Consider the following 55,892-nt stretch of genomic DNA (forward strand, 5'->3'; position numbering starts at 1 on the left):
AGCGCCCTGTCCTCGGGGTGCGGCTCGACGCTAAATCCCAGTTTATGCATCAGTTTCAGCATGCCCTTGTTGCCGGCCAGGACTTCGCCGCGCATCAGTTTCAGCCCCTGCTCGCGCGCCGCGTCGAACAAGGCCTGCAGCAGCAAGGTGCCGATGCCGCGCCCCTGCCAGTCGTCGGCTACCTCCAGCGCGAACTCGCAGGCCTCGTTGTCCGGATCGGTGATGAAGCGCGCCACTGCCAGCATCTCCTCGCCGCCATCGCCTTCGCGTGTCATCGCCAGCGCCATCTCGCGGTCGTAGTCGAGCTGGGTGAAGCGGACCAGCATGCTCTGCGACAGCTGCTTGATGCTGGAAAGGTAGCGGTTGTAACGACTCTCCTCCGACAGATTGCGGACGAAGGCCTGCTGCATGTCCGCGTCCTCCGGCCGGATCGGCCGTATCATCACCGGCGTGCCGTCGCGCAGCTTGGCGCACACTACCATATGCGTGGGATAAGGCATGATGGCCATGTGGCCGTAGCGCTTCTGGTCGGCGCGCGCCGGGCCGACGAAGATGCGCGCGTCCAGAGCGATCACCCCCTGCTCGTCCGCCACCAGCGGATTGATGTCCATCTCCCTCAATTGCGGCAACTCGCACACCATCTCCGACACCTGCAGCAGCACGTGGCGCAGCTCGTCCACGTCCACCGGCGGCAGGTTCTTGAACGGGCCCAGCAATTGGCCGATGCGGGTCTGCCCTATCATGCTGTCCACCAGATAATCGTTCAGCGGCGGCAGCGACAGCGCCAGGTCGCGCATCACCTCCACCGCGATGCCGCCGGCGCCGAAAGCGATCACCGGGCCGAGGCCGGCGTCGCGCGCCACGCCCACCATCAGCTCGCGCGCGAAGCGGCGCTTGCGCATCGGCTGCACCGACACGCCGTCGACGCGCGCGTCCGGCCGCGCCTGCCGGGTGCGGGAGAGGATGGCGTCGAAGGCGGCGCGCAGCGTCTCCTCGTTGCTGATATTGAGCTCCACCCCACCGACGTCGGACTTGTAGATGATGTCCGGCGAGTCGATCTTCAGCACCACCGGATAGCCTATCTTGGCCGCCTGCTTGACCGCTTGGTCGGCGGTGCGGGCCAGCGTGGTCGGATTGACCGGGATATGGAAGGCCGCCAGCACCTGCTTGGATTCGCGCTCGGACAGCACGGTGCGCCCCTCGGCCAGCGCCGCGTCCATCACCTTGCGCGCGGTATTGACGTCCGGATCGTTCCGCAGGCCCTCCAGCGGCCCCGGCGTCTGCAACAGCAATTGCTGGTTGCGCTGGTAGTCGGCCAGATGGCGGAACACCTCGATGCCGTATTCCGGCGCGCGGAAGTGGGCGCACTTGGCCTTGGAGAACAGTTCGCGGCTTTCCGATACCTTGGCGTCGCCTAGCCAGGACAGGAACAGCGGCTTGGTGGTCTCGCGCTGCAGGCCTATCATCAGCTGCGCGGTGGTCAGGTGGTCGGTGCCGGCCTGCGGCGTGAAGATCACCATCACGCCGTCCACGCCGGGATCGTCGACGCAGGCCTTGACCGCGGTGCGGAAACGCATCGGGCTGGCGTCGCCGATGATGTCCAGCGGATTGCCGTGCGACCAGTTGCGCGGCAGCACGCTGTCCAGCAGCTTGACCGTGCCGTCGCTCAGCTTGGCCAGCTCCACGCCGTAATCGACGGCGCTGTCGGCGGCCAGCATGCCGGGACCGAAGCCGTTGGTGACGATGGCCAGCCGACGGCCGCCGACGCGGTAGTTGGCGGCCAGCACCTTGGCGGCGGTGAACAGCTGGGCGATGGACGACACCCGCAGCACGCCGGCGCGCGCCAGCGCGGCGTCGAAGGCGTCGCCGCTGGCCACCAGATTGCTGGCGTGGGTCAGGCCGCTGGCGTCGTTCTCGAAGCGGCCGGACTTGATCACCACCACCGGCTTGGTGCGGGCGGCGGCGCGCAGCGCCGACATGAAACGGCGGGCGTCGTGAATGTGGTGAACATGCAACAGAATGCCCTGGGTGGCATTGTCGGCCACCAGGTAGTCGAGAATTTCGCCGAAGCCGACGTCCAGCGCCCCGCCCAGCGGCACCACGCTGGAGAAGCCGATCTCCTTGCTGTCGGCCCAGTCCAGCATCGCCGCGCACAAGGCCGACGACTCCGACACCAGCGCCAGATTGCCCGGCCTCACCTTGCCGTTGTAATTGCTGGCGTTGAAGCCGGCCACCGGGCGCATCAGGCCCAGCACGTTGGGGCCGAGGATGCGGATGCCGAAATGGCGGGCGATGGACTGGGCCTCGTTGATCAGCTCCTGCTCCAGCTGCTCGCTGTCGGAAAACTCCTTGGCCAGCAGCACCGCCTTCACGCCCTTCTTGCCGCAATCCTTGATCACGGCCGGCAGCGAGCGGATCGCCGTCACCACCACCGCCAGGTCCACCGGCTCCTCGATCTGCCGCACCGAGGCCACCGCCGGCATGCCGCCCACCACCTTGTGGTTGAGATTGACCGGGAACAGCTTGCCCTGGAAGGAGCTGGCCAGCAGATTGGCGAACACCGCCTGGCCGATCGAACCCGGGCGGTCGCTGGCGCCGACCACGGCCACGGTGCGCGGGGAAAACAGCGGGGTCAGGTAATGCGGCCTCATGAATGCTTGTCCTCGGAGATGATATCTATCGGTACCGGCTTGCCGGCGGGCGCGGACGCCGGCCATTCCGCCTGCAAGGTTACGTGATCTATGCAAAATTCGCGCGACAGCATCAGCTGGCATGCGGCCAGGATGCGCGGCCAGTCCTGCGGCGCGGCGATGCGCACGTGGGCGGACAGCGCCGCCCGCTCGGCCGACATCGTCCACACGTGCAGATCATGGACCGAGCGGACGCCGGCGATGCCCGACAGCGCCTCGCCGATGCGGTTGTAGTCCAGATGCGCCGGCACGCCCTCCATCAGCACGATCACCGCCTGGCGGATCAGGCGCCAGGCCGCCGCCAGCAGCAACAACGCCACCAGGATGGACAGCAACGGGTCCGCCGCCGTCCAGCCGGTGAGATAGATGATCACGCCGGACGCGATGGCGGCCACCGAGCCGAACAGATCGCCCAGCACATGCAATAGCGCCGCCCTGCTGTTCAGCGAATGCGCGCCGCGGCTGAGCACCCAGGCCGCCAGCACATTGACCGCCAGGCCGATCGCGGCGATCAGCATCACGCCCATTCCGTTCACCGCGTGCGGCCGCAGCAGCCGCTCCGCCGCCTCCGCGACGATGAAGACCGACAGCCCGAACAGCAGCAGGCTGTTCAGCAGCGCGCCCAGCACCTCGGCCCGGCCATGGCCGAACGACAGCCGATCGGTGGCCGGCCGGCTGCCGATGCGGGCCGCCCACAGCGCCAGCAGCAGCGACAGCGAATCGGTCAGCATGTGGCCGGCGTCGGACAACAGCGCCAGCGAGCCGCTCCACCAGCCGCCCAACGCCTCCACCAGCGCGAAACCGCAGGTCAACGCCAACACCTTGGCCAGCGCGCGGCTGCTCAGCCGCCTGCCGTCTCCGCCCTCCGGACCGCCGTGGCGATGCAGATGCGAGTGGTTGGCGTCGTGATCGTCGTCATGGGCGTGATCCACGCCGTCCTCATCATGCAGATGGAAACCAGGCGTCATTTTGACCTCCGACAAACCACTGACAGATGCATTTCAGCCACGGCGCCCGGTGAAATTAACCTGGGGCGATACCCAGCCAGTGGCGCAAGCTTTACAATATTGCTAACCTTTACAGTTTCGCAACAAACGTTTATTGCGCCGCAGCATTCAACCGGCCGGGGCCCTTCTCCCGGTCTGGCAGGAGCCGAAACACCATGACGAAACGCGTCGTCACCCTCGCTCATTATTACACCCAGCCGGAAATCCAGCAGATGGCCGACAAGGTGGGAGACAGCCTGGAACTGTCCTTGTACGCCAAGGAGGCCCAGGCCGACATCATCGTCTTCGCCGGGGTGCGCTTTATGGCCGAGACCGCGAAGATCCTCAACCCCGAAGCCACGGTGATCCTGCCGGACGCAGGCTCCACCTGCTCTCTGGTGACCCAGACCGACGTCGCCGAACTGACCCTGTGGCGCAAGCGCTATCCAGACCACGTGCACGTGTCCTACATCAACTCCAGCGCCGAACACAAAGCGGTGTCGGACTGGATCGTCACCAGCCGCAACGTCGACGACATCATCGCCCACCTGTACGCCGAGGGTAAGCAGGTGATCTTCTCGCCTGACCGCAATATGGGCGGCTACCTGAACGACCAGTACGGCTACGACATGCCGCTGTGGTCGGCGGTGTGCGAGGTGCACGACAAGTTCAACGAGGCGGCGCTGAACGAGGCGTTCGAGGCCGTTCCAGGCGAGAAATACCTGATCGCCCACCCGGAAAGCCCGCTGCCGGTGCTGAAGAAAGCCGATTACGTCGGCTCCACCTCCGGCATGCTGAACTGGGTGAAGGCCTATCAGGGCGACGCCAAGGCGGTGATCTTCGTCGCCACCGAGGACGGCATCCTGTACAACATGGGCCTGGCCCGTCCCGATCTCGATCTGCGCCAGGCGCCGATCTACGCCGGCTGCCAGTGCAACTCCTGTCCTTACATGAAGATGAACACCATCGAGGCGGTGAAGCGCGCGCAGCAGGGCGAAGGCCTGGCCATCGACTACCTGAGCCCGGAGCAGATGGACGCCGCTCGCGTGCCCATCGAACGGATGCTGGAATTCAGCAAACGCTACTACGCCTGAACAGGCTAGACAAACCCGCCTTCCGCGGGTTTTTTTACGGTCCCCGCGCCCACGCCGCGCTATCCGCCGTCATGCTGGCGGCGCTACAATCGGGCGATACACACGGAAAGACAGTATGAAGTTTCTGCTCAGCAACGACGACGGTTATTTCGCGCCTGGACTGGCCATGCTGGCCCAGACGCTGCAGCGCTACGGCGAAGTGGCGGTGGTGGCGCCTGAGCGCGACCGCAGCGGCGCCAGCAACTCGCTGACGCTGGACCGCCCGCTGACGGTGCGCAAGGCCGCCAACGGCTTCCATTACGTCAACGGCACCCCGACCGACTGCGTCCACCTAGCAGTCACCGGCTTCCTCGACTTCAAGCCGGACATGATCTTTACCGGCATCAACCACGGCCCGAACATGGGCGATGACACGCTGTATTCCGGCACCGTCGCCGCCGCCACCGAGGGCTTCATGCTGGGCATCCCCTCCATCGCCGTCTCGATGGCCGGCCACAGCGGCAAGCATTTCGCCAGCGCCGGCAAAGTGGTGGAGCAGTTGGTGGAGCGCTGCCAGGCAGAGCCGTTCCAACAGCCGGTTCTGCTCAACGTCAACGTTCCCGACGTGCCGCCGGAGGAGCTGGGCTCCATCCAGGTCACCCGCCTGGGCCGCCGCCATGCCGCCCAGCCGGTCATCAAATCACAGAATCCCCGCGGCGAGACGATATACTGGGTAGGACCGGTCGGCGCGGTGCAGGATGCCGGCGCCGGCACCGACTTCGGCTGCGTCGCGTCCAAACAGGTGTCCGTCACGCCGCTGATGCTGGATCTGACCGCCTACGGGCAACTGGACAGGATTTCCACATGGCTGCACCGCTGACCCCGAACGCCCAGGCCTACGGCATGCTGTCCGAACGCACGCGCCGCCGCATGAGCGACCGCCTGCGCCAGCACGGCATCAGCGACGAGCGGGTGTTGTCGGCGATGCACGAGGTGCCGCGCCATCTGTTCGTCGACCAGGCGCTGGCCACCCGCGCCTACGACGATGTGTCGCTGCCGATCGGCCACGGCCAGACCATCTCCCAGCCGCTGACCGTGGCGCGGATGACCGAGCTGCTGATCCAGGGCCGGCAGCCCGGCAAGATACTGGAGGTCGGCACCGGCTGCGGCTACCAGACGGCAGTGCTGCTGAAGACCGGCGCCGAGGTCTATTCGATTGAACGACTGGGCGCGATTCTTGACCAAGCAAGACGCAATCTGCGCGCCGCCAAGCTGGTCCACGCCCGGCTGGTGCACGGCGACGGCAACGCCGGACTGCCCGAAGCCGCGCCCTTCGACGGCATCATCATCACCGCGGCCGCGCGGGCGGTGCCGGCGCCGCTGGTGGACCAGCTGGCCGACGGCGGCCGCATGGTGCTGCCGCTGGGCGAAGCCGAACAGCACCTGTGGCTGCTGGAAAAGACGGCTCAAGGCCTGCAAAAGACCCGGCTGGACCCGGTCAAGTTTGTTCCGCTGCTGAACGGACGCAGTTAAGACTGCAAAAACGCAACACTTAATCTGTCAGACAATCAATCAAAACACTTATTCAACATTTGAACAAAAAAAACATGCTAAAAATGCATTGCAGGTATGCGCATATATTAGTCGCCGCAATAGCGGCCGGTTTGGCCGGTTGCAGCAGCATGGTGCAACAGGCCGCTCCGGTGGAAAGCGCCGCGCCGGCGCGGGTCGCCCAGGCGGCTCCGGCCAAGGTTGAAACGCCGTCCGCCCCGCACGACGCCACCGTGGCCGCCCCCTATCGGGACCAGGGCAGTCTGAAAGTCCAGCCTGTGGCGGATGACGCGGCAGCTGAAAACGGCAACACTTACGTGGTGAAACCCGGCGACAACCTGTTCCGGATTTCCCTGAACCACGGGCTGAAGTACAAGGATGTGGCAGCCTGGAACAATCTGCCCGACAACAGCATCAAGGTCGGCCAGGTGTTGCGCTTGTCTCCTCCGGGCGGAGGCGCGGCAAGCCAGGCGGCCCCCGCGGCTGACAAGCCGTCAGCCGCCCCGATCGTGGCGGCGGGCGAGACGACGAAGAATGCCGGCGGCTCCAGCGTCAAGGCTTATCCGAAGGCGCTGAAGCTGCCGTACAGCAGCGAAGCGGTGAAGAATCTGCCGGCCCAGAGCGAGGGACGCGCAGCCAACAACAACAACGCTCAAACATCCGCTCCCGCGGTTGTCACGCCGCCGGCGAAGAAACCGGAAGCCAGCGCGGTCGCGCAGGCCCCGGCGCCGGCCAAGGAAGCCAGCGCACCCAGCGCCAAGCAGGAAGAAGACGCTGTGCCCTGGGCCTGGCCTACCGAAGGCAAGATGACCAAGGGATATTCGGACAGCAACAAGGGCATCGAGATTACTGGCCGGATGGGCCAGCCGGTGCTGGCGGCCGGCGACGGCAAAGTGGTGTACAGCGGCGCCGGACTGAGGGGTTACGGCAAGCTGATCATCATCAAACATAACAAGACCTTCCTGTCCGCATACGCGCACAACAGCCAGTTGCTGGTCAAGGAAGGACAGTCTGTCAAGAAAGGGCAGAAGATTGCCGAAATGGGCAATTCCGATGCCGACCAAGTCAAGCTGCATTTCGAGATCCGCCGTTTTGGCAAGCCGGTGGATCCGATGCAGTATCTTGAACACAAGTCCTGACCGGGCGTGGCCACCCACCCCCGTCGGGACAAGACAGCGACGGGGGTAGAGAGATGAGCAACGAAATAGACATCCTCGACGAGGATGACATTCTTGACGAAGACAATGGCGAAGAAAACGCAGCCGAAGCCGAGGCCGAGGAAAGCGCCGAAAGCCCGGCAGTCTTCGAGGACGTGGTCGCCGACGTCACCCAGATCTATCTGAACGACATCGGCAACAACGCGCTGCTGACGCCGCAGGAAGAACTGGCGCTGGCCAGGCGGGTGGTGGCCGGCGAGTTCGAAGCCCGGCAGAAGATGATCGAGCACAATCTTCGGCTGGTGGTGAACATCGCCAAGCACTACATCAACCGCGGGCTGGCCCTGCTCGACCTGATTGAGGAAGGCAACATCGGCTTGATGCACGCGCTGGAAAAGTTCGATCCCGAACGCGGCTTCCGCTTCTCCACCTATGCCACCTGGTGGATACGCCAGAGCATAGAGCGGGCGATCATGAACCAGTCCCGCACCATCCGCCTGCCGGTGCACGTGATCAAGGAGCTGAACGTCTACCTGCGCGCCTCGCGCCACCTGGAAAGCCAGATTGGCCGCGAACCCAGCGTGGAGGAGATCGCCCACTTGGTCGGCAAGCCGGTTGAGGATGTGCGCAAGGTGCTGAACCTGAACGAGCGCATGGCCTCGCTGGACGCGCCGCTGGACATCGATCCGATGCTGTCGATCGGCGAATCCATCCCCGACGAGCAGCATGAGGAGCCTGAGCTGCAGCTGCACAACAGCCAGCTGGAGATGTTTGTCCACGACTGGCTGAGCCAGCTGAACGAGAAGCAGCGGCTGGTGATCGAGCGCCGCTACGGCCTCAACGGCTACGAGATCTGCACGCTGGAGGAACTGGCCGCCTCGCTGAACCTGACCCGCGAACGCGTGCGCCAGATCCAGATCGAGGGCCTGGAGCAGCTGCGCCGCATCTTGCGCCGCAAAGGCATCTCCCGCGACTTCCTGCTCTGAAGTTCGCCAGACGCAGCCACCGGCCCGGCCTCCCGCCGGGCTTTGTCATTTCCAGCGCCGCGCCCGTCTCAGCCATCGTTTTTCGCGCGCGCCATCGGCGGCGGTTAGCCGATAACGCAGTTCGATGTATTCATCGACCAACGCTTTCAGACGGTTGAAATCGTCGCGCGGCAGCCCGCGCGCCGCCTTCAGCCGCTCCAGCGGCCCCTGCGCGCGCGGCGCCTCGACGCCCCTCTTCTCCAGCCGCCTGCGCAATGCCTCCCAGCCCGCGGGCAGCGGCTCCGCCGCCGGCCTCCTGCGCCACCACAGGACCAGCGGCATCATCGCCAGCGCCATCGCGGCCGCCAGCGCGCGCAACACGCTGGCGGCATCCACCCGTTCGCCCAGTCCCAGCCATCGGAACAACCCCTGCTGGCGTTCCGCGTCATAGCCGACCACCCACTGCTGCCAGGCGAAGTTGGCCGCAAACCACTGCTGGCGGACCCGCCTCAGCCACTGGGGCGGCAATGCCGCCGCCATGCCGCTTTCCGTCCTCAGCGCGGGCAATGCCTGCTCCGCGCCCAGCGCCAGCCGGCCCGGCGACACCGCGGCCGTCGGATCCACCCGCTGCCACGCGCCGTCCAGCCAGACTTCCACCCAGGCGTGCGCGTCCGACGAGCGCAGCTGCCAGAAACGGCCCACCGGGTTGTACTCGCCCCCCTGATAGCCGACCACCACCCGCGCAGGCAGCCCCGCCGCCCGAGCCAGAAAGGCGAACGAGGACGCGTAGTGCTCGCAGAAGCCCTGGCGGCTGGCGAACAGGAAGTGATCCACCGCCTGCTCTCCCAGCAACGGCTGCTGCAGGGTGTAGCGGAAGCCGCCGCGCTTCAGGAAGTCCAGCGCCCCGCGCAGGAATTCTCGGCCATCCCCTCCCGCCGCTGCCAATTGGACGGCCAGCGCCCGGCTTTGTGAATTCCCAGGCGGCAAACGCAGATAAAAGGCCCGCCGGGCCGGACTCAACGCCGCCGGGCCGCGCGCGCCCAGCCGGCTTTCCTGCGCGTAGCCGAGCAGCTCGTCGCTGCGCGGGTCCTGGCGCAACAGTCCGCCGCCTTCCAGGCGGCTGCCCGGCCCGGCTCCGGACGCCAACTCCAGCGCCGGCAAGCGTCCCCGGTCGGCCCGCAGCGTCAGGCGATAGCGCAGAACGGGCCCGTCCGCTGTCCCGCTCCTTTCGCCGCGCTCACCGCCCAGGCCTTGCCAGCGGCGTCCGTCAAAATCGTCCAGCAGCGCCACTCGCCAGTACAACTGGTCTTGCCGCGGCGCCGCGCCGTCGAACACCGCGGAAAACGCCGGCTCCCGGCTCAGGATCAGCCGGCTGATGCTGCCCGGCTCCATATCGTCGCCCAGGCCGCTGGAGGCGGTTTGCGGCGGCGTATTCAGGCTCCACAAGGGCTGCGGCAGCCGCGGCATCGCCACGAATAGCGCCAGCATCAGCGGCAGCGACAGCGCCAAGGCCTGCCAGGCGTGCCGCCAGCTGCCGCGCGGCAGCGCGCCGGCCAGCCTCGCGGCGGCCCAGGTCAGCAACAGCATGGCCAGCGCCAGCCAGGCCGCCATCAACGGCGACTGGTCGAACAACAACGGCATCGCCGCCAGGAAGAAACCCAAGGCCGTCAGCACGCGCCAATCGCGCAGCGTGCGGGTCTCGAAGGCTTTGAAAGCGATCAGCATCGTCAACAAGGCGACGCCGCCCTCCCGCCCCACCAGCGTGCCCAGGCTCATCCACAGCGCCGCGGCCGCCATCGGCAGCGCCGGCAGCAGCAGCCAGCGCGGCGGCAACTCTGGCCGCCAGCCGCGCCACAGCAGGGCCAGCGCGCAGCCTGCCGGCAGCCAGAACGGCAGATGCCAGGCCAGCGGCGACACGATCCACAGCAAGGCCAGCAGCACCGGCCAGCGGTTCGGCTCTTGCTCGGCCGCAGCCGTCACCGCGCGCTCCCGAACAAGGCCAGCGCGCCCAGCGCCAGCTCGCGCTGGCGCGGCTGCGGGCCGATTTCGCCATCCGGCAGACACAGCCGATAGCGCTGGCGGCGGCGCTCGCACTGTTCCACCCGCCAGGCCAGGCGGGACAACCGGCGCTCCGGATCAGATTCGCCGGCGTAGTCGTCCCAGCCCAGGCGCTGCAGCCCCGCGCCGGCCTCGGCGGAAAAGCGCTTGCTGGCCAGCAGATCGCGCCGCGCCATCACCTTCCAGGCGATCTGCCGCGGCGTGTCGCCGTGGCGATAGGCGTCAAGATGGGAAAAATCCTCATCTCCGACGCCCTCGCCTCCCCCCTTGCCGGCTTCCGCCTCCCGGCGTCCTCTGGCCGCGTCCGGCAGCGGGGCCGGATAAGCCAGCACCCGCGCGCGCAGCCTCAGCACCGCCCACGCCCGCACCAGGCCGAACGGCGCGTCGCTCTCCACCACGCAGGCTGGCAAAGGCAGCCAGCCGCGCCTGGACGCGAGCAACTCCAGCGCCATCCGGGCATCGGCCATGCCCTCCAGCTCGCACGCCTGCGGCTCGCCTCCCTCGGCGGCGACGCGCAAACGCCTGGCGGCGGGCGTCCGGTTCTCCAGCAGCAGGGAAAAACGCGCGGCCTCGCCGGCGAACACCGCCGGGCCGCCGTCGGCGCTCAGCCTCAGCCCGGCCAGCTGCCGGTAGGCCATCAGCACCGCCACCAGCAGCAGGCCGGCGATCCAGAACGCCAGCGCGTAAGCCAGGCTGACCTGGTAATTGAGCGCGCCCAGCCAGACCGCCAGCGCCACCGTCATCAACAGCAGGCCGAAACGGGTGGGCAACAAATAGATGCGGCGCTGCGACAGCTCGCAGCGGTCTTCCTGCGGCAGGCGCGACCACCACCAGCGCCGCAGACGCTCACGGAATGGCGACATGGGCGAGCAGCTTGTCCAGTTCCGGCTCGACCGGCGCGCCGGACGCCGACTGCAAGCGATGAGCCGCCACCGGCGTGAAAATCGCCTTCACATCCTCCGGCAACAGATGATCCCGTCCCGCCAGCAGCGCCCAGCCACGCGCGGCGGCCGCCAACGCCTGTCCGGCGCGCGGGCTCAGCCCAGTCGCGAACAGCCCCGGCCTGCGCGTCGCCTCCAGCAGCGCCAGCAGGTAATCGGCCAGCGCCGGCGACACCGTGACCGCGGCCGCCTTCTGCTGCAGCGCCAACAGCTCATCAGGCGCCATCGTGGCCCGGAAACGCTCCAGCAGCGCGCGGCGGTCCTCGCCCATCAACAACGCGCGCTCGGCCTCGCGCGGCGGATAGCCGAGCGAGATCCGCATCAGGAAACGGTCCAGCTGCGATTCCGGCAAGGGAAAGGTGCCCATCTGCTCGCCGGGGTTCTGGGTGGCGATCACGAAGAACGGCGCCGGCAACGGGTGGGTGTCGCCGTCTATCGAGGCCTGACGCTCCTCCATCGCCTCCAGCAGCGCCGACTGCACCTTGGGCGACGCCCGGTTGATCTCGTCCGCCAGCAGCACCTGGGTGAACACCGGCCCCTTGTGCAGCTCGAAGCGGCCGCTGTCGCGCTGGTAGATGCTGACGCCCAGGATATCGGCCGGCAACAGGTCGCTGGTGAACTGCACCCGCCGGTATTCCAGCCCCAGCACGGCGGCCAAACCGTGCGCCAGCGTGGTCTTGCCTACGCCGGGCACGTCCTCGATCAGCAAATGGCCCCGCGCGATCAGGCAGGCGAAAGCCAGCCGGATCGCCTGCGGCTTGCCCAATATCAAGGTATTCAGTTGCCGGTAGGCCTGGGAGAGAGATTGCATTTGACCCCGCTTGCGCGCAGTATTTATCAAATTCACATATCGCAATCCCATTGTAAGCACGCGGGGAGCATTCGTGTTCACTTGGCTGAAAAACCGCCTGCAGCGGAACGGACTGACCGCCTACGTCACCCATCCCGACTGTCTGCAACACAATATGGGGGTGGGCCACCCGGAGTGCCCGGAACGATTGACCGCCATCCGCGACCAGCTGATGGCCTCGCAGATTTTCGACTCGCTGCAGGAGGTGGAGGCGCCCGAAGTCGGCTACGAACAGCTGGCTCGCGTGCATCCGCCGCGCTACGTCGAATATCTGGAAGCCTGCGCGCCCAGCGTGGGCACCTTCCGCATGGACCCGGACACCGCGATGTCGCCGGGCACGCTGCAGGCGGCCCGCCGCGCGGCCGGCGCTGTGGTGAAGGCGGTGGAGCTGGTGGCCGAAGACAAGGCGCCCAACGCCTTCTGCGCGATCCGCCCGCCCGGACATCACGCCGAAAGCGACAAGGCGATGGGTTTCTGCTTCTTCAACAACATCGCCGTCGGCGTCGCCCACGCGCTGGCCCATTACAAGTTCGAGCGGGTGGCGGTGGTGGATTTCGACGTCCACCACGGCAACGGCACCGAGGAGATCCTGCGAGACGATCCGCGGGTATTGATGGTGTCGATTTTCCAGCATCCGTTCTATCCGTACAGCGGCGACGAGCCGATGGGGCCGAACATGCACAATGTGCCGCTGAAGGCAGGCAGCGGCGGACGCGAATTCCGCGAAGCGGTGGAAAACGTCTGGCTGCCGCTGCTGCATGAATTCCAGCCGCAGATGCTGTTCATCTCGGCCGGCTTCGACGCCCACCGCGAGGACGACATGGGTTCGCTGGGATTGATCGAGTCCGACTACGAGTGGGTGACCCGCCATCTGGTGGGAATCGCCGACCAATACTGCGCCGGCCGCATCGTGTCGGTGCTGGAGGGCGGCTACGACCTGTCGGCGCTGGGCCGCAGCGTCGCCGCCCATATCCGCGTGCTGTCCGACGGCTAAGCTTCCCTGTCGCCGCCAAATCCCAACCGGGCTCCGGCTCGGAAGCCAGCCGTTTTGGGCCTGCGCCGCCTCGCGGCCCGGAACAGTATTTCAAACATCGACATGATTGGAAAAAAGCATGAGCCACTGGCTGCGCAATAACCGCGGATTCCTGGTTTTCCTTTTGGTGTTTGGCTTGTTCCGCACCGCCGTCGCGGACTGGAACCCCATTCCGACAGGCTCGATGCGCCCCACAGTCCTGGAAGGTGACGTGGTATTGGTCAACCGGCTGGCCTACGACCTGAAGCTGCCGCTGACCAACGTCATCCTGCATCGCACCGGCGAGCCCCAGCGCGGCGACATCATCACCTTCTCGTCGCCCAAAGACGGCATGAGGCTGATCAAGCGCCTGGTCGGCCTGCCGGGCGACACGGTGGAAATGCGCGATGAGCGGCTGATCATCAATGGCCATGCCGCGCGCTACCAGCCGCTGGAGCGGCTGACCGAGACCGTGGCGGACAATGCGGCGCTGCCCGCGCTGCGCCTGCGGGAAAGCGGCGCGCTGCCGCCGCACCGCGTGCAGTGGCTATCCGGCGTCAACGCCCGCAGCGGCTTCGGCCCCATCGCCATTCCGGCCGGACAGTATCTGATGCTGGGCGACAATCGGGACGACAGCGCCGATTCGCGCTATTTCGGCCTGGTGCCGCGCGAATTGCTGATCGGCCGCGCCGTCGGCGTGATCGCCTCCGCCGACATCACCGCCAACTGGATGCCGCGCTGGAGCCGTTTCGCCAGCGACTTTCATTGACAGAGGCGCCGGACAAACAAAAAGCCGTCCAGAAGGACGGCTTTTTTCATTCCCGACGCGCGGCTCAGCTGGCGTCGCCCTTATTGCCTATCTTGTCTTCCTTGCCGGTCATCAGCTTGATCAGGTTGGACTTGTGCCTATGAACCACCACGATGGCGATGATGATGCAGGTGCCGAAATACACGCTCTGCGGCCCCAGGATGAAAAAGGCGTACACCGGCACCAATACGCAGGCGATGATGGCCGACAGCGAAGAAATCTTCACCACGAAGGCCATGAACAGCCAGGTGGCCAACGCGGCCAGCGCCAGCCAAGGGTTGATGCCGAACAGGATGCCCACCGCGGTGGCCACGCCCTTGCCGCCCTTGAAGCCGAAGAACACCGGCCACATGTGGCCGAACAGCACGGCCAGCGCGCACAAGGCGATGCCCTGCTCGCCCAAGCCGTAGCGCGGCCCCAGCCAGGCGGCCAGCGCCACCGCCACCCAGCCCTTGACGCCGTCGCCCAGCAGCGTCAGCGCGGCGGCGAGCTTCTTGCCGGTGCGCAGCACATTGGTGGCGCCGGGGTTGCCGGAGCCGTAGCTGCGCGGATCGGCCATGCCCATCGCCTTGCTGACGATCACGGCGAAAGACAGCGATCCGATCAAATAGGCCGCCAGAACAAAAGCGAATGCGGTCGTGGTCATGGTGGAGCGGTATCCGTTGCATTAGAATAGAGAGCTTCGGATTTTACGGTATCGGGCGCCAAAGCCCAACCACCTGACTGACAGATGGACATCATATTCCTGCGCGAAGTGCGCGCCGACACCGTGATCGGCGTGTACGACTGGGAGCGCACAGCCGCCCAGACCATTGAAATCGACCTGGAAATCGGCATTCCCAGCGACACGCCCTGCCACAGCGACGACATCGGCGACACCATACACTACGGCGTGGTGGTGGAGCGGCTGCGCCAATCGCTGGAGGAGCAGCACTTCCTGCTGCTTGAGGCGCTGGCCGAGCATATCGCGAAGATGGTTCGCGAGGAGTTCGGCGCGCCGTGGGTGAGAGTGGCAGTCACCAAGCTGGGGATATTGCCCGGCGTGAAGCGCGTGGGCGTGCAGATCGAGCGCGGCCATCGGCCAAGCTGAGCCCGGCGCCTAATCGGTATTGAATTTCAGCCTCAGACCAATGTCTTTGTGATGCATGCGCACCGACAGATGGGTGCGCTTGCCCATATCCAGCGCTGGCGTCAGCCTGAGGCTCTGGCTACCGGGCTCGCGCTCCAGCCTCAAGGGGCCCAGTTGCAGGCCCTGCTCGGACAGTTCCTGCCGCTTCACCTCCGGATCGCGCGGCGACGCGCACATCATCGCCTGCGGCAAACACCCCGCCAGGGCGGACTCTCCGCCCAATCCGATGACGAGCAGCAGCAGCAGACGGCGGCCCATGTCCAGGCTCCACGTGTGGATACTTTAATCATGGACAAACGGACGCCGACTTCAAGCATCTCTTTCAACAGCTGCCAACGATACTAGAGCCAAGCGCCCAAAACGCCGGCTCCGCGCGCTCCTCAGCGATTGCGCATGAAATCCGCGGTGTTGTAGAACGCCTCCAGCAGCTTGTCCTTCAGCCAGTCCTCCGCCACCAGCTCGCCCACCGCCTTGCGCATGCAGAACATCCACTGATCGCGCGCGGCCTCGTCCACCGCGAACGGCATGTGGCGCATGCGCAACCGGGGGTGGCCGAAGGCTTCCATATACAGCGAAGGACCGCCCAGCCAGCCGGACAGAAACATGAACAGTTTCTGGCTCGAGCCGGCGAGATCGGCCGGATGCATGTCGCGCAGCGGCTTCACCGTGGGCTCGCTGTCCATGATCTCGTAGAACCGGTCGCACAGCCAGCGGACCACTCCCTCGCCGCCCAATAGCTGGTACGGCGTCATTTCCTGCACTTCGCTCATTCACGCTCCAAGCGCCGGCGCGCTTCGCGCCGGCCAAAAACCATTCATCAATCGCTTCGCGGCCTCAGTGCCCGCAAAACGCGAAATCCAGCTGCGGCGTCCTGCCGCTGATGATCTCCGCCAGCGCCTTCCCCGAACCCGCGCCCTCGGTCCAGCCCAAGGTGCCGTGGCCGGTGTTCAGGAACAGCCTGCCGATTCCGCTCCTGCCTATCAAGGGCACGTTGCCCGGCGTCGCCGGCCGCAACCCGCTCCAGAAACGCGCGGCCTCCCAGTCGCAGGCAGAGGGAAACAGCGTTCTGGCCCGCCGCAGCAAGGCCTCGCAGCGCAGCGGATCGAGGCTGGACGAATAACCGGACAGTTCGGCGGTGCCGGCGATGCGCAATTCGTCGCCCAAGCGGCTGAACACCAGTTTATGGGACTCGTCGGTCAGGCTGACCATGGGCGCGGCGATCAGGCTCTTCACCGGCGCAGTCGCCGAATAGCCCTTGGCCGGATAGACCGGCAGCCGCAAGCCCAACGGCGCGGCCAGCAACGGCGAGTGGCTGCCCAGCGCCAGCACGTAGGCGTCCGCCGTCACCCGCTGGTAGCCGCCGTCCGGTCCCGTCACCGATACCGCCGACACGCCGCCATCCGCCGTCTCCAGCGCGTTGATCCGGGTATTGTAACGGAACTCCACGCCCAGGCCCGCGGCGGCCTCGGCCAGTCCGCGGGTGAACAGATGCACATCGCCGGACTCGTCGTCCGGGCACCAGCTGGCGCCGGCCAAGCCAGGCAACGTCGGCTCCAGCGCCGGTTCCAGCGCCAGCGCCTGCATCGGGCTCAGCACGCGCTTGTCCACCCCCAGCGCCTGCAGCCGCTCGGCCGAACGGTGAGCGTGGCGCAACTGGCAGGCATCATAATGCAGGCTGAGAATGCCGCGCGACAGGCGGCGGTAGGAAATGCCGGTTTCCTCGCGCAACTGGCGCATCGCGTCACGGCTGTACAGCCCCAGCGCCACCATTTGCCGCATATTGCGCTGATGTCGGCCAGGCAGGCATTCCGCCAGGAATCCGGCGATCCAGCGCCATTGCGACGGATCCATTCTCGGCCGGAACAGCAACGGCGCGTCGTCGCGCCAAAGCCAACGCAGCACCTGCCACGGCGCGCCCGGGTTCGCCCAGGGTTCGGACTGGCTGACCGACAGCTGGCCGCCATTGGCGAAACTGGTCTCCCTAGCCGCGCCGCAGGCGCGCTCCAGCACCACCACCTCGTGTCCCATCCTGGCCAGGAACCAGGCGGTGGACACACCCACCACGCCGGCCCCGAGAACCGCCACTCGCATACCGCCTCCCCGCGCAAAGACAACGGGCAAGACTCGCTTGCCCGTTAGAGACGAAATGGTAATGGCAATCGCGCGGCGCGGCGACTGTTTTGTCTGACAAATGCCTACTTTTTCGCGTGCTCGTACACGGTCTTGCCGCGCAGATGGAAGTAATCGGACGCGAAATAGAAGTTTTCCGAGTGGCCGACAAACAGCAATCCATCCGGCTTCAGCAACGGCGCGAAGCGCTTGAGCACGGCGAACTGGGTATCGCGGTCGAAGTAGATCATCACGTTGCGGCAGAAGATCGCGTCATACTGCTTGCGCACGCTCCAATTGCTTTCGACCAGGTTCAAGCGCTGGAAAGTAATCATATTGCGCAGCGCCTGCTTGGCCTGGTAGCTGCCGTCGGGCTGCTTGTCGAAATATTTGACCGCATGGCCGGCCGGCAGGCGGGCGATCTTCTCAGCCGGATAGATGCCCTTGCGGCCGGTCTCCAGCACGCTGGTGTCCAGATCGGTGGCGAGCACGGAAATATTGGGCCGCGTGGCGCCCGGAAAGGATTCAAGCGCCGTAATCGCCAGCGAGTAAGGCTCTTCGCCCGTGGACGCCGCCGCGCACCAGATCGCCAGTTCGCCGCTGGCCGCCGCCTTCTTCTTCAGATGCTCCGACAGAATCGGGAAATGGTGCTCCTCGCGGAAGAAGAAGGTCAGATTGGTGGTCAGCGCGTTGACGAACTGCTCGAATTCGCGCTTGCCGCCAATCGATTCCAGAAAATCGACATAGGCGGCGAAGCCGGGCAGCTTGAGCTCGCGGATGCGCCGCACCAGCCGGCCGTATACCATGTCCTTCTTGGACGGATTCAGGGAAATCCCCGCCTCCTTGTAGATCAGCTTGCGGATGCGCTCGAAGTCGGCATCCGTGAAAGAGAATTCACGATTGAATTCGATCTTGGGCAATACCACCGGCGGCAGCTTGTTCATGTTCTGGATTCCACAGCAAAAAGGCCCGGGGCAAGGGCCCGGGCCTGGTTCTTACCTGCGTTCAGTATCACACCGAGAACGAAGAACCACAACCGCAAGTGGTGGTGGCGTTCGGATTGCGGATCACGAACTGCGAGCCTTCCAGGCTTTCCTGATAATCGATCTCGGCGCCGACCAAGTACTGGTAGCTCATCGGGTCCACCAGGAAGGTCACGCCCTGACGCTCGATCGCGGTATCGTCCTCGTTGGCGATTTCATCGAACGTGAAACCGTACTGGAAGCCGGAACAGCCGCCGCCGGTGACGAACACGCGCAGCTTCAGGTCGGGATTGCCCTCTTCAGCGATCAGATCCTGCACCTTGGCGCAGGCGCTTTCGGTGAAGTTGATCGGGCACGGCATTTCGGTAGCAGCTTCTGTCATGTGTAACCTCGCAATTCAATCGGGCCGGTCGCGGCCATTCACCCACTATTTTAGTCGGATATCGGGGCGAATGGCGAGCGTTCAAGCCCCGCCCTGCGATCACGGCAACAGCGGCACCACATCGAGGCCGTCCGTCTCCGGCAAGCCGAACATCAGGTTCATGTTCTGCACCGCCTGGCCCGCCGCGCCCTTGACCAGATTGTCTATCACCGACAGCACCACCACCGTGTCGCCGCCCTGCGGCCGGTGCACCGCGATCCGGCACAGGTTGGCGCCGCGCACCGAGCGCGTTTCGGGATGACTGCCGGCCGGCAGCACATCGACGAAGGCCTCCGCAGCATAACGACTCTCGAACAGCTGCTGCAGATCGACATCCTTGGAAAGCCGCGCGTACAGCGTGGCGTGGATGCCGCGTATCATCGGCGTCAGGTGCGGTACGAAAGTCAGGCCCACCGGCTTGCCGCTAGCGCGCGCCAAACCCTGGCGGATTTCCGGCAAGTGGCGGTGGCCGGCCACGCCGTAAGCCTTGAACGAATCGCCAGCTTCAGCCAGCAATGCGCCGATCTCGCCCTTGCGGCCGGCGCCGGACACGCCGGACTTGCAATCGGCGATCAGGCTGGCGGCGTCGATCGCCGCCGACTCGATCAACGGCAGGAAACCCAGTTGCACGGCGGTCGGATAGCAACCCGGATTGGCCACCAGCCGGGCGCCGCGGATGGCTTCGCGGTTCACCTCGGGCAGGCCGTAGACGGCGTCGGCCACCAGTTGCGGAGCGGCGTGCGGCATGCCGTACCACTTCTCCCACTCCAACACGTCCTTGATGCGGAAGTCCGCCGCCAGGTCCACCACCCGCACTCCGGCGTCCAGCAGCGCGGCGGCCTCCTGCATCGCGATGCCGTTGGGCGTGGCGAAGAACACCACGTCGCAGTCCTGCAGCCTAGCCTCGTCCGGCGTGCTGAACGCCAGATCGATGCGGCCGCGCAGGCTGGGAAACATCTCGTCGACTCGGATGCCGGCATCCTTGCGCGAAGTCACCGCCGTCACGCGCGCCTGCGGATGCTTGGCCAGCAAACGCAACAACTCGACGCCGGTGTAACCGGTGCCCCCGACGATCCCAACCTTGATCATGTGGACTGCCCTTTATATAAAAAAATGTCGCAAAAGCGACAGTTTAGGCAGTAGACGCTGTGGCGGCAAGTGCACAGCAAAAGAAAAAACCGCCGGGCCGAAGCCGGGCGGTTTTTCGAGCAGATATCCGCGATTAACGCTTGGAGAACTGCTTGGCGCGGCGAGCTTTGCGCAGGCCGACCTTCTTACGTTCAACTTCGCGAGCGTCGCGAGTCACGTAGCCAGCGGCCGACAGAGCGGACTTCAGAGCAGCGTCGAAGTCGATCAGGGCGCGGGTGATGCCGTGACGGATCGCGCCGGCTTGGCCGGTTTCACCGCCGCCGACAACGTTCACCTTGATGTCGAAGGATTCGACGTTTTCGGTCAGAACCAGCGGCTGGCGGATAACCATGCGACCGGTTTCACGGGCGAAATACTCGTCAACAGGCTTGCCGTTAACGATGATCTGGCCGGAACCCTTCTGCATGAACACGCGAGCAACGGAGCTCTTGCGACGGCCAGTGCCGTAGTAGTATTTACCGTTCATTGTTAAGCCTTAAAATCAGATTTCCAGCACTTTGGGCTGTTGGGCGACGTGCGGGTGCTCAGCGCCGGCGTATACCTTGAGCTTCTTGATCATGGCGTAGCCCAGCGGACCCTTCGGCAGCATGCCTTTCACGGCCTTTTCCAGAACGCGCTCCGGGAACTGGTTTTGCAGTTCGGTGAAGGTGCGTTCGTAGATGCCGCCCGGGTAACCAGAGTGACGGTAGTACTTCTTGTCTTGTGCCTTGGTACCGGTCACGCGCAGCTTGTCGACGTTCACTACGACGATGAAATCGCCAGTGTCAACGTGCGGGGTGAATTCCGGCTTGTGTTTGCCACGCAGACGGCGGGCGATTTCGGCAGCCAGGCGACCCAGCACCTTATCGGCGGCGTCGACCACGTACCATTCGCGCTTTACCTCATGCGCCTTGGCAGAAAAGGTCTTCATGGAACTCTTCCATCGTAATTCTTGAAAGTTACGGATTCTAGTGCAGTGGCCGGGTAGCTGTCAAACCCTTGTGACACAACAGATTTCCAGCAGGCGGGAAACGGTGGAATCCGGGCGAAAAACGACGGCAAAAAAAAAGCGCAACGCTCAAGCTTGTTGCGCCAAGTTCCACCTAAAGAAGGAGGATGGAGGAGACAACACCAGGAACGCCACAGTGCGCAACGCCCTGATGCAATACCGATTATCGGTATCCCATCTGGATTAGGCAAGCATTTTTTGTGCACTGCACGATAAACGATGTGCGCGCACGCCACACCCTGTTCCTCAATGCGAAAACGGACGCCCGGCGGCGTCCGTTTATTCATGGCTATCAGCAGCTTACAGCTTGATCGCGGCGTCCAGCGCCACTTCCATCATGTCGCGGAAGGAGGTCTGGCGCTCTTCCGCGCTGGTGGCCTCGCCGGTCGGAATAATGTCCGACACGGTCAGGATGCCGACCGCGCGCGCGCCGTATTGAGCGGCCACGCTGTAGATGCCTGCCAGCTCCATCTCGATCACGTTGACCTGCATCTTGGACAGCACGTCCAGCATATTCGGCTGCACGCCGTAGAACAGGTCGGCGGAGAACACGTTGCCGACGGTGATCCGCTTGCCCTGTTCGGCGGCGGTGTCCACCACGGTGCGCAGCAGCGTGTAATCGGCGATGGCGGCGTAGTCGTGGTCGTTGAAGCGCATGCGGTTGACCTTGCTGTCGGTGGACGCGCCCATGGCGACGAACAGCTCGCGCAGCTTGATGTCAGGCGTCACCGCGCCGCAGGAGCCGATGCGGATGATGTTCTTGACGCCGTAATCCTTGACCAGCTCGGTAGTGTAGATGCTGGCGGACGGGATGCCCATGCCGTGGGCCATCACCGACAGGCGCTTGCCCTTGTAGGTGCCGGTGTAGCCGAGCACGTTGCGCACGTTGGTGACCAGCTCCGCGCCTTCCAGGAAGGTCTCGGCGATCAGCTGGGCGCGCAGCGGGTCGCCCGGCATCAGTACGGTTTCGGCGAAGGCGCCGTCTTTGGCGTTGATATGCGGGGTTGCCATTCAAGGTCTCCTCTAAATGATTCTGTTCCCGCCCCGCTTGCGCGGACCGGAAAAAACGGCGCCGGGCCGCTCGCGGCGGCCCGGGGCGGCGGCATCAGTCCAAAAAGGACGTGCCGTAATCCATATCGGGCAGGCCCAGATAGCTGGCCACGCTCTGGCCGATATCGGCGAAAGTGGCGCGCTCGCCTATCGGACCAGCCTTAACCTTCTTGCCGTAGCACAGCACCGGGATGTGCTCGCGGGTGTGGTCGGTGCCGGGCCAGGTGGGGTCGCAGCCGTGGTCGGCGGACAGGATCAGGATGTCGTCGTCGCCCATCGCGGCCATTACCTCGGGCAGGCGCGCGTCGAACTCCTCCAGCGCCGCGGCGTAGCCGGCGGTGTTGCGGCGATGGCCGTAGCTGGAATCGAAATCGACGAAGTTGGCCATGATGATGGCCGGCTTGTCCTGATGCTGATCCATCGCCGTCAGCGTGGCGTTCCACAATTGGTCGAAGCCGGTGGCCTTGTGCTTGTGGGTGATGCCGACGTGGGCGTAGATGTCGGCGATCTTGCCGATCGACACCACGTCGCCGCCGGCGTCGGCCAGCTTCTTCAACACCGTGGCCGCCGGCGGCTCCACCGCCAGGTCCTTGCGGTTGCCGGTGCGGGCGAACTTGCCCTTGCCTTCGCCGACGAAGGGCCGGGCGATCACGCGGCCGATATTGTAAGGCTCCAACAGCTCGCGGGTGATCTTGCACAGCTCGTACAAGCGCTCGAGGCCATAGGTTTCCTCGTGGCAGGCGATCTGGAACACCGAGTCGGCCGAGGTGTAGAAGATCGGCTTGCCGCTCTTCATGTGCTCCTCGCCCAGGCGGTCCAGAATCTCGGTGCCGGAAGCGTGGCAATTGCCCAGGTAGCCCGGCAGGCCGGCCTTCTCGACGATGGCGTCCAGCAGCGCCTGCGGGAAGCTGTTGTCGTGGTCGCTGAAATAGCCCCAGTCGAACAGCACCGGCACGCCGGCGATTTCCCAGTGGCCGGACGGCGTGTCCTTGCCGCTGGAGATTTCGCGGGCATACCCGTAAGCGGCCACCGGATCGGCCGGGTCCATGCCTTCCGGAAAATAGCCGGACGACAGCTGGCAGGCGTGGCCCAGGCCTACCTTGGACAGATTGGGCAGCTTAAGCGGGCCGCTGCGGCCGACGTTGGCGCGGCCGGCGGCCGCCTCCATCGCGATGTGGCCCAGCGTGTTGCTGCCGGCGTCGCCGAACGTCGGCGCGTCGGCCGCCGCGCCGATGCCCAGCGAATCCAAGATCAAGATGATTGCGCGTTTCATGATGCCTCCCCGGCCTTATTCGCCGCGGATGATCTGGTAAACCAGCGGCAGCTCGGACGGCGCGGCTTCGTCAACGCGGATGGCGGCCTTGACGCGGCGCGCCGCGTCTTCGAAGCTCGCCTCGTCGGCGGCGTGGATCATCATCAGCGGAGTGTCTTTGCCGATATTCTGGCCCAGTTCGACGAACTGCGACAGTCCTACGCGGAAATCCAGCACGTCGGTGGCCAGACGGCGTCCGCCGCCCAGCGCGCACACCGCCATGCCGATGCCGCGGGTGTCCATCGCGCCGACATAGCCGGCGCGGTCGGCGTACACCGGGCGCACAATGGGCGCCGGCGCCAGATGGCGGTCGTAGTTTTCCATGAAGTCGGCCGGGCCGCCCAGCGCGGTCACCATGCGGCCGAAAATCTCGGCGGCGCGACCGGAATCCAGCGCGGCCTGCAGCTTGGCGCGGGCATCGGCCTCGTCGGCGGCCAGCTTGCCACCGATCAGCATCTGCGCGCACAGCGCCATCGTCACTTCATGCAGGCGCGGGTTGCGCTCGTCGCCCTTCAAGTAGCGCACCGCCTCGCGGGTTTCGATGCTGTTGCCGGCGGTGGAGGCCAGCGGCTGGCTCATTTCGGTGATCAGCGCGGTGGTGGCCACCCCGGCGCCGTTGCCCACCTTGACGATGCGCTCGGCCAATTCAATGGACTTCTGCATAGTCGGCATGAAGGCGCCGCTGCCGGCCTTCACGTCCATCACCAGCACGTCGAGCCCTGCCGCCAGCTTCTTGGACAGGATGGACGCGGTGATCAGCGCGATCGACTCCACCGTGGCGGTGACGTCGCGGGTGGCGTAGAAGCGGCGGTCGGCCGGAGCCAGGTCGGAGGTCTGGCCGATGATGGCCACGCCGACGTCCTTCACCACCTTGCGGAACAGTTCCGGCTCCGGGAATGGGTTATAGCCGGGCACCGCGGACAGCTTGTCCAGCGTGCCGCCGGTGTGGCCCAGGCCGCGGCCGGAAATCATCGGCACGAAGCCGCCGCAAGCGGCGACCATCGGCCCAAGCATCAGCGACACCACGTCGCCGACGCCGCCGGTGGAGTGCTTGTCCACGATGGGGCCCGGCAGGTTCAGATCTTTCCAGTGCATGCGACGGCCGGAATCGCGCATCGCCAGCGCCAGGTGGACGTTTTCATCCAGCTCCATGCCGTTGAAGTAGATGGCCATCGCCAAGGCGGCGATCTGGCTGTCGGCGACGCTGTTGTCGGTGATGCCGGCGACGAATTGCTGAATGTCCTGCTGCGACAGCGTCAGGTTGTCGCGTTTCTTGCGGATGATTTCCTGCGGCAAAAACATGGCATTCTCCTGCCTGAAACCCATTGCGCTGCAGAATGAAACGGCAACGGGCGGTGCGGCCGGGAAATCGCCCGGCCAGAGTGCGGTAACCCCGCGAATTCTTGAATCGATCAGTAGCCGGAAGTCGGCTTGGCGACGCCGCCGGCGATCTCGATCTGCAGATTGGCCAACAGGCTGGACGCGCCGAAGCGGAAATGGCGGGCGTCCGCCCAGCCCTCGCCCAGCAGGCGCGCGGCCAAGGCCAGGTATTCGGCGGCCTCGGTGGCGCTCTTCACGCCGCCGGCGGCCTTGAAGCCGCACTGGCCGCCCTGCTCCTTGATCACGGCCAGCATGGCTTCGGCCGCAGGCAAGGTGGCGTTGACCGGCACCTTGCCGGTGGAGGTCTTGATGAAGTCCGCGCCGGCGCGGATGGAAATCTCGCTGGCTGCGCGGATCAGCTCCGCGTCCTTCAGCTCGCCGCTCTCGATGATCACCTTCAGCAGCTTGCCGCCGCAGGCTTCCTTGCAGGCCTTGACCAGCTCGAAGCCGATGTCGCGGTTGCCGGCCATCAGCGCGCGGTACGGGAACACCACGTCCACTTCGTCGGCGCCGTAGGCGATGGCGGCGCGGGTTTCGGCCACCGCGATCGAGATGTCGTCATTGCCGTGCGGGAAGTTGGTGACAGTGGCTACCCGCACCTCGGGACAACCCGCTTCGCGCAGCGTCTTCTTGGCGATGGGCACGAAGCGCGGATACACGCATACCGCCGCCACGGTGCCGTCCGGGCTCTTGGCCTTGCGGCACAGCGCGGCCACCTTCTCGTCGGTATCGTCGTCGTTGAGGGTGGTCAGGTCCATCAGGGACAGCGCTCGGCGCGCGGCTTCAATCAGTGCAGACATATCGATCTCTCTCGTATGCGTCCAAAAGGCGCAAACCGCATGACGACGGTTTGCCCAGGGCAATGCTCACGATTATGAAAATTTCTTCACATGAAAGCAAATTGCGAATCGATGCGACTTGCTTAAACGCAAACCGTCCGGCGCCGGCCACGCGCCCGCGCCAAAAGCGAAACCGGCCGCAACGCCCATCCCGCGGGCATTCCAGCCGGCTTCTCCGTTACCGCTCAGACCCGGCGCGCCTCCTGCACGCCGGACAATTCCATCAGACGCGACAGCACGCGGCTGATGTCCTGCACCTGGCGCACTTCCACCGTTAGCCGCAGCCGGCTCCTCTGGTCGCGCGACAGGGTGTTGACGCCGATCAGGTTCAGCTTCTCGCGCGACAGCACGTCGGAGATGTCGCGCAGCAGGCCAGGCCGGTCCTGCGACATCACCTCGATGTCGATCGGGAACACGCTGTTCTTCTGCTCGCCCCACTCGGCGGCGATCAGCCGCTCCGGCACTTCCTGTGACAGCTTTTTCAGGGTCAGACAGCTGCTGCGGTGGATGGAGATGCCGCGGCCCTTGGTGACGAAGCCCATCACCTGGTCGGGCGGCGCCGGCTTGCAGCATTTGGCCAGCACCGTCATCAGATTGTCCACGCCCTCGATCAGCACGCCGCCGGCGTCGTGGCCGCCCTTGCTGGCGCGGATCAGGCTTTCCGGCTGCACCTCCACCGCCGGCGGCGGCGCGAAGCTGGTGATCGCGTTGCTGACCGCGCGTATCGTCAGCTCGCCGTGCCCCAGCGCGCCGTAGACTTCATCCAGCTTGTCGTAGCCCAACTTCTCCGCCAGCTGCTGCAGATTGGGCTGGATGTGCGGCCGGCGCGCCAGCTCGCGCTCGAACAGCGCCTTGCCGGTCTCGCGCACGGTGTCGGCGTTCTGCAGGCGGATGTACTGGCGGATCTTGGAGATGGCGCGGTGGCTCTTTACCCAGCCGTCGTGCAGCCAGTTGACCGACGGGCCGCCTTCCTTGGCCACCAGTACTTCCACGCGCTGGCCGTTCTGCAGCGGCGTGGACAGCGGCACGATCTGCCCTTCCACCTTGGCGCCGCGGCAGCGGTTGCCCAGCCCGGAATGGATGGCGTAGGCGAAGTCGATCGGCGTCGCGCCCTGCGGCAGCGCCAACACCTTGCCCTGCGGCGTCAGCACGTAGATGGTGTCGGCGAACAGCTCGGTCTTGAACGCCTCGGCCAGGCCTTCGCGGTCGGACATCTCCTCGCGCCAATCCAGCAGCTGGCGCAGCCAGGAGATCTTTTCCTCGTAAGCCGCATCGCCCTTGCCGCCCTCCTTGTAGCGCCAGTGCGCGGCCACGCCGAACTCGGCGTGCTCGTGCATCTCGAAGGTGCGGATCTGCACCTCCAGCGCCTTGTCCTCGGGGCCGACCACCGCGGTGTGCAGGCTGCGGTAGTTGTTGGCCTTGGGATGGGAGATGTAGTCGTCGAACTCGCCGCGTATCGGCTGCCACATGCCGTGGATGATGCCGAGCGCGGTGTAGCAGTCCGGCAGCTTGTCCACCAGGATGCGCACCGCGCGGATGTCGTAAAGCTCGGTGAAATCGAGCTTTTTCTTCTTCATCTTCTTCCAGATGGAATAGATGTGCTTGGGCCGGCCGGCCACCTCGGCCCGAACGCCGGCCTTTTTCAATTCGTCGCGCAGGACATCCAGCACCCGCTCGATGTAGTCGATGCGCTCCAGCCGGCGCTCGTCCAACAGCTTGGCGATCTTCTTGTAGGTGTCCGGCTCGGTGTGCCTGAGGCCCAGGTCCTCCAGCTCCCACTTGATCTGCCATACGCCCAGGCGGTTGGCCAGGGGCGCGAACAGCTCCAGCGTCTCGCCGGCGATGCGGCGGCGCGTCGTCTCATCCGGCACGTTGGCCAGGTAGTGCATGGTCTGGGTGCGCCAGGCCAGCTTGATCAGCACCACGCGGATGTCCGCCACCATCGCCAGCAGCATCTTGCGCATGGTTTCGGCCTGGCGCGCGCAGTCTTCCGGCGTGGCCATCCTGTCGATGCGGGCGAACTCGGTGATGCGGCGCACGCCGCCGACGCCGTCCACCAGCATCGCCACGGTCGGGTTGAAGTTCTCGGTCAGCCAGGCCTGCCATTCCGGCTGGTAGTCCGGCGCCGAGAACAGCAGCGTGGCGACGATGGCGTCGGGCAGCAGGTTCAGATCGGCGACGACCGCGGCGGCGGCCACTGCGTGGGTGAACAGGTCTTCCCCGGTGGAGGGAACGGTCTTGCCGGCGTACAGCCCGCGCGCGGCATGAAAGGCGCGCGCCAGCAGCTCGCCTTCCTCATGGGGAAAGACGGCGGACATGCGCTCCAGCCAGCGCGCCGGGTCGGCGGCGTCGGCCAGGGTATCGGCAACGGTGCGGACTACGGAAACCATATCAGTTCTATCTGGACGGACTCGCCGTCTTAAAACCGCGGCCGGGCGCGCCCGGCCAGCGGATTGGCCACGCGGACAGGGCTAGCCTGCCCTCTTTCAATCATGCGCCGCCAGCCTCAGCAGCAATCGGCGCACCGGAGCCGGCACGCCGGCGTCCACCGCCTGATCGATGTCCAGCCACTGGCCGTCGGCCTCGGCGACTCCCGCCGCGGCCAAACGGTCTATCCGGACCGGCTGCGGCGTGATGATCAGGCGAAAATGGGTGAATACATGTTCCAGCTCCGGCCAGGCGGGCAGCATGTCGCCATCGCCCCGGCCGCTCAGCCAGCCTTCCATCTCTAGCGTGGTGCCAAACTCCGGCAGCGACAACAAGCCGCCCCAGATGCCGGTGGGCGGCCGGCGCTCAAGCCATACCTTGTTTTCGTGCCGCGCCAGCAGCATTGCCGTGTGGCGCGTCGGCACCGCCTTCTTCGGCCGCGGCGTCGGCAGCTCGCCGGTGCGGCCCTCTCGCGCCGCCGCGCAGCCATCCACCATCGGACAGACGGTACAGGCGGGCTTGCCGCGGCTGCATACCGTGGCACCCAAGTCCATCAGGCCCTGCACATAGGGGCCGATGTCGGCGGCGTCGGCCGGCAGAATTTGCTCGGCCAGCGCCCACATCCGTTTCTCGATCGCCTTGTCGCCGGGAAAGCCGTCTATGCCGAAACAGCGCGCCAGCACGCGTTTGACATTGCCGTCCAGAATGGTTTCGCGCCGGCCGAAGGCGAAGGCCGAAATCGCGGCGGCGGTGGAGCGCCCGACACCGGGCAAGCGCTCCAATTGCTCGCGCTCCGCCGGAAACGCGCCGCCGAACTCGTCCATCACCATCCGCGCCGCCTTGTGCAGATTGCGCGCCCGGCTGTAATAGCCCAAGCCGCTCCACTGCGCCAGCACGTCGTCCGCCGGCGCGGCAGCCAACGCGGCCACATCCGGAAAACGGGCCAGGAAGCGCGGATAATAATCGAGCACGCTCTTCACCTGGGTCTGCTGCAGCATGATCTCGGACAGCCAGACGCGGTATGGATCCGTCACCTGCCAGGGCAGGTCGTGGCGGCCGTGCCGCCGTTGCCAGGCCACCAGCCGGGAGGCGAAACTGCTATGCAACATCGCAATCCAATATCCAATCGAACCGGTTATGGTAGCGGAAAGCCGCAGCGTCACCAAGCAGGCGGCGGCCAAATACGTTAAAATTAAAGGATTACTTATTTTAGCTTGTCCATTCGAGGTCGTTTCATGTCCAGTTTCCGCTCCCGCCAACGCGCCAGCCAGCGCCGCGATCAAACCAGCCGCGAACGCGCGGCCAACTCGCCGGCAGGCGGAAACCCGAGCGCCCCCGATCGGCAGCCGCAGGACGGCAAGCCGCGCGCGCCCTATTCCGGCCAGCGCCCCGGTCCGGGCAAGCCGGACTGGAAGCCCGGCCAGGAGCAGCGCCGCTTCGACAAGCGCCCTGACGACCGCGGCGAAGGCCAGCAGAAGCGCTTCAACCGCGACGGCGACAAGCCGGCCTGGCAGCCGCGCCAGGACGACCGCCGCTTCGACAAGCGTTCGGACGATCGCGGCGAAGGCCAGCAGAAACGCTTCAACCGCGACGGCGACAAGCCGGCCTGGCAGCCGCGTCAGGACGATCGCCGCTTCGACAAGCGCTCGGACGACCGCGGCGAAGGCCAGCAGAAGCGTTTCAACCGCGACGGAGACAAGCCGGCCTGGCAGCCGCGCCAGGACGACCGCCGCTTCGACAAGCGCCAGCCGGAAGCCGGCCATGAGCGCCGCTACGACCGCGACCGCGGTCCGTCCAATCGCAAGCCGCTGCCGGAAGGCGTGGAACGCTCTTCCGAATTCCGCCGCGACGGCGCGCCGCAGGACAAGCGCTACAGCCGCGACCGCGGCCCGTCCGGCCGCAAGCCGCTGCATACCGAAGACGCCCCGCCGCGCGAATTCAAGCCGCGCGCCGAAGGCGACTTCCGCCGCGATGACAAACCGCAATGGCAAGCCCGCGAAGACCGCGCGCCCTACGGCGACAACGGTCCGCGCAAGCTGTTCGCCAAACGCGAGGGCGGCGACAGCCATTCCCGCCGCGACGACAAGCCTCAATGGCAGCCGCGCGAAGAACGCGGGCCGCGCCACGACGGCGACGCGCCGCGCAAGGCCTTCTCCAAGCGCGAGGACGGCGAGCGCGACAACCGCTTCCGCCGCGACGACAAACCGCAATGGCAAGCGCGCGAAGAGCGCGAGCCCCGCCACGACGGCGACGCGCCGCGCAAGCTGTTCTCCAAGCGCGAGGACGGCGAGCGCGACAACCGCGTCCGCCGCGACGACAAGCCGCAGTGGCAGCCGCGCGAAGAACGCGCTCCGCGCCACGACGGCGACGCGCCGCGCAAGACCTTCGCCAAGCGCGAGGACGGCGAGCGCGATAACCGCTTCCGCCGCGACGACAAACCGCAATGGCAGCCGCGCGAAGACCGCGCCCCGCGCCAGGACGGCGACGCGCCGCGCAAACTATTCTCCAAGCGCGAGAATGGCGAACGCGACAACCGCTTCCGCCGCGACGACAAGCCGCAATGGCAACCGCGCGAAGACCGCGGCCCGCGCGGCGACCGGCACGAGCATCGCCCGCGCGGCCTGCAGCCCTTCGGCGACACCCACCGCGTCGACCAGCCGCGCCGCGCTTTCGAACAGCGCCCGCATGACGGCGGCCACGGCCACGCGCCGGCCGTCCGCGCCGAAAACGTGATCACCAATCGCCTGGACAGCCGGCTGTCGCTGTTCGCCCCCTGCCCGCGCGGCCTGGAGCAGATTCTGGCCGACGAATTGCTGTCGCTGGGTGCCGGCGACATCGCGCCGACCGACGGCGGCGTGGCCTTCGCTGGCGACGCGCGGCTGATGATGGCCGTCAACCTGCACAGCCGCACCGCCAGCCGCGTGCTGCTGCGCCTGGCCCACGGCGGCTACCACGCCGACCAGGACATTTACCGGCTGGCGATGAGCGTGGACTGGCCGCGCTGGTTCGACGTGTCGCGCACCATCAAGCTGAAAGCCGACGGCATCGCCGCCCGCGTCAAGAGCCTGGACTATATCGGCCTGACGGTGAAGGACGCGATCTGCGACCGCTTCCGCCAGACCCAGCAGGGCCGCCCCAGCGTCGACACTCGCCACCCGGACGTGCGCGTCAACGTATTCCTGACCGCCGACGAGGCGACCATCTATCTGGACACCAGCGGCGAGCCGCTGTTCAAGCGCGGCTGGCGCGAGGAAACCGGCGAGGCGCCGCTGCGCGAAAACCTGGCCGCCGGCATCCTGATGCTGGCCGGCTATGACGGCAGCCAGCCGCTGCTGGACCCGATGTGCGGCAGCGGCACCTTCCTGGTGGAAGCCGCCGACATCGCATTGAACCGCGCGCCGGGCCGCGCCCGCGGCTTCGGCTTCGAAGCGCTGTCCAGCTTCGATTCCGCCGCCTGGGAAAAACTGCAGCTGGACGCGCGCAAGGCCGAGCAGCCGGCCGCCTCGCTGGCCATCCGCGGCTCGGACCGCTCGCAGGCCATGATCAACATCGCCCGCGCCAACCTAGAGCGCGCCGGCCTGGCCGACCTGATCGAGGTCGCGGCCGCCGATGTCGCCGACACCCGCCCGCACGCCGAGCACGGCCTGATCGTCAGCAACCCGCCCTACGGCGTGCGGCTGGAAGAACAGGACCAGCTGGCGGCCTGGTACCCGGAGCTGGGCGACTGGCTGAAGGCCCACTTCGCCGGCTGGACCGCCTGCCTGTTCAGCGGCGACCTGCGCTTGGGCAAGCTGATCCACCTGGCGCCGAAACGCCGCACGCCGCTGTTCAACGGCTCGCTGCAATGCCGCCTGTTCGTCATCAATATGGTGGAAGGCAGCGCCCGCAAGCAGAAGGACGGCGGCGAAGCGGCAGACGACAACGAAACAGCCGAAGAATAATCGGATGCCTTGCCGCCATCCCCCGGATGGCGTGAAAAGGGCCGGGAGGCATCATGCCCTCCCGGCCCTTTCTTATATCTGTCCGCCGTTGCCGGCGAACGTCAGTTCTTCGCCAAGGCCTTGCGGAAGTCCTCGTCCGCCAACAGCTGGCTCACCAACTTGCGATACAGCCCCTCATACTGGCTAGCCGCCAGCGGAATGGCTACCGCGCCGATGAAGGATGACTCCCACTGCGACGCTGCCTCCACTTTGCGGTCATAGCGCACCGCGCCATCGCGCGTCACCACGAAGCGCGCGGCCAACGCCGCCGTGCCGGTCGACACCGCCGGATCCAGCGAATTTTCCAGCAATTCGCCGCTCACCTGCGCGCTCGACTTGTCATCGAGCAGGCCAGCCGCCTGCAATTCGGCTTTCAGCGTCGCGCCCAGGTACTTGGAGAAAGAACCGTCGGTTGGCGCCGTCAGACTGTTCGCGCCGCGCATGCTGAGGCTACTGTCAGAGTCGGCGCTCAAATTGGCCGCCGGCTTGAACACACCAACTGCTACCTGAGTCAGGTTGCTCTCGCGGATCTTGGCGATGTTTTCCATCGACGACTTGGCCGGAGACATCACCATCTGCGCGCAACCAGTCAGGAACAGGGAAGATGCGCCGAGCAGCGCCACTACCGCCAGTTTGATAATTTTTTGCATGATGTGCCTTTAACTTAATTAATTGCCGAATCCGCTGTCCTGCGACAAATCGTGCAGCGCGTTGCTCAAGACTTCGTGCGTCATCTGCAGCACCGCATCGCCGATATTGGCCGACTTTTGCGCCCCTGCCGGCGGCTGGGCGTTGCCTACCGTGGTGTGGATGGCGTGCCGAGCCGTCTTGACGATGGGCTTGCTGCTGCCCGCAGGCAGGTAGCTGACGGTGCAGACATAGCCGTCGGTCACCGCGGAGCCGACCGCTCCGAAGGTCAAACCAGTGACGAAGCCGCTGGCCTCTCCCTTGGTCAGCGGGATGTTGTTCAGGCTGATGTTCAGGATCGGCATGCCCGCCGCCGGCTGGGTTTCCACCGCGGAGAACAGGCCCGATTCCGCCACCTGGGTCTTGACCGCGGTCTGCAGGAATTCAGTGGCGCGCGGCACCGGCATGCCCTGGTTCTGGAACTCGAATACCAGCTGAACCGGCTTAGGCGACGCCGGTTTTTTCAGTTCGGATACCGGCACATCCTTGGTGGCGGTATCGACATAAACGCTGGCGCAGCCGGTCAGCAGGGAGCTGCCTGCCAGCAGACACACTGCGAACCAGCGATTTGCGCCGGAAAAAAGCTTATAATTTTTAAATATCATCCAAATATCTCTGCGAGTCAGTACGCTAAAAGAAAACACAAAACAAAGCGGACAATCCGCCATCGTATCTTCACGGACTGGCAGTCTAACAAAAGCCGGCACCGCAAATACGATGTCATCAAAATAATTTTCAACACAATGACCATGACTGCCGGGAAGCTTTCCCAGCGTCAACCGAGCCGCCGCCACAACATGCAAACCTCCTTCCTGTCCGCCACCATCCTGCTGATCCTGATCACCGACCCGCTGGGCAATATCCCGCTGTTCATCTCCGCGCTGAAGCAGGTGAAGCCCGAGCGCCGCAAACGCGTGGTCTACCGCGAATGCCTGATCGCCTTCCTGGTGCTGACCATCTTCATGCTGTTCGGCCGCAATTTCCTCGAACTGATGCACCTGACCGACGAATCGATGCGCATCGCCGGCGGCGTGATCCTGTTCCTGATCGCGATCAAGATGATCTTCCCCGGCGAAGGCAGCGTGTTCGGCGGCGACAAGCTGCACGGCGAGCCTTTCATCGTGCCGATCGCCATTCCGCTGATCGCCGGCCCGTCGGCGATGGCCACCGTGCTGTTGCTGTCCACCCGCGAGCCGGGCCGGATGCTGGAATGGATGGGCGCGCTGACCATCTGCATGCTGGTCACCACCGTGGTGTTCCTGTTCTCCGGCAAGCTGCAGAAGCTGCTGGGCGAACAGGCCATCACCGCGCTGGAGCGGCTGATGGGCCTGGTGCTGACCGCCATCTCGGTGGAAATGCTGCTCAGCGGCTTCGCCTCCTATCTGAAGCAGCTGCACTGAATATTCAAATCAGATACGGCATCAGGGTTATCCCCGATAGGGATATCGACAATGCTCCCGGCTGATGGCAGTTGTTAGCATCGCTGGAAAATGGACCGTTCAAGAGTCCGCGTTCCTGCAATCAACGCCAGTCGGGAGAACCATGCAAACCAAGACTCCATTCTTTTCGCGCCTGTACGTCCAGGTGCTGATCGCCATCGCGCTGGGCGTCACGCTCGGCGCCCTCGCGCCTGACCTCGGCGCCAAGATGAAGCCGCTGGGCGACGCCTTCATCAAGCTGATCAAGATGATGATCGCCCCCATCATCTTCGCCACCGTCGTGGTCGGCATCGCCAAGATGGGCGACATGAAGGAAGTGGGCCGCGTCGGCGTCAAGGCGCTGTTCTACTTCGAAGCCGTCACCACGCTGGCGCTGGTGATCGGCCTGATCGTGGTCAATCTGCTGCAGCCGGGCGCCGGCCTCAACATCGACCCGCACACGCTGCACGCCAAGGACATCGCCAAGTACACCGCCGGCGCCAAGGAAATGAACACCGTCGATTTCCTGCTGCACATCATCCCGGACACCGTCGTCGGCGCCTTCGCCAGCGGCGAGATCCTGCAAGTGCTGACCTTCTCGGTGCTGCTGGGCCTGGCTCTGACCAAGATGGGCGACAACGGCAAGAACATCGTCCACATCCTGGACGAGTTCTCCCACGCGCTGTTCGGCGTGATCAATATGCTGATGAAGCTGGCCCCGATCGGCGCTTTCGGCGCGATGGCCTTCACCATCGGCAAGTACGGCATCGGCTCCTTGAAGCAGCTGGGCTTTTTGATGGCCTGCGTGTATCTGACCTGCTTCGCCTTCGTCTTCATCGTGCTGGGCACCATCGCCCGCTTCTCCGGCTTCAGCCTGTGGCGCTTCCTGGTCTACATCAAGGAAGAAATCCTGCTGGTGCTGGGCACGTCTTCGTCGGAATCGGCGCTGCCGGGCATCATGAAGAAGCTGGAGAACCTGGGCTGCTCCAAGCCGGTGGTCGGCATGGTGGTGCCCACCGGCTACTCGTTCAACCTGGACGGCACTTCCATCTACCTGACCATGGCGGCGATCTTCATCGCCCAGGCCACCAATGTGAACCTGACGCTGGGCGAGGAGCTGGCCATCATCGGCGTGCTGCTGTTGACCTCCAAAGGCGCGGCGGCGGTGACCGGCGGCGGCTTCATCACGCTGGCGGCCACGCTGGCCACGCTGGGCGGCAAGCTGCCGGTGGAAGGCCTGGCGCTGTTGATCGGCATCGACCGCTTCATGTCCGAAGCCCGCGCCATCACCAACCTGATCGGCAACGGCGTCGCCACCGTGGTGATCGCCAAGTGGGAAAAAGCCTTGGACGTCGAACGGATGCGCCAGGTGCTGGAAGGCGCAGAGCCGCCCGCCCCGCCCAGAAGCCGGCAGGAAACCGCGCCGGAACCGGCGCTGCAGACTTCCTGAGGCGCCCGCGCCCGTTTCCGCCAACCCGCCGCCAGGCGGGTTTTTCGTTTCATTTAGGACGAAATTCTTGATTTCGCTGTCCGCTCGTCCACGATGAAAATGCTAGGAGGAGTGGAAATGGAAGACTTTTGGGTGCAATACGGCGATGAAATGCTGCCCGTCATCGGCGATTTCCCACGCCAAGGCAGCTATTTGCCCAGCTTCATGCTGGTGGACGACCAGAAGCGCGACGCCCCGCTGGAGGGCTTCTCCCACACGCCGAAGCTGATCGTCACCCTGTTGTCGGTCGACGAGGACGAGCACGCCGGCCTGCTGCTGTTGCGGGAAACCCGGCGCTTTCTGGACAGTTGGCCCCATCTGAAGCTGATCGTGATCACCGTCGACTCACCGTCGTCGCTGGCCCGCGCGCGGCACGAACACGGCCTGCCCAATATCGCGCTGCTTTCCACGCTGCGCGGCCGCGACTTCCACAAGCGCTACGGCGTGCTGATCACCGAGTACCCGCTGAGCGGCTACACCTCGCCGTCCATCATCCTGGCCGACGCCGCCAACGTGGTCCATTACTCGGAGCGGCTGGCGAATACCCGCGACTTCTTCAATTTCGACGCCATCGAGGCGCTGCTGCAGGAGGGCGAGCAACAGGCGATGGCCGCCGAGCGCGAAGCCGCGGAAGTGCGGCAGGAGCAGGAGGCAGAACGGGAAAAAGGCACCGAGCGGCTGCTGGAGAAGGCCAAGCTGATTCAGGATCAGCTAAGCCGGAACGGCGGCGCCGGACGCTGAGCCCGGCCGGCCGCAGATAAAGAAAAACCGCCCGTTTCCGGGCGGTTTCTCATTCACCGATGGATGACTGGCAACCTTAGCTGTTCAGTTCCTTGGCCAGATACAGCCAGGTCTCCACCACGGTGTCCGGGTTCAGCGACACGGTCTCGATGCCCTCTTCCACCAGCCACTTGGCGAAGTCCGGATGATCGGACGGGCCCTGGCCGCAGATGCCCACATACTTGCCCAGCTTGCGGCAAGCCTGGATGGACATGTGCAGCATCGCCTTCACCGCTTCGTTGCGCTCGTCGAAGGTGGAGGCGATCGGGCCGCCGGAGTCGCGATCCACGCCCAGCGTCAGCTGGGTCATGTCATTGGAGCCGATCGAGAAGCCGTCAAAATGCTGCAGGAACTTCTCGGCCAGCACCGCGTTGGTCGGCAGTTCGCACATCATGATCAGGCGCAGGCCGTTGTCGCCGCGCTTCAGGCCGTTTTCAGCCAGGATCTCGACTACCTTCTCGGCTTCGGCCAGCGTGCGGACGAAGGGGATCATCACTTCCACGTTGGTCAGACCCATCACGTCGCGCACCTTCTTGATGGCGCGGCATTCCAGCTCGAAACAGTCGCGGAACGACTCGGCCACGTAGCGGGCGGCGCCGCGGAAGCCGATCATCGGGTTTTCTTCGTGCGGCTCGTACAGCTGGCCGCCGATCAGGTTGGCGTACTCGTTGGACTTGAAGTCCGACATGCGCACGATGACCTTCTTCGGATAGAAAGCCGCGGCCAGCGTGGACACGCCTTCGGCGATCTTGTCGACGTAGAAGTCCACCGGGCTGGCGTAGCCGGCGATGCGGTCGGAAATGGTTTCCTTCAGCTCCGGGCTCAGCTTGTCGAATTCCAGCAGCGCCTTCGGGTGGATGCCGATCTGGCGGTTGATGACGAACTCCATCCGCGCCAGGCCCACGCCTTCGTTCGGCAATTGTGCGAAGTCGAACGCCAGTTCCGGGTTGCCGACGTTCATCATGATCTTGACCGGCGCCTTGGGCATCTTGTCCAGTTCCAGATCGATGATTTCCACATCCAGCAGGCCGTCGTAGATGTTGCCGGTATCGCCCTCGGCGCAGGACACGGTGACCTGCATGCCTTCCTTCAACACGCGGGTGGCGTCGCCGCAGCCGACCACGGCCGGGATGCCCAGCTCGCGCGCGATGATGGCCGCGTGGCAGGTGCGGCCGCCGCGGTTGGTGACGATGGCGGCTGCGCGCTTCATGACCGGTTCCCAATCCGGATCGGTCATGTCGGTCACCAGCACGTCGCCGGGTTTGACCTGATCCATCTCGGACGCGTCGCGGATGGTGCGCACGGTGCCCTGGCCGATCTTCTGGCCGATGGCGCGGCCTTCGCACAGGATTTCGGACTTGCTGTTCAGGCGGTAGCGGCGCAGGGTGTCCTTGCGGTCTTCCTGCGACTTAACCGTCTCCGGACGCGCCTGCAGGATGTACAGCTTGCCGTCCACCCCGTCGCGGCCCCACTCGATGTCCATCGGGCGGCCGTAATGCTTTTCGATGATCAGCGCGTACTCGGCCAGTTCGGCCACTTCCGCGTCGTTGATCGAGAATTCTTTGCGCAGCGCCGGCTCCACATCCACGGTCTTGACCGAACGGCCGGCTTGCGAGGCGTCGGTGAACTCCATCTTGATCAGCTTGGAGCCCATGGTCTTGCGCAGCACGGCCGGGCGGCCCGCGCGCAGCGTCGGCTTGTGCACGTAGAACTCGTCCGGGTTCACAGCGCCCTGCACCACGGTCTCGCCCAGGCCGTAGGAAGCGGTGATGAACACCACATCTTCAAAGCCGGACTCGGTGTCGATGGTGAACATCACGCCGGCCGCGCCCTTGTCGGAACGCACCATGCGCTGCACGCCGGCGGACAAGGCCACCACGTCGTGGGCGAAGCCCTTGTGCACGCGGTAGGAGATGGCGCGGTCGTTGTAGAGGGAAGCGAAAACGTGTTTCATCGCATCCTTGACATTGTCAAGGCCGCGGATATTCAGGAAGGTTTCTTGCTGGCCTGCGAACGAGGCATCGGGAAGGTCTTCCGCGGTGGCGGAAGAGCGGACCGCTACGGAGATGTCGGCGCCGCCTGCATCGGCCACCATCTTGTCCCAGGCTTCCTTGATGTCTGCATCAAGCTTGGCCGGGAACGGGGTGTCGATGATCCACTGGCGGATTTCCTTGCCCACCCGGGCAAGTTCGCTGACGTCGTCGATATCGAGTTTGGCGAGCGCGGCGCTGATCTTGTCGGCCAGGCCATTATGCTGCAGGAAATCCCGGTACGCCTGGGCGGTGGTGGCAAAGCCGCCGGGAACACGAACGCCGGAACCCGCCAGCTGACTGATCATTTCACCGAGGGAGGCGTTCTTGCCGCCTACCTCTTCCACGTCGGTCATACGCAGCTTCTCGAACCAGATGACGTAGTTGTCTGCCATCACTTCACTTCCTGTGTTGGGATTGGGACGATGGGCCGCATTCTAGCCGAATTACGTGCGAATTGCGTAGCATCTTTTGCGCTGCACAAGACTTTTTGCGACAGGATGGTCGACAAAATAAATACAATCAAACAGTTGTTTTGAAAATGACCGTTCTCAATAGTTATTTGTCATGTAATTTTATGATTACATGAAGGAAACGATCCGAATCCCGCCATATCGCCGCCGCCCGCGCCGGTATACACTTTGCAGCAGGCAAATCCACCATCCGCAGGGTCATCCATGTCGCACCACCGTTCAGCCTTCTTCATCTCAGACCGCACCGGCATCACCGCAGAATCGCTGGGCCACACGCTGCTGACCCAATTCGACGCGCTGGACTTCCAGCGCGAGACCGTGCCTTTCGTCGACACCGTGGAGAAGGCCCGCGCGCTGGCCGAACGGATCAGCGAAATCGCCGAACGCGACCACCTGCGGCCGCTGGTGTTCACCAGCATCGTCAACCCGGAGGTGCGCGAGGCGCTGCGGCTGGAAAACGTGGTGCTGATCGACTTCTTCGAAACCTTCATCGGCCATCTTGAGGGCGAACTCGGCCAGAAAGCGACGCTGACGGTGGGCAAGGCCCACGGCATGGTCAACGAGGAGAAATACGATCACCGGATCGAGGCGGTGAACTTCTCGCTGAACCACGACGACGGCGTCAAGCTGAAGGATCTGGACGAAGCCGATGTGATTCTGGTCGGCGTGTCCCGCTCCGGCAAGACGCCGACCTGCCTGTATCTGGCGCTGCAATACGGCATCCGCGCCGCCAACTATCCGCTGACGCCGGAAGACCTGGGCAGCCCGACCCTGCCCAAAATCCTGCTGCCGTTCAAGGACAAGATGTTCGGCCTCACCATCGATCCCAACCGGCTGCACCACATCCGCTCGGAGCGCCGGCCCGACTCCAAATACGCCAGCATGGACAACTGCCGGCGCGAGGTGAACGAGGCGGAGTCGATGTTCCGCCATCACGGCGTGCCCTTCATCAGCACCACCCACAAGTCGATCGAGGAGATCGCGTCCACCATCATGCACAAGGCGGCGCTGGGCCGGAAATTCTGACCCCGGCGCGGGCGGCGCCTAGCCGCCCGCCCGCTTGGCCTTGAAGCCCAGCCTGGCCAGCTCGGCGATCACGATCTCCACGTGGTCGCCCTGAATTTCCAGCGTCCAGTCCTTCAGCGTGCCGCCGCTGCCGCAACGCGCGCGCAGCTGCTTCCCCACCTTGGCCAGTTCGTCGGCCGCCAGCTGCAGCCCCTTCACCACCGTGACCGCCTTGCCGCCCCGGCCCTTGGTCTCTCTGGACACCCGAACCACGCCGTCCCCGGCCGGCGCGGCCGGCGTCTTGCAGCGGCATTGCGCCTCGGGCTGCCCGCATTCCGGACACATCCGTCCATGCTCGGTGGAGTACACCAGCCCGCCCGTTTTTTCTCTTCCCATCTCGGTTTCGCTCCCGGCATGGGCACCCATGCCATCCAGGCAAAGCGCCTTTATGCGCTATGCCATTGTTTATTTGTAAATTTCCTGCAAACCCAAGAACAATAGCAACTATTCGCTCTCAAATATTGTGAATATTACCAAAGAGAGCGTCATGAATCTGCCCGATCCCCATCTGCCGCCCATCGCGGCGCTGCGGCAGCACTCCCCGCAACGGGTCGACGGCATCGCAGCCGCCAGCCAGGGACAAACGCCGGCCCAACGCGAACTGGCGGAAATGCTGTTCCGCCGGCTGCTGAACAGCCAGCAGGCCGCGCCCAGTCCGGCGCAGCCCCGCTCAGCCCTGTTAGACTCAAGCGCGGGCCTGAGCACGCTGGAATTCGCCCGGCGCCATACCCAGATGGCGACGGAACGCCGCGCAAAACGCGCTCAGGGACTGATAGCCTACCAGTAACGCGGTCTCTCCGACCGCCGCGCCGCCGCTGAGCAGGCGCACGGCCTCCAGCAGCCTGGCCTGTCCCAGCCAATTGCCGAACGATACCCCGGTTTCCCTGGAGAACGCCCGGGTCAGGCTGGCGCGGGAAAACCCATGCGCGGCCGCCAGCTCATCCAACAGCCATCCCCGCCCCAAATCCGCCAGCACCCGCCGGCACAGCGCGCGCAAGCGGCGCTCGGCCGGCAAAGGCAGTTGCTGCGGCAAGGGCGCCAGTTGCAGCAGCTCGTCGACGATCACCCCGGCCAGCCGTTGCCGGCGGCCATGCCACGGCTCCGCCTCGTAGCTCAGCTGCCTCTCCAGCAGCAAACCCATCATGCCGCCGGCCGGCACCACTCTCGCCTCGGCGGGCAGATCCGGGTAGGCGGCGCTGTCGGCATAGGCCGTCACGCCATCCAGCTCCGCCAGCGGTTCGGCGCTGTGCGCCATGCCGGCGGGAATCCAGCCGACCTGCCCCGCCGCCATCAGCCAGCGCATGGTCTCGCTCTGGCACAGCATCGCGCCGCGGCGCAGATAGATCAGCTGGCCCACCTCGTGCACGTGGCTGGCGACCCCGCCGCGCGACACTCCTTGCACCGCCAGACAGCGAAACGGCAGATTGACGGTATCCATGATTGATCCGATTAAGACAATAATTGATACTTTGCCGCTAACGCATCAAACCGTAAAGCTCCTACAGTGTCGTCATCCACCATCGGCGCGCCGCGCCGCCTCAGGAGACTGCACCATGAGCTCTTCCCTCCGAGCCCCCGACAACCTCGCCATTGTCCGCGGCATGTTCGCCGAGCTGATCGAAGCCGGCCGCGTCGACGACGACAGCATCGCCCGCTACATGGCCCCCGGCTACCGCCAGCGCGTCGACGGCCGCGAACTGGACCTCTCCGGCCTCAAGCGCCATTTGCGCGCGCTGCGCGAAGTCGTGGAGAAAATGGAAGTGCACTTCCTCGCCGTGGCCCAGGATCTCGACTGCGTGCTGACCCACCACCAGGTGCGCGTCGCCAAGAAGGACGGCAGCGCCGCCCGCTTCCAGGTACAGGCCCACATCACGCTGCGCGACGGCAGGATCATCGCCTGCGACGAGCTGACCCGCCAGCTGGAAGGCCCGGCCGCCGACCATGACCTCGGCTCGCGCCACTGAAACTCAAGGGGCTTGACGCGGCGCGCGGCCCCGTGTTTTGATGAAAGCATGAAAACCGCACCCGCATTCGCAATCCGATTTTGGTGGTGGCGCCTCTCCTAGGCGGCGCCGGCGAACGCATATGCAATAAAAACCCGGAGGCTGCCGACAAGGCGCACCGGGTTTGTTTTTAGCCTCACCTCCCCCCAGTCCGCCCTGCCGGTCTCCTCATTCCAACAGTGGAGATCGAAATGAATCTGGACAACATCAGCTCGCAAGACATCATCCTCACCGGCGACCGCACCACCGGTCAGCTGCATCTGGGCCATTACGTCGGTTCGCTGCGCAACCGCGTGATCCTGCAAAACCGCTGCGTGCAGTTCCTGCTGTTGGCCGACGCCCAAGCGCTGACCGACAATATGGGCAACTACCTGAAGGTGCGCGACAACGTGCTGCAGGTGGCGCTGGACTATCTGGCCGTCGGCATCGATCCGGCCAAGAGCACCATCTTCATCCAGAGCCTGGTGCCGGAACTGACCGAGCTGGCGTCCTACTATCTGAACCTGGTGACGGTGGCGCGGCTGGAGCGCAATCCCACGATCAAGGACGAGATCAAGCAGCGCGGCTACGAACGCGACATCCCAGCCGGCTTCCTCACCTACCCGGCCGCCCAGGCCGCCGACATCACCGCCTTCAAGGCCACCATCGTGCCGGTCGGCGACGACCAGATCCCGATGATCGAACAGACCAACGAGATCGTCCGCCGCTTCAACGCCAGCGTCGAACGGCCGGTGCTGGTGGAGACCCGCGCCGTGGTGCCGGAGGTGGGCGCCCGCCTGCCCGGCATAGACGGCAAGGCCAAGATGTCCAAATCGCTGGGCAACACCATCACGCTATCCGCCACGCCCGACGACATCCGCCAGGCGGTGAAAATGATGTACACCGACCCCAACCACCTGCGGGTGGCCGACCCGGGCCAGGTGGAAGGCAATGTGGTCTTCACCTATCTGGACGCCTTCCATCCCGACCAGACGCTGGTGGCGGAGCTGAAAGCCCAATACCAGCGCGGCGGTCTGGGCGACACCGTGATCAAGAAGCATCTGGAAGACTGCCTGCAGGAGATGCTGGCGCCGATCCGCGAACGCCGCGAGCGCTACGCCCAGGACCCGGCCGCGGTGCTGGAAATGCTGAAGACCGGCACCCGCCGCGCCCGCGACGTCGCCGCCCGCACGCTGTCCGAAGTGAAGGCCGCGATGGGCCTCAACTACTACTGACGCGCCGCAGGCTGGCGCGCTTCAGGGCTTAGCCAGCCGCTCATGCGCATGCGCCGATTCCGCGCTTTCAAGGAGACCATGAATGGACAGCGTTTTTCAATGCCAGGACCTGGCTGAAGTCAGGGAACAGATAGACCGCGTCGACCGCTCGCTGGTGGCGCTGATCGCCGAGCGCGGCATCTACGTGCGCCAGGCGGCCGCGTTCAAGCACAGCCGGGAAGAAGTGGAAGGCGGCAAGCGGGTGGACCAGGTGATGCGCCGCGTGGAGCGGCTAGCCGGCGAACTGGGTGCCGATCCGGCGCTGACCGCGGCGGTCTACCGCACGATGATAGAGTACTTCGTCGCCGACGAGATGGCCGCTTTCCGCGGCCGGGCCGCCGGAGATTGAGGCGGCGGGCGGCTTTGCCTACAATCGTCGCACCCAGTGACCCAGCCCGGCCGCTCCAGGCGGCCGGCCCACGCCGGAGAAAACCGATGAAACAAGCCGCCCTGCTGCTGCTCGCCTGCCTGTCCCTGCCGGCCCTGGCCGAAGAGGTGGGCGAAGTGTCCACCACCTTCAAGCTGCTCAGCCCCAACGACAAGGTAGTGGTGGAAGCCTTTGACGATCCCTCGGTGCAGGGCGTCGCCTGTTACGTGTCGCGCGCCAAGACGGGCGGCTACAAGGGCGCGATGGGATTGGCCAAAGATCCGTCCCGCTTCTCCGTCGCCTGCCGCCAGGTGGGCGCGATCCGCTTCAACAAGCCGATTCCGCCGCAGGAGCAGGTATTCAAGGAGGGCGCGTCCTTCGTGTTCAAGCACGTGCGCGTGGTGCGCATCGTCGACCCCAAGCGCAATGTGTTGACCTATCTCACCTACTCGGACAAGCTGGTGGACGGCAGCCCGGACAACGCGATCACCGCGGTGGCGGTGCTGGACCAGAAGATTCCGCTCAAGAAATAAACATCACAAGCCATTGAAAAAGATCATGTTTTTTAACATGACAACCATCATTCCATGGCCACTTCGGCGCGCCAGCCATCGAAACCGACCTCCACGCCGGGCGGACAGCGCTCGCTGAGATCAAGGTATTCCAGCTTGTGGGTCATGTGGATCAGCACCGTGCGGCGCGCGGCGATGCGTCCCGCCCATTCGAAAGCCTGGTCCACGCACAGGTGGGATGGATAGGGATCCTGGTTCAGGCAATCGAGGAACAGCAGCTCCAGCCCTTCCAGCAGGGGCAGGCTGCTATCGGGGATGTGGGACAGGTCGGTCAGCCAGGCCACGTCGCCGATGCGCCAGCCCAGACAGGGCCAGCTGCCATGCAGCAGGGGAATGGGCGTCAGCTCTACGCCCTGGTGTTGGAACGGGCCATTGACCACTTCCGGCAACAGCACCGGCTTGTCCCACATCTTGGACGGCGGCTGCAGCGCGTAGCCGAAGCGCTCGCGGATGTTCGAGATAGTGAAATCGTTGCCATACAGCGAGATCGGCCCCTTCTTGAGGTAACAGAAGGCGCGCAGGTCGTCGATGCCGTTCAGGTGGTCGGCGTGCGGATGGGTGTACAGCACCGCGTCCAGCCGACTCACGCCCTCGCGCAGCGCCTGCTGGCGCAGATCCGGCCCGGTATCGATCAGGAAACCGAGCTCTCCCACCCGCACATAGGCGCTGGCACGGGTGCGCTTGTTGCGGACGTCGTCCGAGCGGCAGGTGGGACAGCCGCAGCCTATCGCCGGCGTGCCGGAGCTGGAGCCGCAGCCCAGAATGGTGACTTCTAGCGTATTCACGACTCTCCTTGCTTGATCACTGGCACGGCTGCGCCCGCGCCGCGGGCACGGCGACGGAGCCGCCTTCGCAAACCGGCTGGCCGCCCGGGCCCATCGCGCAGCTTCCGCCCGGCTGCGCCGCGCACTGCGGCGCGCCGTCCGGCCCCAGCACGCACAGGCCGGGCCCGGCGTAAAAGCCGCCCCGGGCGCGAACCACGCCGCCGCCCGGATAGGGCGAGCAGAACAGATTGCCGAATTCGTCGGACACGCAGGCGCCGGCGCCGCAGTAGGGCTGGCCCTGGTGCAGCACCGCCTGGCCACCCGGCGGCGCGCAGTAGCTGCGCCCGCCCAGGCTGACGCAATTGGCCAGCGCCGGCAGCGCGATCAGCCATCCGATCAAAACCAATGCGGGCAGCCGCATATTCCTCTCCGTTTCAGCCCGCCGCCTTGGCGAACAGGCGGAAGAAATTGTCCGTGGTGGCCTGCGCCACCTCCTCGAACGGGATGCCGCGCAGCTCGGCGATGAACTCCGCCACATGGCGCACATAGGCCGGCTCGTTGGTCTTGCCGCGGAACGGCACCGGCGCGAGATAGGGCGAATCGGTTTCGATCAGCATCCGGTCCAGCGGCACCTTCTGCGCCACCTCCTGCACCTGCTTGGCGTTCTTGAAGGTCACCACGCCGGAGAAAGAGATGTAGAAGCCCAACGCCAGCGCGGCCTCGGCCACTTCCCAGGTTTCCGTGAAGCAGTGCATCACGCCGGCGCATTGCTCGGCATGCTCTTCCCGCATGATGCGGATGGTGTCCTCGGCGGATTCCCGGGTATGGATCACCAGCGGCAGGCCGACGCGCCGGGCGGCGCGGATATGGGTGCGGAAGCGCTGATGCTGCCAATCAAGATCGCCCTTGCACCAGTGGTAGTCGAGGCCGGTCTCGCCGATGCCGACCACGCGCGGATGGGCGGCCAGCTCGACCAGTTCGTCCTCGCTGTATTCCTCGGCCTCCGGGTCATCCGGGTGCACGCCGACGGTGGCGTACAGATTGGGATGCGCCTCGGCCAGGGCCAGCACTTGCGGGTACTTGGGGCGGCTGACGCCGATCACCAGCGCGTGCGTCACCTGGTTCTGGCGCATATTGGCCAGCACATCGGGCATGCGCTCGGCGAGGTCGGGAAAATTGATGTGGCAGTGGGAATCGATCAACATGGTCGGTGGGCAGAAAAACGTGAATCCGGTCCACAGGATATCACGTCCGCTACCCGGACCTCACATGGTATGGGTGGGACGGCTGGAGTTGAGCACGCCGCCCAGCAGCGTCTCTATCTTGTCCTTGGCCTGCTTGCCGGCCTCGCCGGAAACGAACTCCACGCCCACGCCCTGCACCCGGCTGTTGTTGGCGCCGCCCGGCGTGATCCACACCACCTTGGCCTGCACCGCGATGCGCTGGGGATCCTCCATCAGCGTCAGCAGCAGGAACACCTCCTCGCCCAGCTGCATTTCCTTGTTGGTGGGAATGAAAATGCCGCCGTTGCGCAGAAAAGGCATGTAGGCGGCGAACAGCGCGCTGCGCTCCTTGATATGCAGCGACAGCACGCCGGGGCGATTGGGATTGTTCAGATCCGGCTTGGCGGCATCCATTCAGGCCCCTTTTGCTCAGCCGGCCTTGCCGCCGGCAAAGATCTTCAGGTAATCCATCAACACCGCCTCCAGTTGCAAGCGGATGTTCAAGGTGTGCTGGGAGAACGGCGCCAGCGCGGTCAACGCCTGCTGGCAGGCCATCAACAAGACGACGTCGCAGCGCGGCGCCAGCGCGGCAAGCGCCCTCTCCTGATCTGGATAATAGCGGACCCGGCCGGCAAGGCACAGCGCGGCCAGATCATGCAGCCATTTCTGCATCCAGGCCAGCGGCTGCGCCAAAGACAGCTGCTTGTTCTTGTCGATCAGCTCCGCCAGTTGCAGCATGCCGGCGAAGCTGGGCTGGCCCAGGCCGCGGACGAACTGGGCGCGCAGCGCGGCGAGATCGGGGTCGTGGTCGAACAGCGGCGCGCCGCCGTTGTGCGCCAGCTCAGCCTCGGCGCCGGCGACGCCCTGCTCCTTCAGCCAGGCCAGCGCGGCCGGCTCCGACGGGCGGGTCAGCGCGAACTGGCGGCAGCGGCTGCGGATGGTGGGCAGCAAGCGCTGCGGCGCGTGCGACACCAGCAGGAACAGCACGGCCTCCGGCGGCTCCTCCAGTATCTTCAGCAAGGCGTTGGCGGCGGCCAGGTTCAGGTTCTCGGCCGGCTCCACCAGAATCACCCGCCGGCCGGCGCGGTGCGCGGTCAGATGGGCGAAATCGATCACCTCGCGCACCGCCTCGATCTTGATCTGCGGCAGCTTGCGGGTGGTCTTGGCCTCCTTGCCCTCTTCCTCCTCGTCGGCGAACGGCGACAGGCGGCGGAAGTCCGGATGGGTGCCGCTGGCGAACCAGCGGCAACCCTGGCATTGGCCGCAGGGTTGATGGTTGGCCACGGGGCTCTCGCACAGCAGCGACAGCGACAGGTGTTCGGCGAAGGCCAGCTTGCCGATGCCGGCGCCGCCGGTGAACAGCCAGGCGCCCGGCATGCGTTCGCGCTCGGCGGAGAGCCGCGCCCAGTCATCGCTCTGCCACGGGTACAACATCAACCGCGCTCCAGCAGGCGTTGCAGATGGACGGCGATGTCGGCCTGGATGTCGGCGATGCCGCGGCCGGCGTCCAGCACGACGATGCGCTGCGGCGCCTCCTCGGCCCGGCGCAGGTAAGCCGCTCTCACGCGGCGATGGAAATCGGCGGCCTCCTGCTCGAAACGGTCCGGCACCCGGGTGCCGGCCATGCGCCCGGCGGCCACTTCAGTCGGCAAATCGAACAGCAAGGTCAGGTCCGGCTGCAGGCCGCGCTGCACCCAGTCCTCCAGCGCGCGGATGCGTTCGAACGGCACGCCGCGGCCGCCGCCCTGGAAAGCGTAGGTGGAGTCGGTGAAGCGGTCGGACACCAGCCAGCGGCCGGCGGCCAGCGCCGGCTCTATCACTTCGGCGATGTGCTGCTGGCGCGCGGCGAAGGCGAGCAGCGCCTCGGCATCCAGCGAAGCCACGGTGCCGGGATCCAGCAGCAGGTCGCGTATCTTTTCCGACAGCGGCGTGCCGCCCGGCTCGCGGGTGAACGCGGCGTCGACATCGTGTCCGGACAACCAGTCGCGGATGAAGGATAGGTGGGTGCTCTTGCCCGCGCCGTCTATGCCCTCCAGCGTGATGAAACGGCCGCGTCGGACCTGCTGCGTGCTCATTGCTGGCCTTTCTTCAGAATGTATTTGCGCACCGCCTGGTTGTGCTGCTCCAGGGTGCTGGAAAACTCGGAGCTGCCGTCGCCGCGGGCGACGAAGTACAGCGCGTCGGTTTCGGCCGGCTGGGCCGCCGCGTACAGCGCGGCCTTGCCCGGCATCGAGATCGGCGTCGGCGTCAGGCCGGCGCGGGTATAGGTATTGTAAGGCGTATCGCGGCGCAGGTCGGCCTTGGCGATATTGCCCTGATAGCTGGCGCCCATGCCGTAGATCACCGAGGGATCGGTCTGCAGCCGCATGCCCTTCTTCAAACGATTGACGAACACCGCCGCCACCATAGACCGGTCCGCCTCGCTGGAGGTTTCCTTCTCGATCAGGCTGGCCATGGTCAGCAGCTCGTACGGCGAGGCGTAGGGCAGATCGGGCTTGCGCGCCGCCCAGGCGGCATCGAGATTCTGCCGCATCATGGCATAGGCCTGGCGATACAAGTCCAGATCGGACGTGCCCGGCGTGAACAGATAGGTGCTGGGGAAGAACAGGCCCTCGGGGCTGGCGTCTCCCAGGCCGATGCGCTGCATCAGATCGACATCGCTCAGCTTCCGCGCGTCGTGGCGGATGTCCGGATTGCGCTCCACCGCCTGGCGCACCTGGCGGAAGGTCCAGCCTTCGATCGTAGTCAGGCTCGCCTCGTCCGGGTGCCCCTGCACCAGCCGATCGAGCACCTCGAGCATGGACTGGCTGCCGTCCAGCCGGTACAGGCCGGCCTTCACCTTGCGGTCCGAGCCGGTGAGCCTGGCCAGCGCGACCATCAGCTGGCCGTCGCGTATCGCGCCATCCTTCGCCAGCGAATGGGCGATCTGCTTCATCGTGCGATTGGGGCCGACCAGCAGCTTGTAGCCGCCCGCCGGCATCTCGACCGGCAGCAGCAGCGCCCAGGCCAGCCACCCCGCCGCGCACAGCAGCAGCAACAACAGAACGCGGGAAATTTTCTTCATTTAACGCTTCGCAAATCCAGATGTGACGGCCGCCGCGGCGACGAAGGCGGAATCATACCAGCAAGCGAGGCTGTCCGACATGACAGCTTGTACTGGCCACAAGCCCGGTCGTTTGCGCCAAATCAATAGTCATTTGCCGGTTTTTGCCTATTTTTCAGCCTAGACAACCGGCCTCGCGCCGGGCGCTCCTTCACTTTATTCAACAAGATACGGCCAGGGTAGAACAAACGATGAAACCCTTCTTCAATCTCGGATGCGCGCTGGTCGCCTGGAACGAACTGTGCCGGGTGGCCCGTGGTGGCGGCGGCGACACGCAAACCGCCCGCCCCGGCTTCTGCCAGGGCAGGCACAACCGCCAGTTCGTCTACGCCGAGTCCCCCCGGCTGCTCACCCCTTATCACGGCCTGCTGCTGGAGCCGCTGTGGCTGCTCGACACCCGCCGCGACGGACGCTGGCAACTGGTGGCCACCGCGCTCGGACACAGCCTCAATCTTCGCCTGCAGACGCTGTTGCGCGCCTGGATGCCGGCCATTCCCCAGGTGGCGGAGCCGGCGCCCGGCATCGTCAGGCTGCGGCTGGTGGTTCCCGGAGTCGACGCCGGGCCGACCCCCGGCCGGCCGATAGACGGCCAATCGCCGCTGATCCGCGGCATCGCGCCCTACCTGGAGCAGGTGGCCAGCGTCGCGCAGTTCGAGGACTCGCGCGACGGCCGCCTGCTGGGCGGCGTGGTCAATCTGCAAAGCGCGGCGCCCCACTCCGCCGGCGTCCGCGGGGAAGACTGGCAAGACCTGCTAGGCTGTGACTGGCAACAGTTGCTCCAGTTCAAGATCGCCGGCCGGGCGGCTGGCTAGCCGCCGGCCTTTGGCAGCATAATGGGCGGATGATCCTGTCCCTGGAGTCCGCCATGCCGCGCCTGCGCCTTGCCCTGCTGTGCCTGCTTCTCTCCCCACTCGCCCTCGCCGACACCGTCAATGTCGCCGTCGCCAGCAATTTCCAGCAGACCCTGGACAAGATAGCCAAATCTTTCAAAACCGCCACCGGGCACGACATCAAGGCCAGCGCCGGCGCGTCCGGCAAGCTGGCCGCGCAAATCCGCCAGGGCGCGCCGTTCGAGGTGTTCCTGTCCGCCGACGACGAGCGCCCGACCGAGCTGGCCAAGGCCGGCGTGGGCCAGGCTTCCAGCCAGTTCACCTATGCTTACGGCCAGCTGGCCCTGTGGAGCAAGCAGCGCGACGATGCCGGCGAAGCGGCGCTGCGCCAGGGCAATTTCGCCAAGCTGGCCGTCGCCAACCCGGCCACCGCGCCCTACGGCCGCGCCGCGATGGAAACGCTGGCCGCGCTGAAGCTGGAAACGGCGGTGAAACCCAAGCTGCTGACCGGCGACAACATCGGCCAAACCATGCAGTTCGCCGATGTCGGCGGCGCCGACTTCGCCTTCGTCGCCTATTCCCAATTGCTGGAGCAAGGCATACACAGCCGCTACTGGCTGGTGCCTGAAAAACTGCATCAGCCGATCCGCCAGGACGCGCTGCTGATCAAGCCCACCCCGGCCGCGACCGCGCTGATGGCCTTCCTCAAAGGCGAGCAGGCGCGCGCGCTGATGGCCCAGGCCGGCTATCGCTTCAAACCGTGAGTCCCCAGGACTGGAGCGCGATCGCGCTGACATTGCGCCTGGCCAGCATCAGCACCCTGCTGCTGCTGGCCCTGTGCATCCCCTGCGCCTGGTGGCTGGCCCATAGCCGCTCCCGGCTGCGCCCCTTCATGGAGGCCGGCGCCATGCTGCCGCTGGTGCTGCCGCCGACGGTGCTGGGCTTCTATCTGCTGCTGGCTTTCGGGCCGCACGGCCCGGTCGGCAAGCTGACCTCCTCGCTGGGCCTGCCCGGCCTCGCCTTCACCTTTCCCGGCGTGGTGCTCGCCTCCATCCTGTACTCGCTGCCCTTCGTGCTGCAGCCGCTGCTCGCCAGCTTCCGCGCGGTAAGACAGGAAGAGCTGGAAAGCGCGCTCTTGCTGGGCGCAGGCCGCTGGCAGCGGATGCGCCACGTGATCCTGCCATCCTGCCGCAGCGGCCTGTTGAGCGCGGCCTGCCTGGGCTTCGCGCATACGGTGGGAGAATTCGGCGTGGTGCTGATGATAGGCGGCAATATCGACGGCGAAACGCGCGTGATATCGATCGCGCTGTACAATCAAGTGGAGCAGGCCAACTATGGCGCGGCCCACCAGCTGGCGCTGATGTTGCTGCTGTTTTCACTGGCGGCGTTGAGCGCCGTTTATTGGCTGAACGCCAGACAAAAACAATCGGAATGACATCCGCCCGCGCCGCGGGCCTTCACTGGAGACCAATCATCATGCGCAAATCCGTGCTGATCGCCGTACTCGCCCTGTTCAGCGCCAATCTGGCGCTGGCCGACGCCGCCTGCGACGCCAAGGCCGCCGAAAAGAAACTGGCCGGCGCCGCCAAGCAAAGCTTCCTGAAGAAGTGCGAAAAAGACAGCGCCGCCGCCCAGGCCAGCTGTGACGCCAAAGCCGCGGAGAAAAAGCTGGCCGGCGCCGCCAAACAGAGTTTCGCCAAAAAGTGCGTGAAGGACGCGATGGCCAAGTAAGCGGCCCTCCTCCCGCCACACGGCATGCCGCCTCGCGCATGCCGTTTTTCATGTCTCGTCCGCGCCAAACCGGACATACAAACACACAACAAAGCCCCAGAAAAACGCTGAATAAGCAATGACTTGGACAATGTAGTCTACACTTGAACAAGATGTGGCTTGCGAGTGTTGGCAATGAACTCCCTGTCCGGATACAACTCCTCTTTCTCGTCTTTCGACAGCTTGCTGCCAAACTTGAGCAGTTTGTTGTCGAGCGGCTTGTTGCTGGGCTCCTCCAGCGCCGCCAGCCAGAGCAGCGCCAGCAGCGCCCCCACCGACCCCATCCAGGCTGAGTTGTCCACGCTGGGCCAGCTGATGTCCGTTCTCGACACCTTCCAAAGCAGCCTGCAGCAGATTTACGCGCCGTCGATACAATTCGGCGGCGGCACCGCCACCAGCAGCAATCCCGCCGTGGCCAGCGTCAGCACCTCCACCGGCGCGCAGAACGCCAGCTACCTGCTCAATGTCTCCCAACTCGCCCAAGCGCAAAGCGCGACGACCAGCTTTACGCTGCCGGACTCCAGCAGCACCTCGGTCGGCACCGGCAGCCTGACCATCACCACCGGCAGCTACGCCTACACCAGCTCGACTTCGGCCACCAGCTTCACCGCCAACGATACCCCGGTGACCATCAGCATCAGCAACGGCACCCTGTCCGGCATCGCCAGCGCGATCAACGGCGCCGGGGCCGGCGTGGTGGCCAATGTGGTGCAGAACTCCTCCGGCGCCTATCAGTTGCAGATCAGCCAGGCCAGCACCGGCGCCAGCAACAACTTCAAGATCACCGTCAGCGACAACGACGGCAACAACACCGACCAGAGCGGCCTGTCCCGGCTGGCCTTCGATCAGACCCAGGCGGTGGGCAGCGGCCAGAACCTGACCCAAAGCCAGGCCGCGCTGAACGCCAGCTACACCGTCAACGGCACCTCCGGCTCCAACGCCAGCAATTTTGGCATTCAGCTGGGCAGCGGCGTGTCGGCCAATCTGCTGGCGACCGGCAGCAGCAATATCTCGGTCAATGTCGATTTCGGCCAGCTCAACACCAATGCCCAGTCGCTGGCCAGCGCCTTCAATACCGCCCAGGGATCCATCAACAGCCTGCTGGGCAATCAGGTGCTGCCGAGCAATGACCCGATCGCCGCCATGCTGCCGCTGATGCTGAACCAGCAGGTGCAGAACAGCTATAGCAACGGCAGTTCGCTGATGACCATGCTGAGCCAGGTCGGCCTCAGCTACCAGAGTCCGTCGCAATACGGCTTGGGCGGCACGCTGAGCCTGAATGTCAACTCACTGCAAGCGGCGTACAACAGCGACTCCAGCGGCACGGCCAACCTGCTGTACACGGCGGCGCAATCGTTGAACTCGCTGGCCAACAGCTACACCTCGCAGGGCAGCGGCTCGCTGGTCAATGAAACCCGCGCGCTGCAGACCCAGCAGCGCACCCAGCAATTGGTGATCAACACCCCGCAAACGCCCAATACCTTCCCATTCAATCTGCAGAACCTGCTCAGCTACCCGTCCAGCAACAGCATGCTGTCCGCCCAGCAGATCAGCGGCCTCGCCATGTACGCGCTGGTGTACTCGATAGGCGCGCCGTACGCGCTGAACGCGCTGCTGGTGGGCCAGGGACTGGGCCTGTCGTCCGCCGGCTTCTCCGCCACCGCCTGAACCGCTCCCCCCTTAGTTTTGCCCTTCTCGGCGTTTGCCGGTAAAATTCATCGGATGATTGGATGTTTAAACGGATTACGATGAATATTACCGCCGCGAAACGCTCGCTGGTCGACATCGCCGTCGACAATCTGGGCCTGCAACTGGAACAAGGCCGCTGGCCGGTGGGCAGCCGCATCCCCACCGAGCCGGAACTGGCCGACGAGCTGGGCATCAGCCGCAACACCGTGCGCGAGGCGGTGCGGGTGCTGCTGTACGCCGGGCTGCTGGAAGTGCGCCAGGGCGACGGCACCTATGTGCGGGCCATCGTCAATCCGGGCGAGGCGATGCGCGCGATCAGCCGCTCCAGCCTGCGCGAGCACCTGGAAGTGCGCTGCCTGCTGGAGGAAAGCGCCGCGCGGCTGGCCGCCGAGCGCGCCGGCGGCGCCGACATCGCCCGCATCGCCGCCACGCTGGAAGGATTGCGGCCGCAGGACGGCGAAACGCCGGAAAGCTACGCCGAGCGCGACCTCGCCTTCCATGTCGCCATCGCCGACGCCAGCGGCAACCAGGCGCTGGCCGGCCTCTACCACTTTTTCTCGCGCGCGGTGCGGCAGAGCGTCCAGGACTCGATCCGCGACGAAGCGCTGCCCGACCCGGACCTGGCCGCCCACGCCGCCATCTTCGACGCGATCCGGCAGGGCCGGCCGGACGAAGCCGGCCAAGCCGCCGCCGCCATCACCCGCCCGCTGCTGGCCACGCTGGACCGGCTGCTGGACAAGCAACAATAAGAAGGAAGCACGATGCAAGAAAATACGGGTCGGCCCCAAGCGATCGCCGACGAACTGTTGATCGATGACGACACCCCCTCCGCCATGCCGCAAACCGGCAGCCGCAAACGCGCGCTGCTGTTGTTGCTGGGGCTGGTGCTGGTGGGGCTCAATCTGCGGCCGGCGCTGTCCAGCCTGGCGCCGGTGCTGGCCATGGTCAGCGCCGATACCGGCCTCAGCCCGGCCATGGCCGGCCTGCTGACCACGCTGCCGGTGGCCTGCCTAGGCATCTTCGGTCCGCTGGCGCCGCACCTGGCCCGCCGCCTGGGCAGCGAAAAAACCATCGCGGTCGTCCTGCTGGCGCTGGCCGCCGGCATCCTGCTGCGCACCCAACTGGGCTTGTTCGGCCTGTTCGCCGGCTCGGCGCTGGCCGGCGCCGCCATCGGCGTGATCGGCGTGCTGCTGCCCGGCATCGTCAAACGCGACTTCGCCAGCCGGGCCGGCCTGATGACCGGCGTCTACACCATGGCGCTGTGCCTGGGCGCGGCGCTGGCCGCGGGCTTCACCGTGCCGGTGGCAGAGCACTTCAGCCATGACTGGCGGCCCGCGCTGGCCTTGTGGGCCTTGCCGGCGGCGCTGGCGCTGGCCGTCTGGTGGCCGCAGCTGAACACCCGCCACGCCGCCGGCCGCGGCCAGTGGCGGGTCAGCGGCCTGCTGCGCGACCCGCTGGCCTGGCAGGTGACGCTGTTCATGGGCCTGCAGTCGTCGCTGGCCTACATCGTGTTCGGCTGGCTGCCCTCCATCCTGATGGACCGCGGCCTGACCGCGATGCAGGGCGGACTGATGCTGTCGCTGTCCACCATGGTTCAGGTGCCGGCATCCCTGCTGGTGCCGATCCTGGCCCACCGCTGCCGCAATCAGCGTCCGCCGATCGCCATCACGCTGCTGGCGGTGATCGCCGGCCTGCTGGGCATGCTGTACGCGCCCACCGACAGCCTGATCCTGTGGGCGGTGCTGCTCGGCTTCGGCCAGGGCGGCCTGTTCAGCACCGCGCTGAGCCTGCTGGCGCACCGTTCGCCCGACCAGCACGTGGCGGCCAGCCTGTCCGGCATGGCGCAGGGCATAGGCTATATGCTGGCCTCGATGGGCCCGTTCGCCGTCGGCCTGATCCGCGGCCACAGCCATGAGGCCTGGCCGCTGGCGCTGCTGTTCAGCCTGATCGCCGCCGCCGCCTTCTGCGTCGGCATGCTGGCCGGCCGCAAGCGGCTGGTCGGCGTCAAGGCCGAACCGGTCTGATCCCAGCCTTCCCATGACAAAGCCCCGCCGTTTCGGCGGGGCTTTTTCTCATCCAGCCAAACGACTTACCTGGGCCGGGCGATGATGCCGTAGCGCGCCTGCAGCGCCGGCAAGGTTTCGGTCGCCAGAGGCAGCCCGGCCTCGCCCACCTGCAGCACGGCGGGCAGCGACGCCGCGTCGCCGTCCCAGTCCGGCAGCGCCTCCTCCAGCACCGCGGCCAGGTCGCGGTCGTCCACCGCGGCCAGCTCGCCGCCGATCTCCAGCAGCAGCATGCCGTCCGGCGTCAGCCAGGCCGCGCGCGCCGGCACGTCGTCGTCGTAGGGCACGGTGCTCCAGCCCTTGGGCGTGCGCCGCGCCGCCAGGGGAGCGGCGTCCAGCTGCACATACACTTTTTGCGGGCCGTTCTGCACATAGCAGCGGCCCTGGCCGTCTCGGCTGTAATTGCGGTTGAAGAACTCCACCATCCCCTCATGCTGCAGCCTAGCGTCCTTGAT

57 protein-coding genes (2 of these 57 running past the window's edge) are annotated in these 55,892 nt (G+C 65.6%); 24 read left to right on the forward strand and 33 right to left on the reverse strand.

From position 1 onward, the window contains the following. Both ACX17K_RS08460 and ACX17K_RS08465 read right to left on the reverse strand, forming a co-directional pair. Positions 1-2,651, reverse strand: partial view of a bifunctional acetate--CoA ligase family protein/GNAT family N-acetyltransferase gene (locus ACX17K_RS08460; RefSeq protein ID WP_493774450.1) — the 5' portion only. It extends 25 nt beyond the left edge of the window; only the first 2,651 of its 2,676 coding nucleotides appear in the window; its start codon is at positions 2,649-2,651; its stop codon lies off the left edge, out of view. Then, entirely contained in the window at positions 2,648-3,658 is a 1,011-nt protein-coding gene (locus ACX17K_RS08465; RefSeq protein WP_104947957.1) for a cation diffusion facilitator family transporter, read from the reverse strand. The genes ACX17K_RS08460 and ACX17K_RS08465 overlap by 4 nt, the downstream gene beginning before the upstream one ends. A gap of 194 nt (positions 3,659-3,852) precedes the next feature. Here ACX17K_RS08465 and nadA point away from each other — a divergent pair, with 194 nt between their 5' ends. The 5 genes from nadA (at position 3,853) to rpoS (ending at position 8,443) form a co-directional block, all read left to right on the forward strand. After that, entirely contained in the window at positions 3,853-4,770 is a 918-nt protein-coding gene (nadA, locus tag ACX17K_RS08470; protein WP_231151133.1) for a quinolinate synthase NadA, read from the forward strand. Positions 4,771-4,885: 115 nt separating this feature from the next. After that, positions 4,886-5,629, forward strand: a complete 744-nt coding sequence (surE, locus tag ACX17K_RS08475) for a 5'/3'-nucleotidase SurE (protein ID WP_493774451.1) — start codon at positions 4,886-4,888, stop codon at positions 5,627-5,629. Continuing rightward, entirely contained in the window at positions 5,614-6,282 is a 669-nt protein-coding gene (locus ACX17K_RS08480; protein WP_046155486.1) for a protein-L-isoaspartate(D-aspartate) O-methyltransferase, read from the forward strand. The genes surE and ACX17K_RS08480 overlap by 16 nt, the downstream gene beginning before the upstream one ends. Positions 6,283-6,431: 149 nt before the next feature. Beyond that, complete coding sequence (locus ACX17K_RS08485) at positions 6,432-7,439, forward strand: peptidoglycan DD-metalloendopeptidase family protein (protein WP_493774452.1); 1,008 nt, start codon at positions 6,432-6,434, stop codon at positions 7,437-7,439. A gap of 53 nt (positions 7,440-7,492) precedes the next feature. After that, positions 7,493-8,443 (forward strand): RNA polymerase sigma factor RpoS, encoded by a 951-nt coding sequence (gene rpoS, locus ACX17K_RS08490; RefSeq protein ID WP_021475108.1) that lies wholly within the window; start codon positions 7,493-7,495, stop codon positions 8,441-8,443. Between the two features lie 45 nt (positions 8,444-8,488). On the opposite strand, the gene ACX17K_RS08495 is transcribed toward rpoS, so the two are convergent. Genes ACX17K_RS08495 through ACX17K_RS08505 form a run of 3 tightly spaced genes read right to left on the reverse strand, consistent with a single transcriptional unit; the run spans position 8,489 to position 12,232 of the window. Then, positions 8,489-10,402 carry a transglutaminase TgpA family protein gene (locus ACX17K_RS08495; RefSeq protein WP_493774453.1) on the reverse strand — a complete coding sequence of 638 codons (1,914 nt, stop codon included), beginning with the start codon at positions 10,400-10,402 and terminating at the stop codon, positions 8,489-8,491. Further along, positions 10,399-11,343: a DUF58 domain-containing protein gene (locus ACX17K_RS08500; RefSeq protein ID WP_347371129.1), complete on the reverse strand. Its 945-nt coding sequence runs from the start codon at positions 11,341-11,343 to the stop codon at positions 10,399-10,401. The genes ACX17K_RS08495 and ACX17K_RS08500 overlap by 4 nt, the downstream gene beginning before the upstream one ends. Next, entirely contained in the window at positions 11,327-12,232 is a 906-nt protein-coding gene (locus ACX17K_RS08505; RefSeq protein WP_493774454.1) for an AAA family ATPase, read from the reverse strand. The genes ACX17K_RS08500 and ACX17K_RS08505 overlap by 17 nt, the downstream gene beginning before the upstream one ends. A gap of 73 nt (positions 12,233-12,305) precedes the next feature. Between ACX17K_RS08505 and ACX17K_RS08510 the strand changes: the two genes are divergently transcribed. Continuing rightward, on the forward strand, positions 12,306-13,265 hold the full coding sequence (locus ACX17K_RS08510; protein ID WP_046155490.1) for a histone deacetylase family protein: 960 nt from the start codon (positions 12,306-12,308) through the stop codon (positions 13,263-13,265). Positions 13,266-13,383: 118 nt separating this feature from the next. Continuing rightward, positions 13,384-14,052, forward strand: a complete 669-nt coding sequence (gene lepB / locus ACX17K_RS08515) for a signal peptidase I (protein ID WP_493774455.1) — start codon at positions 13,384-13,386, stop codon at positions 14,050-14,052. A 64-nt stretch (positions 14,053-14,116) separates the two neighbouring features. Here lepB and plsY read toward each other — a convergent pair whose 3' ends face one another. Beyond that, complete coding sequence (gene plsY, locus ACX17K_RS08520) at positions 14,117-14,737, reverse strand: glycerol-3-phosphate 1-O-acyltransferase PlsY (RefSeq protein ID WP_493774456.1); 621 nt, start codon at positions 14,735-14,737, stop codon at positions 14,117-14,119. 84 nt (positions 14,738-14,821) lie between these two features. Between plsY and ACX17K_RS08525 the strand changes: the two genes are divergently transcribed. Continuing rightward, a complete protein-coding gene (locus ACX17K_RS08525; RefSeq protein WP_021475188.1) occupies positions 14,822-15,181 on the forward strand; it encodes a dihydroneopterin aldolase in 360 nt (119 codons plus the stop codon). 9 nt (positions 15,182-15,190) lie between these two features. Here ACX17K_RS08525 and ACX17K_RS08530 read toward each other — a convergent pair whose 3' ends face one another. From ACX17K_RS08530 to mutY, 14 genes are all read right to left on the reverse strand, one after another. Beyond that, positions 15,191-15,478 (reverse strand): hypothetical protein, encoded by a 288-nt coding sequence (locus tag ACX17K_RS08530; RefSeq protein ID WP_493774457.1) that lies wholly within the window; start codon positions 15,476-15,478, stop codon positions 15,191-15,193. A gap of 122 nt (positions 15,479-15,600) precedes the next feature. Then, positions 15,601-15,990, reverse strand: a complete 390-nt coding sequence (locus tag ACX17K_RS08535) for a group II truncated hemoglobin (protein WP_493774458.1) — start codon at positions 15,988-15,990, stop codon at positions 15,601-15,603. A 64-nt stretch (positions 15,991-16,054) separates the two neighbouring features. After that, positions 16,055-17,311, reverse strand: coding sequence for a D-amino acid dehydrogenase (locus ACX17K_RS08540; RefSeq protein ID WP_343479903.1), 1,257 nt, complete (start codon positions 17,309-17,311; stop codon positions 16,055-16,057). A gap of 104 nt (positions 17,312-17,415) precedes the next feature. Further along, complete coding sequence (locus ACX17K_RS08545; protein ID WP_221668364.1) at positions 17,416-18,273, reverse strand: CheR family methyltransferase; 858 nt, start codon at positions 18,271-18,273, stop codon at positions 17,416-17,418. Between the two features lie 67 nt (positions 18,274-18,340). Further along, positions 18,341-18,673 (reverse strand): iron-sulfur cluster insertion protein ErpA, encoded by a 333-nt coding sequence (gene erpA, locus ACX17K_RS08550; protein ID WP_369826569.1) that lies wholly within the window; start codon positions 18,671-18,673, stop codon positions 18,341-18,343. A 120-nt stretch (positions 18,674-18,793) separates the two neighbouring features. Beyond that, positions 18,794-19,822 (reverse strand): N-acetyl-gamma-glutamyl-phosphate reductase, encoded by a 1,029-nt coding sequence (argC, locus tag ACX17K_RS08555; protein WP_493774459.1) that lies wholly within the window; start codon positions 19,820-19,822, stop codon positions 18,794-18,796. Between the two features lie 133 nt (positions 19,823-19,955). Further along, complete coding sequence (gene rpsI / locus ACX17K_RS08560) at positions 19,956-20,348, reverse strand: 30S ribosomal protein S9 (protein WP_021475776.1); 393 nt, start codon at positions 20,346-20,348, stop codon at positions 19,956-19,958. A gap of 15 nt (positions 20,349-20,363) precedes the next feature. Continuing rightward, positions 20,364-20,792, reverse strand: a complete 429-nt coding sequence (rplM, locus tag ACX17K_RS08565; protein ID WP_021475775.1) for a 50S ribosomal protein L13 — start codon at positions 20,790-20,792, stop codon at positions 20,364-20,366. 378 nt (positions 20,793-21,170) lie between these two features. Continuing rightward, entirely contained in the window at positions 21,171-21,881 is a 711-nt protein-coding gene (gene deoD, locus ACX17K_RS08570; RefSeq protein ID WP_493774460.1) for a purine-nucleoside phosphorylase, read from the reverse strand. 94 nt (positions 21,882-21,975) lie between these two features. Next, positions 21,976-23,193, reverse strand: a complete 1,218-nt coding sequence (locus tag ACX17K_RS08575; RefSeq protein WP_493774461.1) for a phosphopentomutase — start codon at positions 23,191-23,193, stop codon at positions 21,976-21,978. 15 nt (positions 23,194-23,208) lie between these two features. Further along, positions 23,209-24,534, reverse strand: a complete 1,326-nt coding sequence (gene deoA, locus ACX17K_RS08580; protein ID WP_046155499.1) for a thymidine phosphorylase — start codon at positions 24,532-24,534, stop codon at positions 23,209-23,211. 110 nt (positions 24,535-24,644) lie between these two features. Continuing rightward, on the reverse strand, positions 24,645-25,412 hold the full coding sequence (gene deoC / locus ACX17K_RS08585; protein ID WP_493774462.1) for a deoxyribose-phosphate aldolase: 768 nt from the start codon (positions 25,410-25,412) through the stop codon (positions 24,645-24,647). A gap of 224 nt (positions 25,413-25,636) precedes the next feature. Further along, positions 25,637-27,841 carry a RelA/SpoT family protein gene (locus tag ACX17K_RS08590; RefSeq protein ID WP_493774463.1) on the reverse strand — a complete coding sequence of 735 codons (2,205 nt, stop codon included), beginning with the start codon at positions 27,839-27,841 and terminating at the stop codon, positions 25,637-25,639. A gap of 96 nt (positions 27,842-27,937) precedes the next feature. Further along, the gene (gene mutY, locus ACX17K_RS08595; protein ID WP_493774623.1) at positions 27,938-28,984 is read right to left on the reverse strand and encodes an A/G-specific adenine glycosylase; all 1,047 of its coding nucleotides are present in this window, start codon (positions 28,982-28,984) and stop codon (positions 27,938-27,940) included. Between the two features lie 129 nt (positions 28,985-29,113). On the opposite strand from mutY, the gene ACX17K_RS08600 reads away from it, so the two are divergent. Further along, on the forward strand, positions 29,114-31,819 hold the full coding sequence (locus ACX17K_RS08600; protein ID WP_493774464.1) for a THUMP domain-containing class I SAM-dependent RNA methyltransferase: 2,706 nt from the start codon (positions 29,114-29,116) through the stop codon (positions 31,817-31,819). A 101-nt stretch (positions 31,820-31,920) separates the two neighbouring features. Here ACX17K_RS08600 and ACX17K_RS08605 read toward each other — a convergent pair whose 3' ends face one another. Both ACX17K_RS08605 and ACX17K_RS08610 read right to left on the reverse strand, forming a co-directional pair. Then, positions 31,921-32,508 carry a hypothetical protein gene (locus ACX17K_RS08605; protein ID WP_493774465.1) on the reverse strand — a complete coding sequence of 196 codons (588 nt, stop codon included), beginning with the start codon at positions 32,506-32,508 and terminating at the stop codon, positions 31,921-31,923. 18 nt (positions 32,509-32,526) lie between these two features. Then, positions 32,527-33,099 (reverse strand): hypothetical protein, encoded by a 573-nt coding sequence (locus ACX17K_RS08610; protein WP_493774466.1) that lies wholly within the window; start codon positions 33,097-33,099, stop codon positions 32,527-32,529. A 243-nt stretch (positions 33,100-33,342) separates the two neighbouring features. On the opposite strand from ACX17K_RS08610, the gene ACX17K_RS08615 reads away from it, so the two are divergent. The 3 genes from ACX17K_RS08615 (at position 33,343) to ACX17K_RS08625 (ending at position 36,193) form a co-directional block, all read left to right on the forward strand. Next, a complete protein-coding gene (locus ACX17K_RS08615) occupies positions 33,343-33,945 on the forward strand; it encodes a MarC family protein (RefSeq protein ID WP_021478811.1) in 603 nt (200 codons plus the stop codon). Between the two features lie 142 nt (positions 33,946-34,087). Beyond that, positions 34,088-35,413: a dicarboxylate/amino acid:cation symporter gene (locus tag ACX17K_RS08620; RefSeq protein WP_493774467.1), complete on the forward strand. Its 1,326-nt coding sequence runs from the start codon at positions 34,088-34,090 to the stop codon at positions 35,411-35,413. Between the two features lie 117 nt (positions 35,414-35,530). Further along, positions 35,531-36,193: a redoxin family protein gene (locus tag ACX17K_RS08625; protein WP_231151110.1), complete on the forward strand. Its 663-nt coding sequence runs from the start codon at positions 35,531-35,533 to the stop codon at positions 36,191-36,193. Between the two features lie 76 nt (positions 36,194-36,269). Here ACX17K_RS08625 and ppsA read toward each other — a convergent pair whose 3' ends face one another. Beyond that, positions 36,270-38,657 carry a phosphoenolpyruvate synthase gene (gene ppsA, locus ACX17K_RS08630; RefSeq protein WP_493774468.1) on the reverse strand — a complete coding sequence of 796 codons (2,388 nt, stop codon included), beginning with the start codon at positions 38,655-38,657 and terminating at the stop codon, positions 36,270-36,272. 282 nt (positions 38,658-38,939) lie between these two features. Here ppsA and ppsR point away from each other — a divergent pair, with 282 nt between their 5' ends. Then, complete coding sequence (ppsR, locus tag ACX17K_RS08635) at positions 38,940-39,761, forward strand: posphoenolpyruvate synthetase regulatory kinase/phosphorylase PpsR (RefSeq protein ID WP_231151108.1); 822 nt, start codon at positions 38,940-38,942, stop codon at positions 39,759-39,761. Between the two features lie 18 nt (positions 39,762-39,779). Here ppsR and ACX17K_RS08640 read toward each other — a convergent pair whose 3' ends face one another. After that, positions 39,780-40,136 (reverse strand): translation initiation factor Sui1, encoded by a 357-nt coding sequence (locus ACX17K_RS08640; protein ID WP_493774469.1) that lies wholly within the window; start codon positions 40,134-40,136, stop codon positions 39,780-39,782. Between the two features lie 349 nt (positions 40,137-40,485). After that, positions 40,486-41,238 carry an AraC family transcriptional regulator gene (locus ACX17K_RS08645; RefSeq protein ID WP_493774470.1) on the reverse strand — a complete coding sequence of 251 codons (753 nt, stop codon included), beginning with the start codon at positions 41,236-41,238 and terminating at the stop codon, positions 40,486-40,488. Between the two features lie 115 nt (positions 41,239-41,353). Between ACX17K_RS08645 and ACX17K_RS08650 the strand changes: the two genes are divergently transcribed. The 4 genes from ACX17K_RS08650 to ACX17K_RS08665 all read left to right on the forward strand — a co-directional run bounded on the left by ACX17K_RS08650 (position 41,354) and on the right by ACX17K_RS08665 (position 43,956). Next, positions 41,354-41,764 (forward strand): nuclear transport factor 2 family protein, encoded by a 411-nt coding sequence (locus ACX17K_RS08650; RefSeq protein WP_493774471.1) that lies wholly within the window; start codon positions 41,354-41,356, stop codon positions 41,762-41,764. 230 nt (positions 41,765-41,994) lie between these two features. After that, the gene (gene trpS, locus ACX17K_RS08655; protein WP_493774472.1) at positions 41,995-43,017 is read left to right on the forward strand and encodes a tryptophan--tRNA ligase; all 1,023 of its coding nucleotides are present in this window, start codon (positions 41,995-41,997) and stop codon (positions 43,015-43,017) included. Positions 43,018-43,099: 82 nt separating this feature from the next. Further along, on the forward strand, positions 43,100-43,405 hold the full coding sequence (locus ACX17K_RS08660; protein ID WP_046155509.1) for a chorismate mutase: 306 nt from the start codon (positions 43,100-43,102) through the stop codon (positions 43,403-43,405). An 86-nt stretch (positions 43,406-43,491) separates the two neighbouring features. Continuing rightward, positions 43,492-43,956 carry a CreA family protein gene (locus tag ACX17K_RS08665; RefSeq protein WP_046155510.1) on the forward strand — a complete coding sequence of 155 codons (465 nt, stop codon included), beginning with the start codon at positions 43,492-43,494 and terminating at the stop codon, positions 43,954-43,956. Between the two features lie 47 nt (positions 43,957-44,003). Here ACX17K_RS08665 and ACX17K_RS08670 read toward each other — a convergent pair whose 3' ends face one another. From ACX17K_RS08670 to mltG, 7 genes are read right to left on the reverse strand one after another with little or no spacing between them, the layout of a single operon-like run. After that, entirely contained in the window at positions 44,004-44,780 is a 777-nt protein-coding gene (locus ACX17K_RS08670; protein ID WP_493774473.1) for an MBL fold metallo-hydrolase, read from the reverse strand. 16 nt (positions 44,781-44,796) lie between these two features. Further along, positions 44,797-45,180, reverse strand: a complete 384-nt coding sequence (locus ACX17K_RS08675) for a hypothetical protein (RefSeq protein ID WP_493774474.1) — start codon at positions 45,178-45,180, stop codon at positions 44,797-44,799. A gap of 13 nt (positions 45,181-45,193) precedes the next feature. Beyond that, positions 45,194-45,964, reverse strand: a complete 771-nt coding sequence (locus ACX17K_RS08680; protein WP_493774475.1) for a TatD family hydrolase — start codon at positions 45,962-45,964, stop codon at positions 45,194-45,196. Between the two features lie 60 nt (positions 45,965-46,024). Then, positions 46,025-46,396 (reverse strand): PilZ domain-containing protein, encoded by a 372-nt coding sequence (locus ACX17K_RS08685; protein ID WP_021478797.1) that lies wholly within the window; start codon positions 46,394-46,396, stop codon positions 46,025-46,027. 15 nt (positions 46,397-46,411) lie between these two features. Then, positions 46,412-47,416 carry a DNA polymerase III subunit delta' gene (locus ACX17K_RS08690; protein WP_493774476.1) on the reverse strand — a complete coding sequence of 335 codons (1,005 nt, stop codon included), beginning with the start codon at positions 47,414-47,416 and terminating at the stop codon, positions 46,412-46,414. Continuing rightward, positions 47,416-48,057, reverse strand: coding sequence for a dTMP kinase (gene tmk, locus ACX17K_RS08695; protein WP_343479927.1), 642 nt, complete (start codon positions 48,055-48,057; stop codon positions 47,416-47,418). Before tmk ends, ACX17K_RS08690 begins: the two co-directional genes overlap by 1 nt. Continuing rightward, positions 48,054-49,046 (reverse strand): endolytic transglycosylase MltG, encoded by a 993-nt coding sequence (gene mltG, locus ACX17K_RS08700; RefSeq protein ID WP_493774477.1) that lies wholly within the window; start codon positions 49,044-49,046, stop codon positions 48,054-48,056. The genes tmk and mltG overlap by 4 nt, the downstream gene beginning before the upstream one ends. A gap of 230 nt (positions 49,047-49,276) precedes the next feature. On the opposite strand from mltG, the gene ACX17K_RS08705 reads away from it, so the two are divergent. From ACX17K_RS08705 to ACX17K_RS08735, 7 genes are all read left to right on the forward strand, one after another. Beyond that, a complete protein-coding gene (locus tag ACX17K_RS08705) occupies positions 49,277-49,897 on the forward strand; it encodes a DUF3313 family protein (RefSeq protein WP_493774478.1) in 621 nt (206 codons plus the stop codon). A gap of 53 nt (positions 49,898-49,950) precedes the next feature. Next, positions 49,951-50,679 carry a molybdate ABC transporter substrate-binding protein gene (gene modA / locus ACX17K_RS08710; RefSeq protein WP_493774479.1) on the forward strand — a complete coding sequence of 243 codons (729 nt, stop codon included), beginning with the start codon at positions 49,951-49,953 and terminating at the stop codon, positions 50,677-50,679. Then, positions 50,676-51,350 carry a molybdate ABC transporter permease subunit gene (gene modB, locus ACX17K_RS08715; RefSeq protein ID WP_231151083.1) on the forward strand — a complete coding sequence of 225 codons (675 nt, stop codon included), beginning with the start codon at positions 50,676-50,678 and terminating at the stop codon, positions 51,348-51,350. Before modA ends, modB begins: the two co-directional genes overlap by 4 nt. A 41-nt stretch (positions 51,351-51,391) precedes the next feature. After that, positions 51,392-51,646, forward strand: coding sequence for a hypothetical protein (locus tag ACX17K_RS08720; protein ID WP_493774480.1), 255 nt, complete (start codon positions 51,392-51,394; stop codon positions 51,644-51,646). Between the two features lie 174 nt (positions 51,647-51,820). After that, positions 51,821-53,353, forward strand: a complete 1,533-nt coding sequence (fliD, locus tag ACX17K_RS08725) for a flagellar filament capping protein FliD (RefSeq protein WP_493774481.1) — start codon at positions 51,821-51,823, stop codon at positions 53,351-53,353. An 80-nt stretch (positions 53,354-53,433) separates the two neighbouring features. Continuing rightward, on the forward strand, positions 53,434-54,123 hold the full coding sequence (locus ACX17K_RS08730) for a FadR/GntR family transcriptional regulator (RefSeq protein ID WP_493774482.1): 690 nt from the start codon (positions 53,434-53,436) through the stop codon (positions 54,121-54,123). 12 nt (positions 54,124-54,135) lie between these two features. Then, on the forward strand, positions 54,136-55,398 hold the full coding sequence (locus tag ACX17K_RS08735) for a CynX/NimT family MFS transporter (RefSeq protein WP_493774483.1): 1,263 nt from the start codon (positions 54,136-54,138) through the stop codon (positions 55,396-55,398). Positions 55,399-55,463: 65 nt separating this feature from the next. On the opposite strand, the gene ACX17K_RS08740 is transcribed toward ACX17K_RS08735, so the two are convergent. Then, on the reverse strand, positions 55,464-55,892 hold the 3' portion of the coding sequence (locus ACX17K_RS08740) for a DUF2946 family protein (protein ID WP_493774484.1). 93 nt of this gene lie beyond the right edge of the window; only the last 429 of its 522 coding nucleotides appear in the window; its start codon lies off the right edge, out of view; it ends in the stop codon at positions 55,464-55,466.

It is taken from the genome of Chromobacterium sp. INPA-IVC (assembly GCF_059047085.1).

Coding starts and splice junctions, on each gene's coding strand:
- trpS (WP_493774472.1), top strand. CDS start 41,995: ATGAATCTGGACAACATCAGCTCGCAAGACATCATCCTCACCGGCGAC.
- ACX17K_RS08530 (WP_493774457.1), bottom strand. CDS start 15,478: ATGGGCCGCCGTCTGCTGCTGCTGCTCGTCATCGGATTGGGCGGAGAG.
- rpoS (WP_021475108.1), top strand. CDS start 7,493: ATGAGCAACGAAATAGACATCCTCGACGAGGATGACATTCTTGACGAA.
- ACX17K_RS08590 (WP_493774463.1), bottom strand. CDS start 27,841: ATGGTTTCCGTAGTCCGCACCGTTGCCGATACCCTGGCCGACGCCGCC.
- ACX17K_RS08620 (WP_493774467.1), top strand. CDS start 34,088: ATGCAAACCAAGACTCCATTCTTTTCGCGCCTGTACGTCCAGGTGCTG.
- surE (WP_493774451.1), top strand. CDS start 4,886: ATGAAGTTTCTGCTCAGCAACGACGACGGTTATTTCGCGCCTGGACTG.
- ACX17K_RS08600 (WP_493774464.1), top strand. CDS start 29,114: ATGTCCAGTTTCCGCTCCCGCCAACGCGCCAGCCAGCGCCGCGATCAA.
- ACX17K_RS08535 (WP_493774458.1), bottom strand. CDS start 15,990: ATGAGCGAAGTGCAGGAAATGACGCCGTACCAGCTATTGGGCGGCGAG.
- lepB (WP_493774455.1), top strand. CDS start 13,384: ATGAGCCACTGGCTGCGCAATAACCGCGGATTCCTGGTTTTCCTTTTG.
- deoC (WP_493774462.1), bottom strand. CDS start 25,412: ATGTCTGCACTGATTGAAGCCGCGCGCCGAGCGCTGTCCCTGATGGAC.
- ACX17K_RS08720 (WP_493774480.1), top strand. CDS start 51,392: ATGCGCAAATCCGTGCTGATCGCCGTACTCGCCCTGTTCAGCGCCAAT.
- ACX17K_RS08480 (WP_046155486.1), top strand. CDS start 5,614: ATGGCTGCACCGCTGACCCCGAACGCCCAGGCCTACGGCATGCTGTCC.
- modA (WP_493774479.1), top strand. CDS start 49,951: ATGCCGCGCCTGCGCCTTGCCCTGCTGTGCCTGCTTCTCTCCCCACTC.
- ACX17K_RS08665 (WP_046155510.1), top strand. CDS start 43,492: ATGAAACAAGCCGCCCTGCTGCTGCTCGCCTGCCTGTCCCTGCCGGCC.
- deoA (WP_046155499.1), bottom strand. CDS start 24,534: ATGTTTTTGCCGCAGGAAATCATCCGCAAGAAACGCGACAACCTGACG.
- ACX17K_RS08525 (WP_021475188.1), top strand. CDS start 14,822: ATGGACATCATATTCCTGCGCGAAGTGCGCGCCGACACCGTGATCGGC.
- fliD (WP_493774481.1), top strand. CDS start 51,821: ATGAACTCCCTGTCCGGATACAACTCCTCTTTCTCGTCTTTCGACAGC.
- ACX17K_RS08545 (WP_221668364.1), bottom strand. CDS start 18,273: ATGAACAAGCTGCCGCCGGTGGTATTGCCCAAGATCGAATTCAATCGT.
- ACX17K_RS08625 (WP_231151110.1), top strand. CDS start 35,531: ATGGAAGACTTTTGGGTGCAATACGGCGATGAAATGCTGCCCGTCATC.
- rpsI (WP_021475776.1), bottom strand. CDS start 20,348: ATGAACGGTAAATACTACTACGGCACTGGCCGTCGCAAGAGCTCCGTT.
- erpA (WP_369826569.1), bottom strand. CDS start 18,673: ATGCCGTGCCCGATCAACTTCACCGAAAGCGCCTGCGCCAAGGTGCAG.
- plsY (WP_493774456.1), bottom strand. CDS start 14,737: ATGACCACGACCGCATTCGCTTTTGTTCTGGCGGCCTATTTGATCGGA.
- ACX17K_RS08685 (WP_021478797.1), bottom strand. CDS start 46,396: ATGGATGCCGCCAAGCCGGATCTGAACAATCCCAATCGCCCCGGCGTG.
- nadA (WP_231151133.1), top strand. CDS start 3,853: ATGACGAAACGCGTCGTCACCCTCGCTCATTATTACACCCAGCCGGAA.
- mltG (WP_493774477.1), bottom strand. CDS start 49,046: ATGAAGAAAATTTCCCGCGTTCTGTTGTTGCTGCTGCTGTGCGCGGCG.
- ACX17K_RS08465 (WP_104947957.1), bottom strand. CDS start 3,658: ATGACGCCTGGTTTCCATCTGCATGATGAGGACGGCGTGGATCACGCC.
- ACX17K_RS08540 (WP_343479903.1), bottom strand. CDS start 17,311: ATGCGAGTGGCGGTTCTCGGGGCCGGCGTGGTGGGTGTGTCCACCGCC.
- ACX17K_RS08735 (WP_493774483.1), top strand. CDS start 54,136: ATGCAAGAAAATACGGGTCGGCCCCAAGCGATCGCCGACGAACTGTTG.
- tmk (WP_343479927.1), bottom strand. CDS start 48,057: ATGAGCACGCAGCAGGTCCGACGCGGCCGTTTCATCACGCTGGAGGGC.
- ACX17K_RS08650 (WP_493774471.1), top strand. CDS start 41,354: ATGAGCTCTTCCCTCCGAGCCCCCGACAACCTCGCCATTGTCCGCGGC.
- ACX17K_RS08500 (WP_347371129.1), bottom strand. CDS start 11,343: ATGTCGCCATTCCGTGAGCGTCTGCGGCGCTGGTGGTGGTCGCGCCTG.
- ACX17K_RS08615 (WP_021478811.1), top strand. CDS start 33,343: ATGCAAACCTCCTTCCTGTCCGCCACCATCCTGCTGATCCTGATCACC.
- ACX17K_RS08675 (WP_493774474.1), bottom strand. CDS start 45,180: ATGCGGCTGCCCGCATTGGTTTTGATCGGATGGCTGATCGCGCTGCCG.
- ACX17K_RS08705 (WP_493774478.1), top strand. CDS start 49,277: ATGAAACCCTTCTTCAATCTCGGATGCGCGCTGGTCGCCTGGAACGAA.
- argC (WP_493774459.1), bottom strand. CDS start 19,822: ATGATCAAGGTTGGGATCGTCGGGGGCACCGGTTACACCGGCGTCGAG.
- ppsR (WP_231151108.1), top strand. CDS start 38,940: ATGTCGCACCACCGTTCAGCCTTCTTCATCTCAGACCGCACCGGCATC.
- ACX17K_RS08660 (WP_046155509.1), top strand. CDS start 43,100: ATGGACAGCGTTTTTCAATGCCAGGACCTGGCTGAAGTCAGGGAACAG.
- ACX17K_RS08505 (WP_493774454.1), bottom strand. CDS start 12,232: ATGCAATCTCTCTCCCAGGCCTACCGGCAACTGAATACCTTGATATTG.
- ACX17K_RS08485 (WP_493774452.1), top strand. CDS start 6,432: ATGGTGCAACAGGCCGCTCCGGTGGAAAGCGCCGCGCCGGCGCGGGTC.
- ACX17K_RS08640 (WP_493774469.1), bottom strand. CDS start 40,136: ATGGGAAGAGAAAAAACGGGCGGGCTGGTGTACTCCACCGAGCATGGA.
- ACX17K_RS08690 (WP_493774476.1), bottom strand. CDS start 47,416: ATGTTGTACCCGTGGCAGAGCGATGACTGGGCGCGGCTCTCCGCCGAG.
- ACX17K_RS08575 (WP_493774461.1), bottom strand. CDS start 23,193: ATGAAACGCGCAATCATCTTGATCTTGGATTCGCTGGGCATCGGCGCG.
- ACX17K_RS08680 (WP_493774475.1), bottom strand. CDS start 45,964: ATGTTGATCGATTCCCACTGCCACATCAATTTTCCCGACCTCGCCGAG.
- ACX17K_RS08605 (WP_493774465.1), bottom strand. CDS start 32,508: ATGCAAAAAATTATCAAACTGGCGGTAGTGGCGCTGCTCGGCGCATCT.
- ACX17K_RS08645 (WP_493774470.1), bottom strand. CDS start 41,238: ATGGATACCGTCAATCTGCCGTTTCGCTGTCTGGCGGTGCAAGGAGTG.
- deoD (WP_493774460.1), bottom strand. CDS start 21,881: ATGGCAACCCCGCATATCAACGCCAAAGACGGCGCCTTCGCCGAAACC.
- ppsA (WP_493774468.1), bottom strand. CDS start 38,657: ATGGCAGACAACTACGTCATCTGGTTCGAGAAGCTGCGTATGACCGAC.
- ACX17K_RS08730 (WP_493774482.1), top strand. CDS start 53,434: ATGAATATTACCGCCGCGAAACGCTCGCTGGTCGACATCGCCGTCGAC.
- rplM (WP_021475775.1), bottom strand. CDS start 20,792: ATGAAGACCTTTTCTGCCAAGGCGCATGAGGTAAAGCGCGAATGGTAC.